Source organism: Roseomonas sp. OT10 (assembly GCF_020991085.1).
GTDB lineage: Bacteria > Pseudomonadota > Alphaproteobacteria > Acetobacterales > Acetobacteraceae > Roseomonas > Roseomonas cutis.
The window spans coordinates 5,277,501-5,329,498 of record NZ_CP087719.1 but is presented as its reverse complement, the minus strand read 5'-3'; the positions used below and the strand labels follow the sequence as shown (position 1 = coordinate 5,329,498).

The window sequence follows — 51,998 nt, the reverse complement described above, 5'->3', positions numbered from 1 at the left end:
CACGGAGACCGGATCAGCGAAGGCCGGACGTGCCGGCGTTGCGGCCTTGGGAGGCCGCAGCTTTCGCAGGAGCGACGATGCCGCCACGCGGATCCGAGGTGGAGGTCACCAAGCCGCGATCGGCCCACGCCTGCAGGTCGGTCAGCGAATAGACCACCCGTCCACCGAGCTTCCGGTATGTCGGTCCGGTGCCATATGTTCGGTGCTTTTCGAGCGTGCGCTCCGACAGCCCGAGAAAGCGCGCGGCTTCCTCTGTCCTGAGGTAGCGTGGCGGCATGGGGGCGGCCGTTTCGTCCATGATCGAACCTCCGTGGTTTCGCGGCGCCTGCCTCGGACAGGCGGCGGATTGCGGTCACGGTGGCGCGATTGCGGCGGTCGGCACGATGTCGAAGTAAAGGAGATAAGTTCGACACCCTTTGGGGCGTCAGCGGTCTCGGCGTGGCCGGCGCAAGATCGAACGATAGCCGCCCTGAACGAGCTTCGTGCCGTCTCTAGCCAGGCGAATGGTCGTCTCGCGGATTGCGCTGCCTACCCACGAGGCTGCGTCGTGATCATGTTTGGGAAAGACGGCGTCGGCGATTGCACGATACGTCGCTCCGGATGCCCGACCGTCGAGGACGCGCAGCATTTCTCGCGCCCGCTTTTGTCGGGATCGGGTGATACGCGGATCCGGCGGGACGGTTTTTCCAGCGAGAGCCGCCCAAAAGCGAGCCAGCGCGCTCAGGCGGTCGGGCGTAAGCTCATCGAGAAGGACCATGGCCGCGAGACTTCCGGCACCGTCGCGCAGAGAAGCGTCGAACTTTTCTCCCCGGAGCTGAAGGCGCAGCATCTCGCCATCGATGCCATTTATGGCCTGCGCCCTGATGAAATCGTCAAGTGAGGGAGGCGTGTGAGCCGTCGGGATTTTGCCGAGGACGACGATCGATGGATCGAAGTGGGCGTCCCAATAGACTGGAGAGACGATTGCAGATGCAGAAGGGTCTGCCGGGAAATCGCAACCCCCATCGGGATGTAAACTCCCGGGTCAGTTCTTCGGTGTTGTCGCCTGCCTGGAGGAATTCGTCGTATGATCGCCGGTACTCGGTGTTTCTCCGCAAAAACTCCCAGGCAAGATCTCCGGGAGACAGAGCATCGACATAGTCGTAAGCGGCCTCTGACCGCCAAGAATCTTCTTCAGACATCCTCCACAGCCTCCGCAGTTTTAGCGCGCGAATTGAGCTGCGGACACGATTCCAAGTTGTGTGAGGGCTGGGAATAACGAAGGCGGAGCAACGTGATGCGAAACCTGCATCACGTTCAGTTCACGCGGCCGGCCAGCAAACCGCTATAGCCGTTCTTCGTCATCCACTTTGCGCGCGCGAGATGCGAGCGGTGAACGCGCTCGGCACGCTCGGGCTCGGCGTTGACCGAAATCCCGAAAATCGTCTCGACGACGTCTGCCCAGGAAGCGCCTTGCGCTTCGGCATCCAGCAAACGCAGGTAAAGCTTCACATTGGCCGCGTCATAGGCGGTCGGCGTCGCGCTGCTTGGCGGTTCATCAAGAAATAAGCTTGTAGTCACGGCGTTCCCCGGCGCGGATATCCATCCATACTGGAGCATTTTGTTAACGATGTTACGAGCGAGCTTCTAGCGCAACCCGATGAGTGGGGCGTTTGCGAGTTCGCTCCTCGCGTGCCGTCAGGCTTGCCCTTTGCGATCAACCACCATCACTCCCACACCACGGTCGGAGCTCAGGAACACGACGCCATTCTGTTCGAAAGCGCGCCTGACCTCATCCCGCGTGCTCTCGTACACCTCGAGGCCACTGGCGGACTCGAGGCGCTTGAGGGCGGTCAGAGATACGCGAGCCTTGTCAGCGAGCGTCTCCTGTGTCCAACCCAGCAACGCGCGCGCGGCCCGTGATTGTCGGGCGGTGATCATGCATGATCACCTCCCACTCGGACCTACGCGCACGCCAGAACTACGACTATAATAGTCGCCCTATGCCAGTTTGACCACCGCAAAGCCGACCGGGAAAACGTCAGCTGATTCGTTCGCCAGAAAGCTGAAAGGCCCCGACCTTCCGGCCGGGGCCTTGCGCGGAGACCTCAGTCGCCGCGCCGCCCGCTCGGGCGGGACCAGATCAGCGAGAAGGTATCGCCGTCCTCGTCGTCGAAGAGGTTGGCGTAGATCGGGGCGTTGAAGCTCGGATCGTCGAGCTTGAGGCCGAGATAGTCGCGGCCCTCGTTGGAGCGCTTCGACCAGGCGGCGCCGATCTCGGCGCGGCCCACCAGGACGCGGTGGCTGGGAGCGTTCTCGCCGGTGGCGCGGGTATCGGGGACGATGCGCACGCCCTTGGCCTGGACGCTGAGGGTGACGATTTCGCCGGTGAACTCGTTCGAGCCGGTCTTCTTGAAGGTGCCGATGGTCGCCATTGTAATTCTCCGTTTTCCGTTCCCGAGCCCGCACCATTGCGGCCTCGATGGCGATCGGCAGGCCGGAGGCGGTCGACGGCGCACCCCGAAGGGGCCTGACAGCTTAGGAGGGCTTTCTTGTCTCGCGAGGAATGACGGCGCAGCCGGCAGGGGAAGAAAGTTCGACGCGGCTGTTGTGTCATAGGCGATCGAGGCGAAGCCGTACTTCGGCCAGATCAGGCCATTGAAGAGGCCGTTTGGAGCGGTCTAGGCACGGGCAGATAACGGAGAAGATGGCGACCCTCCCGCATCGGCAAGTCGGCGCAGGGCGTGCGCAGCAGCTTCGTTCCCCATCGACAGGCATCGCTCCAGCATCTCCGTCCACTGCCACCGGGAGCGTCTCTGCCTTCAGTGCACGAACGGATGCGCTGCCGGTGTCGCCCAAAGCGCTCCCCCGCGGGTTGCTTTTCGGGGCGATGAACAATCAGCACCCACCGCTTCATCTGCAACCTCGGAGGCTACGAGGATATGCGTTGTCTTGTGCTGTTCCGATCCGCCGGAACGACGTCGACAAAGATTATGCCCGAGTAAGGCCCGGGCTGGATGGGCTGGGAGTCGCCACTAGTCCAGCGACCCGGAGGAAGGCGGTGATCCCGACCGCGACGGCCCCGAAGATCGAAAACGCCATCTGCCACGCTTCCGACGGCATCAGGTGCTTCACGATGCCATGGGTGGCATGAAAACCCGCAATCGCCGCCGGGGCGACGAAGGCGACCGCCACGACGAGTTTCAGCCAGATCGGACGTACGAAGGCGATCAGGAGGTGCCCGATGGCGAGCGTCATCGCCGCTGCGAGCACGCCCACGACGACAGCGCCGGCAATGCCGGCGCCGCCTTCGTTGGCCCAGGCGCCCGTCGTCACGCCGACGAAGGCGGGCAGAGCGAAAACGGCCAAGGTGAACACCAGCCAGCAGAGCAGGCCGACGGCGAAGAGGGATGCGAGTATGGCAAGGACGATCATGGCAGTGGTTTCCAATCGTTCATGGCTGAAGATCGCGCCTCCACCACCACCACAGCGCGCCTGAAGTATAGCGAATGACAAGCCGGGACGGGAGCGGAAATCCTGCCGGACTTCCGCTTGCGGCCGTGAAGCCTTGCCCGCGATCAGCGGGCGAAGGGATCAACCTCATGGACGATCGCGGCGAGTTCGCCGTCATATTCGCCCGCGGGCATGACACCCATGCTGCCGTCGCCTGCCTGGAAGATGACAATCGAGACCATCAGGGTGGTGGCGAGGCTGAAGGCGAAGGCGTGAGCTTGATTGAGGGACATCTGCTGGGCTCCTGCTGGAGCGGGGGACCATCCCCCGCCGACAGGCGCCCGAAGTGTTCGGCCGTGGACTGCAATCACCGCGCAGGCGCAGCCGCAGCGGCGGCATGCTCGCATAGCCGACCCTTCATGGGTTGATGGCGACAAGTCCGCGGCTGGACCAAGGATCAGCGCTGATAGGCGGAGGTGGTCTTCGCGTCGGGAGACCCGTTTTACAGTCTCGACACTGCTTTCGACTCAGCCTCGCGTCGTGTCCTCAGATGGCTATTTGCGCTATGCTCTTGGCGGCAAGTGTAGAGTCGCGAAGGGCTGGACGATGGCGGAGTTCACAGGAAGGAGCCTGCACCTCTTGAAGAAGGCTTTGACGATCGCTGTGCTGGCGATCGAGCGGCAGCCGGGCCCCTTCCAGTCGTCTTCGGACCAAGCGGATATGAAAGCGCTTCTCGACGCGTTGATCGAAAACGACACCGAGCTTGCCTTCTACGTGCGATCCGCCCGTATCGCAGTGACAGGCGAGCCAGACTGAACGTGGGGCTGCCAATGACGGAGACGCTCGCTTTCGAGAAGCGACACAAGGACGGAAGCTTGTGGGTCGTCGGCCAGACGATGGAGGGACAACCTACCGGATACTGGGAGTGGTTTCGCCGGGACGGTTCGAAGCTGCGGTCCGGCTACTTCGACGACGGTCAGCAGGTTGGTGATTGGACCACGTATGATCGCTCCGGGTGCGTCTACAAAGTCACGAAGATGAAGCGCTAGGCAGCGGCGCATGCGTGGCGGCGCTTACGCGCCGCCGTGCTTCCAAACCGGAATGCCGAGTTTCTTGGCCTTGTCGGCGAGGTTGTCATTTATGCCCGTGCCCGGGAAGTGCAGCACGCCCTTCGGCACGATCTCGAGCATCTGGTCATTCCGCTTGAACGGTGCCGACCGTCCGTGCTTGGTCCAATCGGGTGCAAAGCCGATCTGCGGAACGTTGCGGTTCGATGCCCAGAGCGAGGCGATCCTCTCGGCACCCTTTGGCGACTTTCCATGGACGAGAACCATGCCGGCGTGCTTGGCGTGAACCTGATCGAGCTTTGCCCAGATAAGCTGGTGATCATTGAAGTCGAGGCCGCCGGTGACGACGATCTTGGGGCCAGGCGGCAGGAGCACCTCTTGATCGGCGCGCTTCTTCGCCATCAAGAAGTCGCGGCTGTCGATCATCGCCGAAGTCAGATTGCGATGGTTGACCTTCGATCCGCTGCGCGGGAGCCAAGGCTTGCCGACGTGGCGTTCGTAGTGTTCGGCGGCCTGGTCGCGCATTAGCTCGAAGGCGTTCTGGCGCTCTATCAGCGTGATCCCCTCTGCGATCAGGCGCTCCAGTTCGACCGATTTCACCTCGCTGCCGTCCTGTTCGCGCTGCGCCCGCTTCTGGGACTGCTCATTGTCATCCAGTTCGCGGCCGATCCGGTCGGTCGCGCGGTGGAAAACGTTCACGGTCGACCAGAGGAGATCGTCGAGGTCAGGTTCGAGGCGCGTGTCTGCCAGGGTGCCGATTAGAGCGTCGAAGATGTCGGCGACGGCGCCCGCGACCTGGTTGCCGTCCGGCAGAAGCCGCTGGTCGGGCTCGTCGGTGAAGGGTCGGTAGCCGTGAAGTTGCAGTTCGTTAAGGACATGGTCGGTGGGTGAGGATTCGTGATGCGGTTCGTAGTCGTCGTGATCGCGCATGGGATGCTCCATCGGTTGGACCGCGACCGTCGCGGCCTTCATGGCGACGAAGCCCGCGGGCCGGACGGCCGGGCACCCGGAGCGAAAGCGTAGGGCTCGATGGCTAAGGCCGGCAATTTTGCTTCGCGATGGAAAGCGGCCTCTGGGCCGCGCCGGAAAATAGTCGGCCGCCGCCATTGCCCGGTTGGCCGGCTTGTGGGCCGATCGCCCTCTCGAAGGCCGAGGCGCGGTCCCCCTCCGATGGATGATGCATCCGCCGAGCACGGCGGCGAACCTCACGCCCGTTTTCCTGCCGGCTATGCCGCCAACGCCATGAAGCGCGCGACGTCCTGCGGCGCGACCTGCAACCGGGCTTCCACGCTCAATGCGTCCAGGCCGAGGCTGCGCAGATCCTGGTTGAAGTCGCCCAGCTGCGGCGAGATGACAATCGCCTCGATCCCGGCCGCGTCGGCCCGTTCGATGAGGGTGTCGCGCGCAGCGTCACCGGCCGGATCGTTGTCGCGGACGATGTAGAGCCGCCGCAGTGTGTCGGGGAACAGGATGGCAGCGAGATGGGCCGCGGAGAGCGCCGCCAGCATAGGCATGTCGGGAAGGACCTGACGAAGCGACAGGACGGTCTCGATGCCTTCGCCCGCCGCTATCACATCGCTGCCTATGCCGAAGCGGACCGCGTTGCCGAGAAGATCGCCCATGGCTCGCCTCGGCGTGTCGATTGGCGCCTTGTCGCGGCGGCGCGGATCGAGCCAGGTGCGATGCGCCCCGGTGATCTTGCCGTCGAGGTCGGTGACGGCCGCGATCATCGCCGGCCAGGTCTCGGTCGGCGAATGCTCTTCGGGGCGATAATAGCAGCGCGGGTGGAAATGCAGGCTTCCGGTTCCGCGCAAATCCGTAATGCCGCGTTCCCGTAAATACGTTTGTACGAGCGTGCCGTGGATCGGCTGCGACATGCGGACCAGTCGGCGGGCCGCTTCGGGGGAGCCATGCGGCGCTGGGTTCTGCCGTTCGTGCTGACGGGCCTCCGGTGCCGGCGGCACTGAGAGAAAGGTCCGCGCCTCGTCGGCGACATCCTTGAAGTCGATGAGGCCGCAGCTTTCTCGGATGACGTCGAGGAGATCGCCATGCTCGCCCGTCGCCGCATCGGTCCATTTGCCGGCGGGACCTTTCGGCGTGTCCTTGAGCCGGACGTACATCGAGCGGCCGGGTGTGTTGCGCGCATCGCCCACGAGCCAGTAGTTGCCCTCGCGGCGACCGCTGGAAAGATAATGCCGGCACACCGCCTCGGCCTGCCGGCCGAGACTGTGCGCAAGATCGGAAGCGTCCTGACGTGCCATCACGCGGCCTCCCGCTCGGAGATGCGCGCCACGGGATATGTATCGAGCACCTTGGCGAGGACGCCCGGTCCGGCGGCGTCGGCCGGCACGAAAAAGCGGAGCTTCCACGAGATGATCTCGCTGAACAGGCCGTAGGTGCGCAGCCGGTCCCGCATCGCCTCGGTGAAGCCGGTCAGCTCCAGGCGCTGGGCATTCATGACGCGGGCGCGCCGAAGCTGAAGGCCGTCAGCGAGATCGAGGATCGTCGTGCCGTCCATCAGAGCGGTGAAGGCCTGCTCAGGGGTCAGCGATGTTGCGCCCGTGGTGACGGCGTTTGCCGCCCAGGCGGGCGAGACGCGGCGGCCGATGATGCGCTCGCCGCCATCGGTCTGGAGCCGGTAGACCCGCGTCGACTCGTTTGGCAGCCGCTTCCAGATCGGCAACAACAGGCCGGCGACAATGTGGATCGTGCTGTCGGAAAACTCCGGCACGTCATTCAACTCAGCCCACCACGCGGCGGCGAAGGCGGCGCGATCGGCTGCCTCCCAATGGCTCTCACCCATCATGCGCAGCGGCGCATAGTGCTGCTCCATCGGCCGGACCAGGCAGACGCGGCGCTCGATCTCGCCATCGTCGAGCATCATCGATGGTGCGGAAATCTGCACGGCGGCGCGGCCGGAGCGACCATTGACCAGGAGCCGTGCGCGCGGATCGGAGAGATGATCGAGCGCCTCGGCGAGGCTCGTCGGTCGATTGCGCTCCCGGCGGGTGATGGTGAGAAGGCGCGTTTCCGCGCCGGTGCCCGGGTGCGTATGGATCACCTCGCTGCCGGTGACGATGAAGCTCTCGGCCTGCAGCGTTTCGAGTCCGGCGTCATAGACTCCACTGCGAACCGCCCCGTCGACCTTTGCCGTCAGGAGCTGCTCAAACGCCGTAAAAAGCACGCCCTGCAGGTCGATGGTCAGCGCGAGCAGACGGTTGAGGAAGGTCGTGATCGGCGGCAGCTCGTCCTTGATGCCGTTGTCATCCGTGAGTTTGAGTCCGGTGGCGGACTCAAAGCGGTCGAGCGAGCAGTTTTCGACCTTGCCACGCACGAGCAGCAGATAGAGCTGGCGCAGCGCATCGCGCGCATAGGGGCTTTCGAGATTGTCCTCTGGCCGGAAGAGACCCTGTCCGCCGGTCTGGCGCTGCCCACGCGTGATGGCGCCGAGTGTATCGAGCCTACGCGCGATCGTGGAGAGGAAGCGCTTCTCAGCCTTCACGTCAGTGGCGATCGGGCGGAAGAGCGGCGGTTGAGCTTGATTGGTCCTGTTGGTCCGACCGAGACCCTGGATCGCCGCATCGGCCTTCCAGCCCGGCTCCAGCAGATAGTGGATACGCAGGCGCTGGTTCTTCGCGCCAAGATCGGCGTGATAGCTGCGCCCCGTACCGCCCGCATCCGAGAAGACCAGGATGCGCTTCTGGTCGTCCATGAAGGCGGCGGCCTCGGCGAGATTGGCCGAGCCCGCCCGATTTTCGACGGCAAGGCGATCGCCCTTGCGCACAACGCGCCGTGAACGGCCGGTGACCTCGGCGACGACATCGGAGCCAAAGCGCTGGACGATCTGGTCGAGGGCGCCTGGAACGGGTTCTAGCGATGCGAGCCGTTCGATCAGCTCGTCACGGCGGGCAACGGCCTCCCTGCTCTCGACGGGCTGACCGTCCCGGAAGACTGGCCGCGACGACAGATTGCCCTCGCTGTCGGAGAACGGCTCGTAGAGCTGCACCGGGAAGGAATGGGCGAGATAGTCGAGGACATATTCCCGCGGCGTGATGTCGACACGCACGTCGTTCCATTCCTCGGTCGGGATCTCGGCCAGTCGGCGCTCCATCAGTGCCTCGCCGGTTGAGACGATCTGAATGACGGCGCTGTGCCCGTCGGCCAGGTCCTGCTCGATCGAGCGGATCAGCGTCGGGGTCTTCATGCTGGTCAGCAGATGACCGAAGAACCGCTGCTTGGCGCTTTCGAATGCAGAACGCGCGGCCGATTTCGCCTGACGGTTCAGGGTGCCGCTATCGCCGGTGATGTTGGCGGCCTGCATCGCGGCGTCGAGATGGTTATGGATGATGGCGAAGGCGCCGGCGTACGCATCGTAAATGCGGGTTTGCGCGGGCGTAAGCTGCTGCTCGACCAGTTCGTATTCAACACCGTCATAGGAGAGCGACCGGGCCGTGTAGAGGCCGAGGGCGCGCAGGTCGCGGGCAAGCACCTCCATGGCCGCGACACCGCCATTGTCGACGGCCTCCACGAACTCGGCGCGGTTGGCGAAGGGAAAATCGTCACCGCCCCACAGGCCGAGCCGCTGGGCATAGGCGAGATTGTTGACGGTTGTCGCGCCCGTGGCAGAGACGTAGACAACGCGCGCATTTGGCAGCGCGTGCTGGAGCCGGAGCCCGGCACGGCCCTGCTGTGAGGGCGCAACATCGCCCCGTTCTCCCTTGCCGCCGCCGGCGTTCTGCATTGCGTGCGACTCGTCGAAAATAATGACTCCATCGAAGTCGGAGCCCAACCATTCGACGATCTGTTTGACCCGCGAAAGCTTCTCGCCACGGTCGTCGGACCGTAGCGTGGAATAGGTGGTGAAAAGGACGCCTTCGTTGAGACGGATCCGCGTGCCCTGAGGGAAACGCGATAGCGGCGTGACCAGCAAACGCTCCATACCGAGCGCCGACCAGTCGCGTTGCGCGTCTTCCAGCAGCTTGTCGGACTTCGAGATCCATACTGCCTTGCGGCGACCCTGCAGCCAGTTGTCGAGGATGATGCCAGCGGATTGACGGCCCTTGCCGGCGCCGGTCCCGTCGCCGAGCATAAAGCCCCGCCGGAAGCGGACGGCGTTTGGCGCGTCGTCCGGCGCGGCGGTGACGAGATCGCCGGTCTCGTCCACGGTCCAGGCGCCTGCGAGGTGTTCGCCATGAGCTTCGCCGGCGTAGATCACCGTCTCGAGCTGGGCGTCGGACAGAACGCCCTCGGTGACGATCGCGGCTGGAAGCGTCGGGCGATAGCTCGGCTTCGGCGGCGCGACCGACGCCATGGCGGCCGACTGCACCAATTTGGTGGGATGGGGCTGCGCGCCCGGGATGCGGATCGACTGGAGCGTATAGGCCTCGTAGATCGCGTCCGACAGGCGGTCACCCTCGGGCGGCGTCCACTCGGCCGTCTCGTAGTCCAGCGGCACGCCTCGAATCTCAGCCGTGCGCCAGGCGGGCGTAGCGGCTGCGGCCCGGGCGAGATAACCGCGGACGGTGCGCGGCGCGGCATCGGGCGTGACCTTGGGCAGTGCGACATCCATGCGCGGCGGCACGTCCCGCTCGATCCAGGCGAGCAGCGTCGCCACATCGGGCGCGACGCCGACGGAGTCCGGGAAGCGTGCCGCATCCTCGGCCGGCGCCTTGTCGATGACGGTGAGTCGCGTTTCGATGGTCGTGCCGTGCTTGGCATAGACCGAGCCCGCGATCGCCGCACTGAACACGACGCGGCCGCGCTCCTGCAGCCGGGCGAAGTGGTCCCGCCAGGCCGGCAGCTCGGGCGAGAAATTTGCGCCGGTGATCGCGACCAACCGGCCGCCCGGCGCGAGCCGCGCCAGAGCGGAAGCGATATGGCGATAGGCGGCGTCGGCGACGCGTCCTGAGACGGCCGCCATGACCGAGAACGGCGGGTTCATGATGATGACACTGGGAATGGCGGCGCGGTCGAGATGATCATCGATCTGCGCGGCGTCGAAACGCGTGACCGAATGAGCTGGAAAGAGAGCGGCAAGAAGATCGGCGCGGGTCTCGGCCAGCTCATTGAGGATGAGATCGGAGCCTTCGATCTCGGCAAGGATCGCAAGCAGGCCCGTGCCGGCCGAGGGCTCCAGTACCCGGTCAGCGGACGTGAGCGCTGCGGCGGTCAAGGCCGCGAGACCAAGCGGCGTCGGCGTCGAGAACTGCTGACGGGCCTGAGCCTCTTCGGACCGGCGCGTGTGCGTCGGCAGCAGCCCGGCGATCTTGCTCAGCGCTGCGAGCCGTGCTGCCGGAGACGCGGCTTTGCGGAAAAGCGGCTTTCCGTATTTGCGCATGAAGAGGATGGTTGCCGCTTCGCAGGCGTCATAGGCCGTCTTCCAGTCCCAGGCGCCGCTAGCGTCGGACGCGCCGAAGGCCTGTTCCATGGCCGAGCGCAGTATCGCGGCATCGATCGCGCGGCCCTGTTCGAGATGAGGAAGGAGATGGCCGGCGGCGGCGAGAATGGCGGCGGCCGGCGGCGCGTTGGGCGCGAGCGGAAGCGAGGCCGCCGGGGCGGCTCCGGAGACGGGAGCGTAAAGCATGGAGGGAACCTCGAGAGAGCAAGAACGGACGAGCCGGCCCGGCGCTCTCTCTCGACCGGACGGGCTCAACCCCGTCCCGGCCGACCTCTCACTCTGACGCGGTCAGCGACCATCGCTCCGGCTTGCGGGAAGCACGTCTTCGGCAGTTGCGCGTGCCGGCGGGCGATGCGCCGTTCCCGGCGAAGGATCGCACTATTGTCGCGGATCCGCCCGAGCGCCCGCGTCAGGGCGAGGCATCGGGTGGACGGTAGAGCTCGCAGGGGTTGCCGTCGGCCAGATGGCCGAAGGGCGTAAAAACGTAGTCGCCGTCGTCACGTCCAACGGCGCAGATGACGTAGCGAACCTCGCCCGTTGCGATCTCGGTGCATTCAATTAGCGCCAGGTCGCCGCTGGTCGCGGCGTACACCAGCGTCTCGAAATTGGCACGGGCATGGTCGGGAATGCTCATCGCGCGGCTCCCTGAGGAAGTCGATCGGCGAGCCAGCGTCCGGTGCTGATCCATTCGAGCGTCCGGCCGGTCGAAAGATCGAGCAGATGGGCGCCGCCAGAAAAGCCGTCGATTACGGGGTCCGAGGCAATATTCGCCCACTGGAAGCCCCAATGTCCGGTCAGGCCGAAGGCCGCGGCGCAGCGGGTAACGAAGGTGATCACCAGTTGCTGGTCAGCGCTGCCAGGATCGCGCAGCCACAGGCGAGCCGATCCGAATTCGGGCGAAAGGGTGAGCAGGAACGGCTCGGCCGGGGGATCCTCGCGGGAGTTTTCGGCCATCAGCGTGGTGTAGATGTCGAAGGCGCGCGTCGCGTTGGCGGCAGTGCCGACGTCGAGCAGGCAGGAAAAGCGGGTGAGAAAATCGGTCATGGCGGACTCCTGAAACGAAAAAAGCCCGGCGCTGGGCCGGGCTTGGGAGGGATCGAAAGACTGTCCGGCTAGTAGCCGAACCGCCAGGACGGCCAGTCTTGACCGTCGTCGGCGGCCTGCACTGCCTCGCCGAGATAGGCGGGATCGCCTTCGACGATGGTGGGATCGCGGACTGGCGTCTCATCGATGACGGTGACGCAGGCAACTAGCCCGTCCTCGACCTCGACATGCACGGGAACGAGATACTGGAAGACGACGCGCCGGGGCGCCGGGCTGGATTGCGACATGGCGTAGCTCCTCGATTGGGGGAATAGACGGAGCGGCCAAAGCCGCCCCGCCAGAGCGATCATTCGGCCGCGACGAGGTGGCGTTCATCGTCTTCGCCGGCGGCCTCCTCGTCATCGCTCGCGAGAAAGTCGGGCAACGCCGCCCCATCATCCTCGCCTCCGGTCTGGGTTTCCGCCGTCGACACCTCACCCTCGGCGACCACGCGCAGCGGCTCCGGCAGCCAGCCGGTGTCCGCCAGCAGGCGCTCGGCCTCCTTCGCCATGTCGCCCTTCTTCAGATGGTCGATGAGTTGTGCGGCTTGCTCGCCGGCGCCCTCGCGGACAGCCTGCAAGATGCGGGGCTTGGTCACCCGGTTGAGGTAGTTGCCGAAGGTCGGTCGCCAGCCGGCCTCGACCAGATCGAGGCCTGTCGCCTTCGTCAGGCGGTCGGCCTGCGAAAGCCTCATGTCGAGGGTATGCTGGCATACACCGCTGCCACTATGCGGGTTCGGCCGCTCATAGAGCGCGTTCACGCCATAGCTGACGCAATGCGCGAGGAGAGCCATGCGGCTGGGCTCATCCAGGTCGGCGAGCCAGTCCCACAAGGCTGCATCGTCCTTCGGGATATCGCCAGCCCAGGCGGCGTGGCGGTCCTGCACCGCACGGGCGGACGAGCTGTCCTTCAGCGCATCGTCCTGGGCCGGGAAGAAGACGTGCTTCACCCCGGCTTCCATGGCGCCCGTATACATGCGGGTCATGAAGGTGTCCGAGACGAGCTTGTGGAGGAGCGCCGTCATAGCGACGTGCGGGTTCTCCGCGACGGCGTTGCGCAGCGCGAGCGTGCGATAGGCCGTCAGCTCGATCACCAGGCGCTCCGGCAGCGGCTTGATGATGCCGTCATCCTCGTCGTCCTCGGGCTCGGCAGGCTGGCCGCCGATGGTGATGACCGCCCTCTGCACCGACGGCTCGGCCAAATCGCCGTCGGCGTCCACGCCGTTCTCGACCTCTGGATCGATCGGTGCTTCATCCTCCGCCCGCACGTAGCCACGGTCGATGGCGAGGCTGCCGTCATGGGCGACGCTGATGAAGACGCCCGCGCGCGGGATGTCGTCCGCCTCGTAGCGCATCGGCCGGGTCTCGAAGGCTGCGAGCGCCGTCTCGATCTCGCTGAGGCGCTGGTCTACCTCGTCCGGCAGTTCGTCGGCGCCTTCATACTCGGCTTCGAGCTTCTGATACTCGGCATTGAGCGCCTCGATGGTCGCCTGTTCCTCGGCCGAAAGGTCGAGCGGCTCGCCCTGCAATTCCCGCAGGCCGCGCGTCGTGTCGTAGGGAAAGCTGACCGCGACCTCGATCCACTTCCAGCCTTCGGCGGCGATCGACTCGGCGGTGGCCTTGAGCTTTTCGGCGACCAGGCGGTCGAGCAGGCTCGCGTCCTGCAGCCAGCCGCCATCATCGGACTGGAAGAGATCGCGCATGACGATGCCTCCCGCCTGTTCATAGGTCTCGATTCCTACGAAAACCGCGCGCTTGTCCGCGGCGCGAACGGTTGTCTCGGTCAGCATGCGCCTGATCTGGTAAGGCTCCTTCGACCAGGCGTCCTTGATCGCGTCCCAGACCTGCTGCTGACGGGCGTGGTCGCCCGACACGGTGAAGGCCATGAGCTGCTCCAGCGTCATGCCGTCTTCGGCATAAACCTCGAGCAGCGCTGGCGACGCCGAAGCAAGCCGCAGCCGCTGCTTGACGACTTGGGCCTGCACGAAGAAGGCCGCGGCGATCTCCTCCTCGGTCATGCCCTTGTCGCGCATGTCCTGAAAGGCGCGAAACTGGTCGAGGGGATGGAGCGGCGCGCGCTCGATATTCTCGGCGAGCGAGACTTCTTCCGCGAGGATCGCGCTGTCGCGCTCGCGCACCACGCACGGCACCGGCGACACCTTGGCGAGGCGCTTCTGCTTCACCAGCAGCTCCAGCGCACGGAACCGGCGTCCGCCGGCTGGGACCTCGAACATGCCGGTCTCGTTGCCTTCGGCATCGACGACCGGGAAAACGCTGATGCTCTGGATCAGGCCGCGCCGGGCGATCGAGGCCGCCAGGTCCTCGATCGAGACACCAGCCTTGATGCGCCGGACGTTCGACTGACTCAGGACCAGCTTGTTGAAGGGGATGTCGCGCGAGGGCGACAGGACGATCTTTTGAGCTGCAACAGCCATCGGGATGTACTCCGCGACGGGCGGCCAAGAGACTCTCTCTCGACCTCCAACCCGTCACGAAAAACCCGTCCTCCCTCTCACTCTCCTCCTGGGCGCGCCCGGCGAGACCCCGGAAGGGCATCGGCGCGACCAAGGAATCTGGCAAGCGCCTCATCCTCAGGCGCATCCCGGTCGAACAGGATGTATTCCGCGCCGAGGCGCCGCGCGTATTCGGTGATCCCCACCAGATCGGTGGGGAGATTATCGCGGTCGCCTTCTCCGACCCAGATGAACCAGCCGTAGGGTGTCGCCGCGACAAGCTCATCGCCCTGATCGGCGTGAACATTCAAATAGGTGCTCGACGCTTCCGAGAGGTGAGCGGTCGAGCAATCGAAGAAGACCCGGAGCGGGTACGAGATCATGCTCATGCCGCCCTCCTTTCAAGCTCATCGGCGGTAACGTCGCGGGCAGCGGCCTCAGGCGCATGCGCCAGCAGCCAATCGGCCGCCTTGCTCGCCTGACTTGCGGCCCGAACGATGGCGCGGTTGTCCTCGCGCAGGACCTGCAGCCACGAGCCGATATAGTCGGCGTGGCGGACGGTGGGCACGATGCCGAGTGAAGCGCAGCAGAAGGCCGCGTTCATTTCGGCGACCAATTCCTCGAACGCGTATTTCTTGGTGCCGAAGCCGCCGGTCAGGTCGCGGCCCACTCGGCTCGAGTGACCAGTCGCGTGTCCGAGTTCATGCAGGGCCGTGCGGTGCCAGTTGATCGGCTCGAAATAGGCTTGTGGCGGAGGGACCTGCACATAGTCGAGCGCAGGCACGTAGAACGCCCGATCACCGGCGATGCGAAAGTCTATGCCTGAGGCGCGGATCAGCGCTTCGACCTGTGGTTCGATCATCTCCTGCGGCGGCGGGGGCGCATTGACCGTGACGTCCTCCGGCAGGCCCTCGCACTGGGCTGCGTTGAAGACGGTGAAGCGCTTGAGGAACGGGATCGCCTGCGCGTCCTCACCGCTCTCGCGGGCGCGGCGCTTCTCGCCTTCTGGCGTGAAGCGGTCCGCATATACGACGGTCGTACCGCGCGCGCCCTTGCGGACATTGCCGCCGAGCGAGAGTGCTTGACGGAAGGTGAGCCAGCTTTGACCCGGAAAGCCGTGTTCGACCACTGCGCCCCAAAGGATCAGGATGTTGATGCCCGAATAGTGCCGGCCGGTGGAAGCGTTTTTCGGCATGGCAAGCGGGGCCTTCGCGGCCGTCGTTCCCCACGGTTGGACCCAAGGCACGCGACCGGCCTCCAACTCGGCGACGATCTTGTCAGTGATCTCGTCGTAAAGGCTGGCACGGTCTTGGCCTGGGCGTGGCGAAGCAGTTCGTCTGGACATCTCAGATCTCCGCGACGGGCGCCGGAAGCCTCTCTCCCAGCCCTAAACCCGTCACGGCAATCCGGTCCGCACTCTCACTCTCAGGGGGCGTTGCGGGGTCTCCCCGCAGAAGGGGTCGGCAGAGACCTTGGGCTCGGCCGCAGGGGAAGGCCTTCCCCCCTCGTAGGATAATGAAATGTTTATCGTGTTCAGAGGTCAGCCGTTAAGCAAACTGCGATTACCATCAGCGTTGGCGAAGTGTGTTCCTGGGTGACCCGTCGTTGCTGCGCTTTCAGAACGAAATTCTACGGATGATCGCGAACGGTGAGCCGCTCTTCGACACGATGCGGCAACTTTGCTTGCGGGTCGAAAAGACATGGCCCGGTGTGCTCTGTTCGGTGTTCGCCATCGATCGAACCGGCGTCATGCGACCGTTAGCGGCACCGAGCTTCCCGGAAGCCTATAGCCAGGCGCATGACGGGGTTGCGATCGGGCCCGACACCGATGCACCCGGGCGAGCCGCGTCTTCGCGCAAGCCAGTGCTCCTGGAGGAACTCGCGTCCGACCCTCGCGCCTCCCCTAGTGCGGCGATCATTCATGGACTTGGCGTATCGGCGTGTTGGTCACTGCCTGTGCTTGGGGCAGCGGGCGATACTCTAGCGGTGATGAACCTCTATTTTCACGGCGCGCGTCAGGTCGCGGATGTCGAGCGAGAGGTGGCTGAAGCCTGCGTGGAGCTCTGCGAGACAGCCTTCCGCAGACACGAGAGTACGCTCGATCGGGATCGTCGAGCGAATGTCGATGCACTGACCGGTCTGGCCAACAGGGCAGCCTATAACGGCGCGATGGCCCAGCTTCGCTGCGACGATGTCGGGTCGTGGGCACTGTTCATCATCGACCTCGACAACCTCAAGATCGTCAACGACACGTTCGGGCATCTGGCGGGTGACGCTCTGATCCGTGCCGCGTCGGCGCGTATCGCTCGCGCGATGGCGCCGGACGTCACCTATCGGATAGGAGGCGACGAATTCGCGGTCATCCTCCAACAGCCGGCAAATGTCGCCGACCTGAATGCTGCGGCCGAACGCGTATTCGACGAGCTTGAGGTGGCGGCGGACTGCGACGGACACACCGTCGTACCTCGCGCGACCATCGGCGGCGCGACATTGAGCAAGACCGAACGCACGGCGACGAGCGTCGGAGAAGCGGCCGATTTTGCGCTCTACCATGCGAAGGAGACAGGCCGTGGCGGCTTCGTTCGCTACTGGCCTGGCATCGGCTCGCGGATTACGAGCCGGCGCGCCGCGATCCGTGATGTCTCGGAAGCCTTGGCCGAAAATCGTATCGAGGCGCACTACCAGCCGATCCTGAGGCTGGACACCGGCCTCATCGTGGGGCTCGAAGCCCTGTGCCGACTGCGATCGCGAAGCGGCGATCTTCTTCCTGCCGGCTCTTTCCAGGAAGCAACGACTGACGCTCATGTCGCCTCCGAGTTGACGGCCCGCATGATGGCGATTGTCGCTGCCGACATAGGTCATTGGCAAAACGCGGGACTGCTCGTCGAGCAGGTCAGCCTGAACGTGTCGACAGCGGATTTCTACACAGGCAGCCTCGCCAAGAAGGTCTCCGAGACCTTCTCAAAAGCCGGCATCGGGCTGAACAAGATCGTGTTGGAGATAAGCGAGGACGTCTATCTCGGGCGGAATGATCGCGTCGTAGCGCGGGAGATCGAGGTGTTGCGTGCGGCCGGGGTGCGCGTCGCCCTCGACGACTTCGGCACGGGCTACGCCTCGCTGACGCATCTGGTGAATGTGCCGGTCGATATCATCAAGATCGACCGGGCATTCGTCGCCCGGCTGTGGCCTGACGATCCGAGCACCATCATCGTGGAAGGGTTAATCGAGATCGCCCGCCGTCTCGGCGTCGCAGTGGTCGCAGTCGGCATCGAGACCGAGGTTCAGGCGAGTCAGCTTTGGGCGATGGGCTGTGGGCTTGGTCAGGGCTACGCATTCGCATACCCCGCCGATCGCGATGCGACGGGCACGTTGCTCTACCGGCATGCAGCGTCCGGCGCCGGAACGTCTCCTCTCTATGCCGATCGACCATTGTCTCGTCCGAATGGGCGCGTTTCGAAGCGCCGTACTTCGGTGGCGTAAGAGGCGCGCCAGAAACACTTATTCCCGCGGAAGCGTAACTCCTGAAAAGAGGGTTGCGGCGAGCTCTCGCCGTCTTGGTCGATCGAAACGACACGACTCTTGCAATGCCGCCTCCAGCGTGCAAATTTGCACGATCAATGCAGGAGCGCACGATGCCCGATGATGTTGCCCCACCCCTTCGCTACTTCAAGACCGGAGATTCCGTTCACGTAAGGGCTCAGCAGGTCTGGCTGATCCTGGTGTCTACAGTCATGTCGTCCGCGCGCAATCCGCGTCGCCCGACCGTCATCACCTACGGCGATCTTGCCGAGGCCATGGGGATGGATCGCCGGGCCGGTATCACGCTCAACCGGCAACTTGGAGTGGTCGGCGACATTTGTGTGGCCAATGACCTGCCGGCGCTGAACTGCATCGTCATCAATGACCGGCTCAACGCACCCGGAGATCATGTCGTCACGCGCCGGGGGCGGACGTGGCAGCAGGAACAAGCAGACGCCATGACGACTGACTGGTTTGCTGTAAGGGTGCCGACCACCGGGACGCTGCGTAAAATCCGCTCGGCGGCAGTGGCGGAATAGCGAATGAAGCTCTTCGCCACGAGAGTATGGGGTTTTGGCTTCGCGCGGCTGCCTCTTGCGACCTTCGGCGTCAAAGGCAATCTCGGGCGGCTGCTGACCCTGGCAAAGCGCGGCGACCGGCTGGTGTTCGTGGGAACACAGACGGAGCGGACCGCACCGGAGCATCAGGGCCGCATCCTGGGGATGGCTGAGATAGGATTCGAGCCCTTGCGCACGCTCGATCTCGTCGAGCGCGAGGCGCTCGATCCGAGGGACTTCGACGCTGCCGGCAACTTCAAGTTTCCGCATGCCGTCGCGACCACTCGCGTCTGGCAGTTCGAACCCGCGCCAGTCTTGACCCAGCTGTTGTCTCGACAACTGACGATGGTTGCAACCGCAGGCGTGGAGGAGATCGACGATCCAGCCGATGTCGCCGCTGTCCTCGCACTGAACGCCGTTGAGATCGATTTGCCCCCGCTGCCGGTTCTCGCACGGATGCGGCGCCTGAATGACGCGCTTAGGAACACCACCGGTCCGCGCCCCACCGATGCCAGCTATAACGTCGATCGCTCAGGCACGGACGGCGAGGCCTGGGCTTATGCATTGCAGTTTGGCAGCCGCAACGTTTGGAAGATCGGGTGGGCCGACGACATCGACGAACGCTGCGCCGCCGTAAATCAGCACATTCCCATTGAACTCGGCGGACTGGAGCAATGGACTGTGAAATTCCGACAGCGGATGAAGAACCGCGAAGCCGCCTACAAGATGGAGCAACGCGTCCTCACGTTGCTGGATGCGAAGCGCAAGGGCTTTGAGCGCGTGCATTGCGCCCAAGCCGATTTGCAATCGGTTTGGGCTCGCGCCTTTCTCGACATCGTCCAGGAGGACTGATGGATCTGTCCTACTGGATGCGGCAACGCACCGACATCATCCGGCTGTTCTATGACAAAGGCCGCGTGCCCTTCGAGCAGTTGAAGCGGGATATCGAGGAAGAGGTCCGGCCATGGGAGCCACCTTACTTCAATCCGGAAACCGACGACCCGGAGCCACCGTTCCTCGCCGAATGGATGCAGGCGGACCAAACTCGCGAACTGGTCGGGATGGTCGCGGTATCGCTGCTCGTCGATACGTTGAGCCTCTACTTCGCCGAGCTTGAGCGCGAGATCGGCATCGCCTTTGTTGACCCGAAAGAACGTGTAGCCTTGTTCAAACTAGGGAAGGTCGAGGCCTATCGCCAGATCATCGAGCATGTGATGGGCGAGACGTTCAGCATGTGCCCCGTCAGGTTCGACGTCATCGAACAGGTGATCCTGGCCCGTAACGACTTCGCCCATGGCCAGGATTTCGTCTCGTTCCAAACCACGCACAATGAACGAACGGTCGAGAAGCATCCGAACCCGTTCTTCACGAATCCCGCAGAGCCTGTCGACGAGGAGGACCTGGGGGGATGGCGACGCCTCACGATCGAAGTCAGTCGGGAAAAGCTGATGGCGGCCATCGACGAGGTGGAGAAGTTGGCTGACTGGGTGCATCGGAACGACGAAGCCGTATGGGAGTGGCGAGCTCGGACGGTGGCCGCGAAGGCCAGAGATTGACGACTCAGTGCCAAGTCTGCGCTCAACGAAAGTCTCTCGTCCTCACCTTGATCGTGTCCAGATGGAGGTCTGGGATGAAAATGTCGCGCGGCCGAACGGTCCGGGGCGGCAAGCCACGTGGATCGGGCGTCGGCGAGCCATGGTGAAACTCGTCGCCGCGACCATGCGGTAACGGGAAGGCGGTCTCTCGATCGCCGACGCTCGCCAGATCGGCGGAGAGGTCCGTGAGCCGCTGGGCGACGAGATGGACCACTTCACCCTCGCGCTGAACGCGACCGCGCACCGCGATCATACCCGCGGACAGGATCGTGCGACGGTTCTGCTCGAAGACCTTTGGCCAGATCACGAGGTTCGCAATGCCGCTTTCGTCTTCTAGCGTTATGAACATGACGCCCTTAGCAGACCCTGGCCGCTGTCGGACCAGCACGATGCCGGCCGCTTCGAGCCACCGGCCGTCACGCGCCTCCATAGCTTCGAGGCAGGTGACCATTCGGCGTCGCCGCAGGTCGTGCCTTAGGAAGGATACGGGGTGATCCCGTAGAGAGAGGCTGACGTGGCGGTAGTCTTCGACGACATCGCCACCGGCCGTCATGGGTCGGAGGACGATGGCCGGTTCGGCAATCTCGGGCACGATTTCCGTTTCGCGGGCCGAGGCCGCAGCAAAGAGCGGCAATGGCTCATCCCGAAGGGCTTTGATCGCCCAGAGCGCTTCCCGACGAGCAAGACCAAAGGGCGGCCGGAAACCGTCTGCCTCAGCGATGTGCGTCAACGCGCCCACGGGCACGCCAGCTCGGCGCCAGAGATCGTCCACCGACATGAAGGGATGTCCCGCCCGGGCAGCGACGATCGCTGCGCCATGGGCGTTCGCCAGACCCTTGACCATGCGCAGACCGAGCCGAACAGCAAATCGGCCGTCATCATCGATCGGCTCGAGCGTGCAGTCCCAACGGGACGCATTGGCGCACACCGGTCGCACCTCGATGCCATGATCTCGCGCATCACGCACGATCTGGGCCGGCGCGTAGAACCCCATGGGCTGGCTGTTCAGGAGCGCTGCGCAGAAAACGTCGGGGTGCCAGCACTTCAGCCAGGCCGACGCGTAGGCGATAAGCGCAAAAGAGGCTGCGTGGCTTTCCGGAAAGCCGTAAGAGCCGAAGCCTTCGAGTTGCTTGAAGGTCTGCTCGGCGAAGGCAGCGTCGTAGCCATTGGCCACCATGCCGGCGATCAGCTTGTCCCGGAAATGCGATACACCCCCGGTGAACTTGAAGGTCGCCATCGACTTGCGCAGCATGTCGGCTTCCCCGGGCGTGAACCCGGCGCATTCGATTGCGACGCGCATCGCCTGCTCCTGGAACAGGGGAACGCCGAGGGTCTTTCCCAGGACCTTTTCGAGCTCCGGCTTCGGATAGTGGACAGGCTCTAGCCCCTCCCGGCGCCGAAGATAGGGGTGAACCATGTCGCCTTGGATCGGCCCAGGCCGGACGATGGCGACCTGAACGACGAGGTCATAATAGGTACGCGGTTTCAAGCGCGGCAGCATGGACATCTGCGCGCGGCTTTCGATCTGGAAGGTGCCGAGCGTATCGGCCTTCCGGATCATCGCATAGGTGCGAGGATCCTCCGCCGGGATGGTCGCCAGATCGAGGTTTACGCCCTTGTGCTCGGCGAGCAGATCGAGGCCCTTCTTCATGCAGGTCAACATGCCGAGCGCCAGGACGTCGACCTTCATGAACTTGAGAGCGTCGATATCGTCCTTGTCCCATTCGATGACCTGGCGATCGACCATCGACGCGGGCTCGATCGGCACGAGATCGTCGAGGCGGTCATGGGTGAGCACGAAGCCGCCAGGGTGCTGGCTGAGATGGCGGGGAGCGCCCATCAGCTGCCGGGCAAGGTCGAGCGTCATCCGAAGGCGCCGATCGGCGAGGTTGAGGTTCAACTCCTCGACGTGACGCTTCTCGACGCCTTCTTCCGACCAAGCCCAGACCTGCGACGACAGAGTGCCGATCAGGTCTTCGGGCAGGCCGAGCGCCTTGCCGACGTCCCTCAGCGCGCCCTTGGTGCGATACCGGATGACGGTCGAGCACAACGCTGCATGCTCTCGGCCATAGGTCTCGAACACCCACTGCATGACGATCTCGCGCCTCTCATGCTCGAAATCGACGTCGATGTCGGGCGGCTCGCGCCGTTCCTCGGAGATGAATCTCTCGAACAGCAGGTCGTTGCGGCCCGGATCGATCGAGGTGATGCCAAGAACGTAACAGACGGCGGAGTTGGCGGCCGATCCGCGACCCTGACACAGAATGTCCTTTGACCGCGCGAAGCGAACGATGGAGTTCACGGTGAGGAAATAAGGCGCGTATTCCAGTTTCTCGATCAACCGCAACTCATGCTGGAGGGCGGCGGTCACGCTTTCGGGTACGCCCTCGGGATACCGTTCAGCGGCCCCCTCCCAGGTGAGCTTTGACAATGTCTGCTGGGGCGTAAGCGCGGGATCGTCTCGCTCTTCCGGATACTGGTATGCAAGTTCGTCGAGGCTGAAGCGGCAGCGGTCCGCGATCTGCAGCGTCCGGGCAAGGGCCTCGGGATAGCGGTTGAACAGACGATGCATTTCGTCCGGCGGCTTGATGTAGCGATCGGCATGTCGCTCTCGCCGATCGCCAAGCGTATCGATCGTGACGTTGTGACGGATGCACGTGACCACGTCCTGCAGGATCCGCCGGGCCGGCTCGTGGAAGAGGACGTCGTTCGTCACCACGGTGGGCACGCGCATCTGTGTGGCCATGTTCGAAAGCTCATGCAGTCGGAGCTGATCGTTTGGCCGGCGGCGCAAGGTGAGCGCGAGATAGACTCTGTCGCCGAAAGCGTCCCGCAATCGCCGCAGCCGGAACGCGCACTCGTCATCCGCCAAGTCGGGTACGAGCGTGACGATCAGGCCTTCGCCATACGCGACGAGATCAGGCCATTCGAGGACGCACCGGGCCTTGCCCCCTCGCTTTTTGCCGAGGGACAGAAGACGGCAGAGGCGCGAATAAGCGGGTCGATCCGTCGGATAGACCAGCACGGATGTCCCGTCAGCGAGGTCGAGCCGGCAACCGACAATCAGGCGAACGCCGGTCGTCTTGGCCGCTTCATGAGCACGGACGACGCCGGCGAGCGAATTCCGATCGACGATGGCGACGGCCTCGATCCCAGCCAAGGCCGCTTGCGCAAACAGTTCCTCGCAGGAGGACGCGCCGCGCAGGAAGCTGAAGTGTGAGGTGACCTGCAGTTCGACGTAGCGAGGTGAGCTCATCCGAAGACCCCGTGGATGAACCAGCGGTGCGACCCCGTCGCCGTGTCTTCGCCGTCACCGGCACGATAAAGCCAGTAGCGTTCGCCGGCGTCGTCCTCGACCCGAAAATAGTCTCGGACGGCGACCAATTCGGCGTCGCGTTTCCACCACTCTCCGAACACGCGCTCCGGTCCATCACCCCGGCGGAGTCGGCGACGCACGCCGCGCCAGGTGAATGAAACGGGCGGATGATCAGGCAAGAGCGCTACAGTCTCGACCTGCTCCGGATGGGCCAGCAGACGCGAGGGCCGCGGCCAATGGCCGGGCCATGCTGCGCCCGTATCGGCGGCCATCGCCGGAATGCGGCCAACGGAGCGTTCCGGAACGTCGCTCGCAACCGGCGCCAGCCGATAGAGCGCCTGCTCACCCACCCGGTTCATAAGCGTATCGATCAGGTCCGAGACGTCCGGCACACTCTCCTCGATCAACGAACTGACGGTCTGCCGACGCTCGATCGGCTCAGCGACGCTGGCCGCAAGCGTCATCACCTCGATTCCGAAGCCGGGCTCGATCGTCTCAATCTTGTCGCATAGGAGGCGCGTCAGGCGCTTTGCATCCCGGACCGGCGTTGCCATTCCAACCCGGACCGCCTGTGAGCGACTGTCGACACGGTGGCAGATAAGGTCGAGGCGTCGTGCGCCGAGACCCGCTGCCTCGAGGCGGTCGCAGAGCTGATCGACGAGCTTGGCGATGTAGCGGGCGATGGTCTCCGCCGCGCCAATCGGTTCCGCGAACGACCTGCGCACTTCGATCAGGTCGGCGGGTCGAATCGGATCGATCGGCTCTGACAGATCGCCAAGCGCCTGATCGATACGGCGGCCGATCGCTGGACCGAAGCGCAGGGTGAGCGGCGCGCGCGGCTGCGCGAGGATATCTCCGATGGTTTCAAAGCCAAGCGTCCGCAGCGCCGCGACTATCGAAGCGTCGATGCGCAGCGCGGCCAGCGGAAGCGGTTCCAACAGCGATGCATCATGACGTTCAGGAGCGATTATCGTCGCGCGGGCTGCAAACCGGGCCAAGGCGTGGGCCGCGCCCCAGCTGTCGGCGATCGCACCGCGAGCGGCGATACCGGACATGGCCAGCCTACCGATCAGGCCCTCCAGCATGACAGCTTCGCCGCCGTGAAGGTGATCGGCTCCGGTCGAGTCGATGATGATCCCGTCTGGAGGATCAGGGGCCACGACAGGCGCGTAGCGCAGGAGCCAGGTGGCGAGCCGATCAAGTGCCTCCACATCGGCTGCCGGCTCGGCATCTTGCACGATGAGGTCTGGCACCAGGACCTGAGCCTTGGTCACAGGTATGCCGGGGCGAAGGCCGGCGGCCACGGCAGCAGCATTCGCCGCCAGCACCACCCGCCTGTTTCCTTCCCGGCCAATCAGGACGAGCGGCGCCTCAGCCGGAGGCGCCGCGTCGCCAGCCTTCCGCCGAAGCCGGTCGGTGGACCAGCTCGGCAGGAAGAGCGAGACGACCCGTGTCATCGCACGCCTCCAACTCGAAATCTGCACTCTCGCCCGCGCGTGCGCGGATCAGTTCGACCAGCCAGCGGGCACGCCCTACGCCCGGAACAGGCAGAGGTGTCGATGGCACCATAGACACGCGCCAGCGTGTCATCGCGGCGGTGGGTTGGCCGAAATCAGTGGCTTCGGTCTGTCGTCGCCAACGCCGCAGCGCGATACCGATCGATCCGCTGCCCTCGGCTGCCAACTGCAGGCGGCGCGAGGCTGTCATGGAAAGCCGGGCCACCTCACCGAGAACCGCCCCTAGACCACCATGGCGCAACCCTTCCTCCATGCAGGCCAGCACGGTCTTGTCATCGCCGGCTTCGAGATAGATTACGCGATCGGACGCAAGACCTGCCTGGGCGATCGCCGGCGCGAACAGGTCCGGACGGGTGATACACCAGAGGATCTTGCCCTTGGTTCGAGCCGCGACGCCCGCGCTGAACAAGGCTGCTGCAGCACCATCGACCGCGCCATTCCCACCGCCTGCAATCTCATGCAGCGCGCCAAGCGCCAACCCGCCACCGGGGAGTCGTGAGTCGACGTCGGCAATCCCAAACGGGAGAACCGATTTGGCGCGCCGACTCCGGCCTTCGATCTTCTCGATCTGCGCGCGCAAAGACTCTATGGCGGGTTCGGGCCGCACGCTTCCAGTTGACCTCCGGATAAGGGTTCGTCATCATGTTCTCTATTTGTTCTATCTTGCGCGTGTGAGAGTCAAGCCGGTTTTCTGGACAGGAAGAGTTTTAGCCAATCTTGAAAGAGGACGCGCGTAGCCGGTCCGGTGAAAAAGACGTGGACCGCTACGGCGGCGAGATATCCGCCGGTCCTAGATAGGCGATGTCGATCTTGCTGACATCCGTGGCTACCACAGCCCGGAGCAAACCGATCCGGTCTGGATTAAGCGCAGCCTGGAGGGTGCCAAGCGGCGCGGCGTCGGCAGAAAGTACGCGGGGTTGCCCGCCCCAGTAATGAACTTGGACCGGTGTGCCCGGAGGCGGCGGCGCTCCAAGCCAGTTAACCGACGCCCAATAACGCCGATCAGCCCAGGTGCGGTTGTCAGCGGGCATGAAGCTGTTTGTGAACTCCGTCCAGATCGCCTTCGTCTCTGCGGTAGGCCAGTCGGGCAGAGCGCTCCAGGCGGCGACGGCGTCCGAATTGAGCCATTCCCGCAGCTCCTGTCCCGTCGTGAAGGTCGCTGCGGTGTCGGTGACTGCCTTGATCGCGGCAAGCCGCGAGTTGAAGCCGGCTTGGATCAGGATCGAGGCTGACCGATTGAGCGTGCCGGTCTCCACCGCAGGAACTGCTGCGCCAAGTTCGTGATCCTCCAGTAGAAGATCGAAAACGCCGACCGTGTCGCCGTTGGCGGCCGCCCGAACGCGGATCGCCTCCATCGCCCAAGGCAGGCGATAGACGAGGCCGCCCTCTACAAATTGCAGGGTCTCAGAGGCCTGCGCTGCGCCCAGCGCCGCGAGCGGTTGGCCAAGCAGCCATGCGCGCAGGATGTCGCGCCAGTTCGCCGGCAGGGGATCGGGGGTGAAGGGATAGAAGGCGAAAACCCGTTCGGCGAGGCCGGCGATCGCAGTGATCGCCCCCTCGGTGTCTCCTTCGAGGATCGCGCCATTAGCTTGGATCAGGAGAAGATTGGCGTCGGCGGCGATGACATCGAGCGCATGGCCTGTCGTCAGCCCAACCCCCGCGAGGAAGTAGCCGCGTCGTCCGGCGGCCGTCGACTGACTCCAAATGAGTCGGCTGCGGGACACGAGGCCGGCCTTCAGCACCTGTCGAACCTGCAGGTCCTGGCGCTGCAGACGGCGGTGCCACAGTGAGGATTGGAGGATGTCGTCGAGGGCCGTCTCGATGCCCTCATCGGGAATGTCGTTTTCCCCGATGAGGCTCAAGATCGCCGTATCGAGCGTTGCGACATGTCGTTCCCAATCGGCGAGCGCGCGTTCGCGTTCTTCGGGCTTCTCGTTTGCGACTTCCGGGAAAGTCCAGGCGGCCGCGTTGTTGACGACGTACTCGACCAGCTGATTGAGGTCGCCGCCGATGCGCGAGCGCATTCGCGTCAACAGCATCGCGACAAGCCGCACGAGGCCGCTTTCCATCTCGCGCGCGCCGAGGTCGGTGATGAGGGCTTCCCAGTTGCGCCGCTTCTTGGCGATCTCGTCGAACATGGGGAAGAGAACGATGCCCTCGACATCGACATAAGCGCGGCCCGCGCGGCCGATGACGTTCTTGAACTCGCTGATCTCAATGCGCTCGCCAGCCCGGTGAAGGGAATACATGACGACGGCGGTGGCGGAGAGGTTGAGGCCCTGCGCCAAGGTCGGAGATGAGATCGTGACCTTGAGAACATTCTCGCGTAGCAGGCGCTCGACCTCCTTTCGATAGGCGGTGGGGAGTGCGCCATGGTGAAGGGCGACACCGAGGCGAAGGCATTTCAGGATTGCGCTATCGGCGCCCAGCCATTCCTCACCAAGCGCAATCGCCGTGTTCAGAAGGTTCGGGTCGGCCTCGAGCAAAGAGCGCAGGGCGCCGCGCTCATGCAAATCGACGATGACGTCCGCAAACGGCTCGACGCTGCGCCGCTCGGGGCAGAAGATCAGGACCGTCTGACCATCATCGACTAGCCGCCAGGCCGTCGCAAGGCAGAGTTCGCGCTGGTCGTCGGGAAAGAGACGGGTGCGCCGGCGCTTCGGCGGAATCCAGTTGGGTGGGGCCGCACCGGTGAGAAACCGCTGGACCCAGGGCCGCTCGTCGCCAACCCGCAGGTTGAGCCGCGCCGTTGGAGACGTCCAAACCACTTCACCGAACCGCAGCCGGGTCGGCCGCCAATCGTTCTTGATCAGCCCGCCCGGGTGATCGCGCCGCAACCAGGCGGCAAAGTCGTCGAGCTGGTCGCCATCTGGCAGGATCGCCGAAAGGCAGACGATCCGTCGCTCCTGCGCGTCCGGGCGACGAAGAAGCCGCTGGATCTGTACCTCGTAACGGACCTCACGCTCGTTGGGGCCGATCATATGCCCTTCGTCGAAGACCAGCAGACCGACATCGTCAAGGAGCGAGGGGTCGTTGCGCAGGGCGAAGTCGAGCTTCTCCGGCGTCGCGACCACGATGTTGCGCTCGCGGATGGCGTCCTCGTCGAAGCCGCTGACGCCGATGCTGCCATATAGGGCCGAGATGGTCTTGCCGAGCGGGCCGAAGGTCCGCTGCAACGTGGTCTCGGTCTGTGCCGACAGCGCGCGCAGCGGGGTGACGAAGACCACCCGCTTGCCGCCCGCTAGGCACCTTAGAATGCAGAGTTCGGCGATGCGGGTCTTGCCGGCGCTTGTCGGCAGCGACACGACCAGGTCGTCGGACTGGTCGGCCGCCCGAGCGGCCGCCTCCGTCTGCGACGGCCAGAGGTCGATTTCCGCTTTCGGGCGACGCTGCAGTAATGCGATGAACAGCTCGCGCAGCGGCTGCCAGTCGGCTGCGGCACCACCGGCCGGCTGAAGCGGAACCCTCTCGTGAAAGGTGCTTGACCAGAGATCCGAGAGGAGGTGGATCGCGACGCGATGCGCCCACCATTGCGGCAGCATGTTCATCTCGCTGCAGATCGCGAGGCTGGTGCGAAGCCGTTCGAGCGCTTGGTCGATCAGCGGCCGCTCGCCCCGTTCGAGAGCGAGCAGGAAGAGCGACATGGCGGCCATGAAGGCATCGGTGAGCGCGATATCGAGACCGTCGAAAAGGAAGTCGTTGCCGTCCTCGGGCGGGGCGGCAACGGCTTCGGCCTGATCGAGCTGAGCTTGGATGTCTGCGGCGATGCGTGCGTCGCTGCCTTGGCCGGAGGCGCGATAGTCGAGGACGCTGGAGCGCAGGGCGCCGAAATTGCGGCGCATCAACTGCGCGAGGGCCCGCTCGACCGGCGAAAAGTTCTCGTCGGTCTCGACGATGGCGAGCAGCGAATATGCGCGTGCCGACAGATGGGCGAGGTGATAGGCCCCAGCGGCCATGACGAAATGGAAGTCGCGATCGACCTCCTGGCGGTCGCCCTTGGCCATCACGGCTTCAAGCGCCGTGGCCGCCTGCTCGAAGGCGGTGCGCGCCTGGGCAGCGTCGCCGCCAAAGTCGCGAAGGCGCAAGCCAAGGCCCAGCAAGGCATAAGCGTAAGAATGAAGATCGTAGCTCAGTTGGGGCGCGAAGGCCGGTGCGTCGGCCGGAAGAGTGCCATCGCGCCAGATGATCGCGCGGGCCTGGCCGCGTGCGATCAGCCGCCCCCGGAAGCCGGCGGTCGCCGCTTCGGCGATGTCGGCCGCGATCGCTTCAGGGGTTGTTGGCATCGGCGATCACTCGATCATAAACCGCGCCGATGAAGGCGGCGTGCCCGTCGATGTATAGCCCAATGCCCCATTGGTTGATGGCGCCGGGATAGGCTTGAAGGGAAGCGGTCAGCAGCGCCTCGGGCGCGTTGCCGGAAAATGTGAATAGCAAATGCTTGACGCTCTGCGGCGGAATACCGTGCTTGAGTAGCGCGTCGTCGATCGCATCCGCCAGCGGCAGATTATCGAGTTCAAGCAAGCGGGCCGAGATAAAGGACAGGGCGTGCGCCGAAGGCAGTCCGCCGTCCTTGTCTAGGCCAGCACGCGCGTCGGTCAGGACCTGGCCGGTGAGCGTGGCACGGCTCTTCGCTTCGGTCTTTAGGAAATGCAGGCGCTGCGACTGGGCGTCCTGCAGGATTCCGATCACGTCGTCGCCGCGCATCGCCATGTTGCGATGGTCCTTCCAACGCAGGCGCTTGATCGGAGCTCGGTAGCCGCCGCTATGCGCGTCGATCCATTCGGTCGCGTAGATCTCGCCAAGGTCGCCAGACCGGATTTGCTTGGTCGTCGGCAGTTTGCCTTCGATCAGCGCCGCAGCCGCGGGCTTGCCGAGCCTGGCGAGCGCGCGCGCCAATTGTTCTTCCGAGGCGTAGTGCGCGGGTACGATGGCGGCAGTCGCTTGAATGCCGGTGGCGAGGCTCGCCGCCTGTCCGGTCATCACCCGGCGATGGTGTGTCCCTACCGGCCCATCGACAGAGACGCACCAGTCATTGAACTGCGCCATCCTCGTCCCTCCCGGTCATTGAGGAAAGAGGTCGCGGACGCGCATGAACGGCGAGCCGGTTTCAGCGGCACGGCGCACCTTGCGTTCGAGAACTTGGGTGAGTGGGAGTTCACGGTCGAGCATCTCGTAGAGATCGAGCCCGTCCATGCAGATGACGCGCTTGCCGCGCCCGAAGGCCGAAAGGCCCTCTTCAGTGAAGCCGCTGTTGCTGACGAACAGGCCGCGGGTCCAGGCGGCCTTTTGCTCGATCTTGCCATGGAAGGTGTGCAGCTCGGCGACGCCCATCGGCTGGCCGTGCCACTTTGCCTCGACAAGGTAGGTCTCGCTTCCGAGTTGGAAGCTCCCGTCGATCTGCTCTCCCCGCAGCCGAAAAGGCTCTTGGGCCGCGAGGCCAAAGGCGTCGAACAGGCCTTTCAGGAATCCTTCGAAGGCATAGCCGCGCGCATGAGGTGCGAGCGTGGTGACGCGAAGGAGGTCGGACTTAATCTTCGCGACCGCTTGCCGATCGACAGGGGGAGGCGAAGGGCTCGCCGCAGGACGTTGGGGTGAGGCGCCGCCAGAAAGGCGGTTTATCAGTCCCTGATACCGCGCCTCCGCATTCGCGACGGGGTCAGCTCCGCCCGACCGGGCAAGATATTCGGAGCGATGCTCCCAGAGCGCGGTCAAGGCGCGGACGGCTGTCGAATCGTCGCAGGTCTGCAAGAAATAGCGCAGGCGCTTGCCCTTTGACCCTCCATTGGCCGAGTATTTCGGATCGTCTATGTTGACCTTGAGCTCTGAGGCAAAGAAGTCCGAGAAGCTGGGATCGGAGAAATCCAGCACGAAGCCGGGACCCCGGACGAAGTCGACGAGGTCGTCAATGAGGCGCAGGTCTATTGATCTAATCGAACTGATGTCCTTTCTCCCCAGCGGACAGCTTTGAGTTAGCTGTTGATCGTTTTTTCAAGCGCGGCAATTCTCGCGAGTACGTCGTCGAATGAAAGCGGTGTCTGGTCAAACATCATCGGCATCATCGCCCGATAATCGGCTCGCAGATCTTTGGCCCGAGCGCCGTCCGGCATGAGCTGGAGCGTGCCTGGCCGTGCCGTTTCGTAATTGGCCCAACCCGAACGAAAGAACGTGGCTTTGTGGCGCGCTACCTGCACCAGCAAACCGAGATCGGCAGCGGCGGCTTGGCCGTCGTCCGTCTCGAGAAGCATGGCGAGGTCATAAAAGTGCCGCGAGAAATACAGCGGCGTGGGTGACCCGGCGGGGCGATGCGCCTCCGCATGGAGCGCGGTCGCCTTCTCCCAGAAGGTCCGCCTCGCTGACAGCACGGTCACGCTGGTGTCGGGATCGGTGAAGAAGTCTGGATAGTCGTCGGCCGCGTAGGGGCGGATGACTTTCTCCTCTGTCGGCCAGGGATCGCCGCGCGCGCCGAGCTCGAATTTCACGCGCGGCGTGATGTAGGCCATGCCTTCGTATTCGGCGGTAGGCAGCGCGGTCGGATAGTGGAAGTTGACGGTCTGCGCGTCACCGGCGTCTATCTCTAGCGACCACTCGCTTTCGGTCGGCTCACCGAGTTGTTCGACGATCGCGGCGCGAAGCGCTGGCAGAAGTCGCTCGGCGATGTGCTGCTCGACATCGCTGACTAGGTCGTCGATCAGCCGAGCCGCCTGCTTCTTGCTGATCCCCTCCTTATCGGGGTCGCGCTCGCCGGTGTATCCGAGTTCGGAACGGTCGAACGACAAGTCGATGTCCTCGGAGAATCGGCGAATAGCGTTGAACGCTTTGGAGAGCGACGTGCCGCCCTTAAAAACGAGGGTTGCCGTGGTGCCCTTCGGTAGACCGAACAGGCGCTTCAGGCTCCAACATACCCAGAAGTCCTTTTCGATGATCGTATTGGCGACGCCCCGCCCGGCGCCGGTCTCCCCGAAAAGAGCTGCACGATCGTCGGTGGGAAGGCGGGCGACATCATCCATCGATATCGGCCACCGCTGCGTGGGCAATCGAGACGAGCGTGGGTCGCATCCAGGCGGGCGCTTGAACGGCGGTTGAGGCCAACGTCTTCTTGTCGTTGGCCGAAAGCCGGCGCGCCGCGACCTGCGCGACGTCAGCCGCCCGAACGGGGCCGACATGACGAAGCGCCTGAACCACCGTCCCGGCGGGGCTGCCCGGTGCGATCAGATGCTTGGGCGAGGCGTGACGAAGGTCGACGACGCGCTTTCCCAGCACGACGCGCCGCGACGGGCCGTCGGTCAGATAAGTGCTTTGTGCCGGGACCTGGGTCGAAAGGCCGAGCGCGTTCGCTGCGCGCGCTCCGGAGATCTGCACCTGCGAGCCGGTCTCCCGCGCAAGAGCGTGGGCGACATCGTCCGGCGCGGGTGACAACGCCCCAAGTTTCGGGTGCAGCTTGGGAAAGTCGTAAAGCCCACGCGCAAGCCGCCGGAGCTGTCCGCCCTTCACTAATCGGGAGAGTGCCTGATCGACAGAAGAGCGGGCGGCAACTGTGAGGAAGTCGCTAGGCGTGAAGACGCTGCCACGTCCGCTGGCGCGGACGCGTTTCATGAGCCGGTCGGGGACTGAGGCGTTTAGCGTCTTCATATGTCAGAAAATAAGGCAAGTTTTTCTGACATGCAAGTGGCGGCATTCCTCGTCTAGAGTGCGACCGCCACTTGCTAAGCATTACGCCGCGGCGCGTTGCTCGTCATTCGCCGCGCCGGCAGCGTCCGTTGCCGCAGCCTGCTGCAAGAAGCGAGCGAGTGCTGCGCGCCGAGAATCCCGATCCACGGCATAGGCAGTTTGTTTGAATTCAATGCCGTCTAGGAGGCCTTGGATGTAGCCGGAGATGGTATCAGCGGCCATGATCAGCGCCGTGTCGAGCGTGTGTATGTAGTTGCTGGTGACGGAGCCCTTCGAATGGCCGACCAGAGCAGCGATAGTGACCTCGGTAAAGCCGAGATCGTTTGCAATGCTGGCAAAGCTGTGCCGCAAGACGTGTGGTGTGATGTCGGCTAGCGGCGTTGCTTTGAAGATCTGGTCCCAGTGGTTAGGAAGGCTTCCGAACGCGTTGTCGTCGCCGTGTCCAGGAAACACGTAGGTTCCTGAGCGAGTTCTCCGGCTAGCTTCCAGGTATTCAACGACCGGTAGGCCGATCGGACGGATTGAGCTTCCTTCCTTGCTGTCAACGAGGCGGAGGCAGCTCGCGCTCGTGTCGGCTTCAGACCAAGCAAGCGTGACCATCTCCGTGCGGCGGCATCCTGTCAGCGCAAGCTGGCGGATGATGTCGACCGATAGCTCATACTTCTCATTCTCAGCAGCCTGCGTGAGAATTTCGCCGAGCAACCGATATTCGGCCTCGCTCAGCCGTCGTGCGCGCACGTTGTCCTTCGGCCGCCTCACACCGTGCGCTGGATTGGTATCGATGATGCCAGCCTCGACTGCATAGGTCAGTATTCCACCAAAAAGTCCGATGGTGCGCGTTGCTGTGCCCGCTCCACCTCGCACGATAGCGCGACCGCGAAGCTTTCTCGTCTTGACGCTGCAGCGGGTCTTGCCGGCCATGATGTCCTTCAGGGCCTTCGTGATGTCCGCTTTCACCAGATCCTTGACCCTGTGCGTACCAAGCAGAGGAATGATGTGGCGCTCGATGCGCCCCGTGTCGGAGAGAATGGTGCTGGCTTTCTTGGGGCGCCCGCCCTTTCCAAGAATGAGGCCGGCTTTAAGATCGGCGACGTAAAGGTCACACAGTTCCTTAACGGTAATCGCCTTGCTGTCGAGCTGCTTCTCTTCGGCCGGGTCGTCGCCTTGAGCGATCCTGCCCAACTGGACCTTCGCCTCTTGGCGAGCGCGCTCTGGTGTCCAGACGCCGTGCAATCCGATTGTGAAGCGACGCGACCGCTTGCCGAGCCTGTACTGGATGACATAGCTGCGCTTGCCGGATGCGAATACTCGGAGGCCAAAGCCGGGCAGTTCGTCGTCCCAAATGACGTAATCTTTCGCGCGACTGTCCGCGGCGTCGACGACCCGTTTCGTGAGCTTAGGCATGGGCTTCCTCCGACCCTAGCGTTTCCTCTCGCGTAAGCACCACGTAAGCACGCGGGCGAAAACAGTGGCGGGGAGAAGAGTAGCTTTGGCGGAGAAGAAGTGCAAATTGTTTAGCGTTTACAGGGAGATAGGCGGACATCGGCGGCTCCTTGCGCTTATTGGCGGAGCTAGCCATATTCCCTCCGAAGGCAAAGGTCGTACGTTCGAATCGTATCGGGTCCGCCATTTTCCCTGCCAGTGCCCCCCTCGCCCCAGACCGCTGCTCAGTCGCAGTGGCAGGTCGCCGAGGATATCCGGTCGTTCCACCGATCGCCGAAGTAGTTCACGTTCCAGCCGCGCCTCTCGCCATGCCAGATTCGCGAATCTCCGCTGGCCATCGCGTGCTCCCAGACCCGCAGATGGCAGCCGGGATCGATCGTCGCGGATGAGGCGACATCGTTCCAGCTGGGAACCTCCCGCCAAGCGCTGTTCCCGACATCGCTGCGGCTGAAGGTCACGCGCTCGCCGTTCGGCAGGCGCAGCCTGGCTCCCTGCATGTCCCGGTGTTCAAAGAGGGTGCAGTAAGCAGCCCGGTACGGGCCTGAGCGGAGCTGCTGGGCCGGTGCCGCGCCCAGCGGCAGCAGGACACCGACCAGAACGATGATCGGGCGCATGGCATCTGTCTTTCCTGGGACGACCGCGCATTTTATTTTCGATTTAGCAACTTTTTGGCTTCGGTCGTCAAGCTTCGCATCCGGCATCGTTGGATACGGGGCCGGTCCCCCGGGGACCCCCGTCATGCGCGGTGTCATACGGCGGTGCGATGTCTTGATCCGCCCCAGCGGTACCCGTTCCCCGGGGGCAAGGCTCCGCCTCGCCCCCGTACCCCCACTCCGCCAGGACCCTGCGGGCCCTGGACCCGATCGACGCTGCCGCGGGACAGCCTGCGACGGGGTCGTGGCGCCGAGGAGCTTGGCTCCTCGGCGAGCACGGCCTCCGCACTCGCTGACGCCCTCTGAAGCTTCTTCAGAGTCTCACCTGTCCGCGCGCCGTCAGGGATCAGCTCGCAGGCTGACGCCCACCGGAAGCACCAGACTCCCAGCGGGGTCCGGGGCCCGCTTGTGGCCCCGGCAGGGGAGGGTCCGTGGAGGGGACGGCGTCCCCTCCCGGTCCGCCGCCCGAACACCACAGAACAACGGGTCAGATCATCCCGCCGTCGGTGTCACTCCGGCCCGGGCGTCGGCTCCTGCGCTCTTGCCGTCCCGGCCTGCGGCGTCTTAGCCTCCTCCAGCATTCGCCGCGCGATCTCGCGTTCGCCCATCACCGTCACCGTCGCGCCCAGGCGGTCCAGGTGTTCCACCGCCGCATCGGAATGGGCGCGCGCCACGATTTCCAGCCCCGGATTCAGCCGCCGCGCCTGCTCCACCACCTGCCCGGCCTCGAAGGCTTCCGGCACCGTGACGAAGAGACGCCGCGCTTCCGGCAGGTTGGCCAAGCCCAGTACCGCCGAATCCGCCGCATTGCCGAGGATGATCTCGCAGCTTTCGGCCCGCGCCGCCTCCAGCGCCTCGGTTCGCTCATCCGTCACCAGCACGCTGTGCCCGGCCGCGCGCAGTCCACGCCCCACCAGCCGCCCGACGCGCCCGTAGCCGATCACGACGTCATGGCCGCGCAGGGCCACGGGCAACTGCTCCGACCCCGCCGGGGCGTCCGGGACAGGCGGCGCGGGGGCCGTCACGGCCACGGCGGCCGGGGCCAACGGTGCATCCGGCGCGGAGGTGCCGGCGGTGGGGCGCGGCGGCATGGCAGGGACAGGCACGGCCCGGGCGCGACGGCGCTCCACGGCGGCGAAGATGAAGGGGTTGAGGAAGATCGACAGGATCGCCCCGGCCAGGATCAGGTCGCGCCCGTCATCCGGCAGCACGCCCATCGCCACGCCGATCCCGGCCAGGATGAAGGAGAACTCGCCGATCTGCGCGAGGCTGGCTGAGATGGTGAGCGCGGTGGCGTTGGGATGGCCGAAGGCGCGCACGATGACCCAGGCGGCGAGGGACTTGCCGACCACGATGGTCAGCAGGGTGCCCAGCACCGCGATGGGATGGGTCAGCATGATCGCCGGGTCGAACAGCATGCCGACGGAGACGAAGAACAGGACGGCGAAGGCGTCGCGCAGCGGCAGCGCCTCCTCCGTCGCGCGCTGGCTCAGCGGACTCTCGGCCATCACCATGCCCGCGAAGAAGGCGCCCAGGGCGAAGGAGACGTCGAAGAGCTGCGCCGCGCCGAAGGCGACCCCCAGCGCCAGCGCGTAGACGGCGAGGCGGAACAGCTCGCGCGAGCCGGTATGGGCGACGTAGTGCATGATCCAGGGCACCACGCGCCGGCCGCCCACCAGCATCAGCGCCACGAAGGCCACGACCTTCGCGACGGTGATGCCCAGTGCCAGGGCGATGTCCACGGGCGCGACCGCCCCGCCCGCCGCGGCCTGCCCCATGGCCGGCAGCAGCACCAGGGCGAGGACCATCACCAGATCCTCGACGACCAGCCAGCCGACGGCGATGCGGCCGCGCTCGGTCTCCAGCAGGCGGCGCTCCTGCAGCGCCCGGGTCAGCACCACGGTCGAGGCGACGGACAGGGCGAGGCCGAAGATGAAGCCCGCCGCCAGGCTCCAGCCCAGCCACCAGGCCAGCCCCATGCCCATCAGCGTCGCCGCCGCGATCTGCACCACCGCGCCCGGCACGGCGATGGCGCGGACCGACATCAGGTCCTTGAGCGAGAAATGCAGCCCGACGGCGAACATCAGCAGGATGACGCCGAGCTCCGACAGTTCGGCCGCCAGGGACATGTCCGCGACGAAGCCGGGGGTGAAGGGCCCCACCACCACCCCGGCCAGCAGGTAGCCGACCAGGGGGGAGACGCGGAAGCGATGGGCGATCAGGCCGAAGAAGAAGGCGAGCACCAGACCCGCGGCGATGGTGGCGATCAGCGGCGTGTTGTGGTCTGGCACGCGGGCCCGCTCCTCCTTGGAACCGTCGGGGTGGGCAAGACATGACCCGCGCAGGATCGATTTCAACCTTTTCGGGCGGAATTGACTTTAAAGGCCGATGCCCCACCTAGCCTGCCATGGCGGCTGCGATGACGCTTACCCCGGAACAATGCCGTGCGGCCCGCGCGCTGCTCGACTGGACCCAGGACCAGCTGGCCGAGCGCGCCGCGGTCAGCCGCAGCACGGTCCGCAGCTTCGAGGGCGGGCAGCATGAGCTGCAACGCGCCACCGGCACGGCGATCCGCCGCGCCCTGGAGGAAGCCGGGGTCAGCTTCCTCGAACCCGATGCGGAGGGCGGCGCGGGGGTGCGGCTGGGCTGACACTGGCCGCGCGGCGCGCCGACCGACGCCAGCCGTCGCGCCGGCTCCCTGCGGCCTCGGCCCGAAGGCGTGGCTGCCGTGCCCGCGATGCCTACCCGCCGCGCGCCGAACGGCGCTAGCATGTTGCACATGCGAAGCCTCGCGCCCCTCCCGGCATGAACGACCTCCTCCCTCCTCCGGCCGGGCCGGACGCGCACGCCCGCCAGGTCGCCCGCGACCTCGACCTGCTTTGCCTGCCGCCGGCCAACTGGACCGCCGAGGTTTCCGGGCCGGACGGGGTGCCGATGACGGATGTGCTGGTGGTGGGCGGCGGGATGTACGGCATCGCCGCCACCGCGGCGCTGATCCTGAAGGGGCTGCGCAACGTCCTGATGCTGGACCGCGCCCCGGAGGGTCTGGAGGGGCCCTGGATCACCTATGCCCGGATGGAGACGCTGCGCAGCCCGAAGCAGTTGCCGGGCGTGTCGCTGGGCATCCCCTCCCTGACCTTCCGCGCCTGGTACGAGGCCGCCTTCGGCGAGGCGGCCTGGGAGGCGCTGTACAAGATCCCCAACGGCGTCTGGCAGGACTACCTCACCTGGGTCCGCCGCACCCTCGCCCTGCCGCTGCGCAGCGGGGTGGAGGTGCTGCGTCTCCTGCCTCATGACGGCTTCGTGGAGGTGGCGCTGCGCGAGGACGGCGCCGAGCGCCGGGTCTTCGCCCGGCGCGTCGTCCTGGCCACGGGCCGTGGCGGCACCGGCGGCGTGCTGCTGCCCGCGGGGATCGACCCCGCCCTCTGGCCCGACCGCGCCGCCCACACCAACGAGGCGATCGACTTCGCGGCGCTGCGCGGGCGGCAGGTGGCGGTGATGGGCGCCGGCCCCTCGGCCTGGGACAACGCCGCCACGGCGCTGGAGGCAGGGGCCGCCGGGGTGGACATGTATGTCCGTCGCCGCGAGCTGCCGCAGGTCAACAAGGGCCGCGGTTCCGCCAATCCCGGCTTCTTCGAGGGCTGGGCCGATCTGCCGCCGGAGGAGAAGTGGCGCCTGCTCGTCTACATGCACGACCTGCAGGCCCCGCCCCCGCACGAGACGATCCTGCGCACGCTGCGCAGCCCCGGCTTCCGCATCCACTTCGCCACCCCCATCCTTGCCGCCCGGCGCGGGCCGGAGGGGGTGTCGCTGACCCTGGGAGGCGGCCGCACCGCCGAGGCCGACTTCCTGATCCTGGGCACCGGCTTCGCGGTGGACATGGCGCGCGTCCCCGAACTCTCGGCCGTGGCGTCGCGGATCGCCCTCTGGGCCGACCGCTACGCCCCGCCTCCGGGGCAGGCGCGCGCCGCCCTCGCCGCCTTCCCCTGGCTCGACGGCGGCTTCGCGCTGACCGAGCGCGAGCCCGGCGCCTGCCCGGGCCTCTCGCGCATCCACCTGTTCAGCCACGCCGCCGCGGCCAGCCTCGGCGCCATCGCCTCGGACGTGCCGGGCGTGTCGGTGGGGGCGGAGCGTCTCGCCCATGCCATGGCGGCGCACTTCTTCCGCGAGGATATCGACCAGGCCCGCGCGCGGCTGGAAGCCTTCGCCGAGCCGGAGCTGATGGAGACGCCGTTCTTCACCCTGGACCGCGGGGCCTGACCGCGACCCGTCACCCGATGGTGAAGGTACAGCCCGTTGTACTGGTCATGGCGGCGGTTGCCGCCCTGTCTGGCTGCCCTTAGCTTCCGGCCTCCCTTCACCACGGTCCAGGCCGTCCGTCGTGCCTGGCGGGCCGGTCAGATGAGGTCGCGTTGCCCAAGGGCGAGCAGAGGACAGATCCGCGGGAGCGAGGCCATCCCGACCCGGAGATGGCGCCTCGGTCGGATTTGTCCAGCAGCGCGGCGCAGGAACGCCCCGCGGCCCAGGCGCCGGTTGGCCCGCCCCCTTCCCCGGCCTCCGCGCGGCGCGACGGCGAGGCCTGGTTCCGCAACATGGCGAACAGCGCCCCGGCCCTGATCTGGGTGACCGATTCCAGGGGCGGGCTCGTCTTCGCCAACCGCCATGCCGAGACCCTGTTCGGCATCCCGGCGGAACGGCTGCACGGCGAGGGCTGGCTCGCGGTGGTGCATCCCGACGACGTCCCCACCTTCCACGACGCCTTCCGCCGCGCCTTCGACGCCCGGCAGCCCTTCCATGCCGAGAGCCGGGTGCGCGACCGGCACGGCGAGATCCGCTGGCTGCGCTGCGAGGGCGCGCCGCTTTTCGACGCCACGGGCAGCTTCCTCGGCTACACCGGCTGCAACCTGGACGTCACCGCGACCCACCGCGCCGCCGAGGCGCTGGAGCAGCGCGTCACCGAGCGCACCGCCGAGCTGGCGGCCGCCAACCACCAGCTCCGGTCCCAGATCGAGGAGCGGGAGCGCATGGAGGCCGGGCTGCGGCAGATGCAGCGGCTGGAGGCGGTGGGCCAGCTCACCGCCGGCGTCGCGCACGACTTCAACAACCTGCTGACCGTCATCCTGGGCAATGTCCGCCTCCTCGCCCGCGCCGCCACCGACGCGACGCAGCAGCGCCGCCTGGAGATGGTGCGCCTGGCCGGCGAGCGCGGGGCGGCCCTGACCCACCAGCTGCTCGCCTTCTCCCGCCGGCAGCGGCTGGAGCCGCGGACGGTGGACCTCAACGCCACCATCGCGGAACTGGCGGAGCTGCTGCGCAGCACGGTCGGCGGCCGGGTGAAGCTGGACATCTCGCTCTCGCCCGAACCCTGGCCGGCACAGGTGGACCCGACCCAGCTGGAGCTGGTGATCCTCAACCTGGCGCTGAACGCCCGCGACGCGATGCCCGGCGGCGGCAGCCTCCGTGTCGGCACCAGCAACGTGACCATGGGAGAGCCGGAACGCCCGCACGACCCGCCCGCCGGGGAATACGTCGCCATCTCCGTGGCCGATACCGGCCCCGGCATGCCCGCGGCCGTGCGGGACAGGATGTTCGAGCCCTTCTTCACGACCAAGCCCGTCGGGGCCGGCTCCGGCCTCGGGCTCAGCCAGGTGCTCGGCTTCGCGCAGCAATCCGGCGGCGGCGTGCGGGTGGAGGCGGAGGAGGGGCGCGGCACCACGGTCAGCGTCCTGCTGCCGCGCGCCGCGGGGACCGCCCCGGCCGGCTGCAACCGGCCCGCCGCCCCGGCGGCCAGGGCGCAGGCGGCGGACCGGCTGGTGCTGCTGGTCGACGACGACAGCGCGGTGCGGGAGACCACCGCCGCCGCGCTGCGGGACCTGGGCTACCGCGTCGTCGAGGCCGGCAGCGGCGGGGCGGCGCTCGACCTGCTGGACCGCGAGGCGCATGTCGACCTGCTGCTGCTGGACTTCGCCATGCCGGGCATGAACGGGGTCGAGGTCGCCCAGGCCGCGCGCAGCCGCCGCCCCGGCGTACCGGTGCTGTTCCTCACCGGCTATGCCGATGCGGCCGCGGTGGCGGGCGAGGGGCAGGAGCAGATCATCCAGAAGCCCTTCCGTCCCGAGGACCTGGCGCGGCGCCTCTCCATGGCGCTGGGGGGATGCCAGGCGCCGCTCTCCAGCCATGCGCTGAACTGACCGGTACGGCGGAAGCGCGGGCGGCCCGGTCGTGCCGGGCCGCCGCGTGGGTCAGGAGGCGTAGAGGCGCCGGCCGGAGGCGGTGATCCGCGCCGCGCGGCAGATGTCGATGCCCCGGACCTCCGCGGCGCTGCCATCCGTCCAGACGACGCGGAAGTCGTAGAGGCCCGTATTGGCGGCGCGGTAGCTGCTCGACTGGCCCGGGCCGAGGACGTTCTCGCCCAGCTGGTCGGCGCCCCAGCGGCCCTGGCTGGCATGGCTGAAGTAGAATTCGCGGATCGTCGTGTTGGAGTTGTTGGTCAGGCGGAAGGTGGTGTCGCAGCTTGCCTGCACCGGCACCTGCTGCACGACCACGGGCTGGACGCAGGCGGGCAGCGGGGCAATCAGGCCGAGCAGCAGGAGCGCGCGGTACGAGCCGGCGAATCGGGGCATGGACGTGGGGTCTCCTCTCCTGGCATGGGGATAGCGGCGCCTCCGTTACGAAACAATCTCCGGTGGGACCGGCCAGGACGGGCACACCCCACCGCCGGGGCCACGGTCAGGCCGTGCCCAGCTCGGCCCGGAGCCGGTCGATCATCCAGCGGCCGGCGATGCCCGGCGGACGGCCCGCGCGGTAGACAACGTGCAGGGCCAGGACGAAGCGGCCCCGTCCCTGGATGCGCAAGGGCCGCAGGGCGCCGCTGGCCAGGTGGGGCTCCACCACATGAGCGGGCATGTTGCACCAGCCGAAGCCCTCCAGGAGGAAGTCCAGCCGGGTGTGCATGTCGGCGAAGCGCCAGACGTGCTGGCTGACGATGCCCCGCGACCAGCCCCGCGTATCGGAGACGTCGGTCAGAACCAGCTGTACCTCGGGCAGCAGGTCCTCGCGCGTCAGCATGCGGTCGTGCGCCGCCAGGCGATGGCCGGCCGCGGCAACCGGCAGCATCTCCACCTCGACCAGGAACTCGCTCTCCAGCTCCGTCGCGCCGGTGATCTCCACGGGGTAGATGGCGAACTGGGCGATGCCGTTGCGCAGGTGGCGCTCCGGGGCCCCGACGCCCTCGGTCAGCAGCCGCACCGCCAGGTCGGGGAACTGCGCCTGCAAGGCCCGCAGCGCCGCCATGCCGGGCTGGCGCGGGAAAAGCTGGTCCACGGCGACCGTCAGCTCCGGCTCCATGCCCTGGGAGATGCTCTCCGCCCGGGCCCGCAGCATCCTGGCGCCCTCCACCATGCGGCGGGCATCGGCCAGCACCGCCTGGCCCGGCCCGGTCAGGCGAGGGCGCTTCCCACTGCGGTCGAACAGGGTCAGGCGGAGCGTCCCCTCCAGGGACTGGACCGACTGGCTGATGGCGGACTGCACCCGTTGCAGCCTGCGTGCGGCCGCGGAAAAGCTGCCGGTCTCCGCCACGGCGATGAGGACGCGTAGCTGATCAAGGGTCAGCGGGTCGAGCATCGATCATTTTCCGTGATAACCGAACTCAGCATTCCCGTCGTACCGCTGAGGGTGGGGCAGGCGCATATGGAGGCCACCGCAACGGGCAATCGAGCCCGCCGAACGCGGAAAAAGGAAGAAGAACCCGCCATGTCACGTATTCCTGCCCTTGCCGCCGCCCTGGCCCTGTCGCTGGGCGCCGCCCTGCCCGCCATGGCAGATGTGCTGGACCAGTCCAACTCGGCGTCCGCCACCGGCAATCCCTTTGTCACCATGATGGCCGTGACGCAGAATGGCTACGGTGCCAGCCCGGCCTCGGGCAACAGCGTCAGCGCCCGGGGCGATGCGCTCCGCTACGCCGGCACCGTGACGCCGAACCGCTTCGGCGCCACCCCGTCCGACTGGAGCAACTCGGCCGCCCCGCTGAAGGGCCCGGCCGGCCGCACGGCCCAGTTGCGCGGCTGATCCGTCCACGGGTCCCGCCCCTGGCGGGACCATGAGGCAACAAGGGCCCGGGAGCTTCCTCCCGGGCCCTTGTCGTATCCGCGACCTGCCCAACGGGTGCGCTCATACGGTCGGTGCTATGCCTTGATCCGAGTCGGCGCGGGATGCGCCCTGTGACCCCGGGGGCAAGGCTCTGCCTCGCCCCCGTACCCCCACTCCGCCAGGACCCTGCGGGCCCTGGACCCATCTGGTGCTGCCGCGGGTCAGCCTGACACGGGGTCAAGGCGCCGAGGAGCCATGCTCCTCGGCGGGTACGGTGTCCGTTCTCGCTGACGCCTTCTGAGCTTTTTCGGAGTCCCGCCTGTCCACGCTCCGTCAGGGTTCAGCCCGCAGGCTGACGACAGCCACGGAGAGCCAGACTCCCAGCGGGGACCGGGGCCCGCTTGTGGCCCCGGCAGGGGAGGGTCTGGGAGGGGACGGCGTCCCCTCCCAGTCCGACACTGGAACACGGCAGCACCACGGGTCAGGTTATCCCGCCACCGGTATCAGTGCGCCTCGGCCCAGGAATGGCCCCAGCCGACATCGACGGCCAGCGGCACGCGCAGCGTCGCGACCCCCTCCATCACGCCGCGCACCAGGGCGGCTGTCGGCTCCACCTCCGCCTCCGGCACCTCGAACAGCAGTTCGTCATGCACCTGGAGCAGCATGCGGCCGGTCAGCCCAGCCGCCGCCATGGCGCGGGGCAGGCGCACCATCGCGCGCTTGATGATCTCGGCAGCACCCCCCTGGAAGGGCGCGTTGATGGCCTGGCGCTCCGCGTTGCCGCGGCGGCCCTGTTCCTTCGCGGTGATGCCGTCGATCCACAGCCGCCGCCCGAAGGGGCTCAGCACATAGCCGTGGATGCGGGCGTGCTCCTTGATCGCTTCCATCGCGTCGCGGATGCCCGGGTACTGGGTGAAGTAGGCGTCGATGATGCCCCGCGCCTCACCGGTGGTGATGCCCAGGCGCGGCCCCAGCCCGAAGGCGCTGATGCCGTAGATGATGCCGAAGTTCACCGTCTTGGCGCGGCGGCGCAGCTCGCGGTCCACCGGCGCGCCGGGCGGCAGGCCGAAGATCTCGCGCGCCGTGCGGGCGTGGATGTCCTCGCCCTGCTGGAATGCCTCGCGCAGCGTCGGCACATCGGCCAGGTGGGCCAGCAGCCGCAATTCGATCTGCGAGTAGTCCGCCGCCAGCAGCAGGTGCCCCGGCTCGGCCACGAAGGCGCGGCGGATCTTCGCGCCCTCCTCCGTGCGGATCGGGATGTTCTGCAGGTTGGGCTCGGTGGAGGAGAGCCGGCCGGTGGAGGTGATGGCCATGGAGAAGTCGGTATGCACCCGGCCATCGGTCGCGGTCTGGGCCTGCAACCCGTCCACGTAGGTCGATTTCAGCTTGGAGAGCTGTCGCCAGTCCAGCACCTTGCGCGGCAGCTCGTGCCCCTGCGCCGCCAGCTCCTCCAGCACGAAGACGTCGGTGGAATAGGCGCCGGTCTTGCCCTTGCGCCCGCCCGGCAGCCCCATCTCGCCGAACAGGATGTCGCCGAGCTGCTTGGGCGAGCCGACGTTGAAGGGCCGGCCGACCAGGGCGTGGATCTCCGCCTCCAGCGCGACCATGCGCTGGGAGAAGTCCTCGCCGATGCGGGACAGCTCGGCGCCGTCCACCTTGATGCCCGCGACCTCCATGTCGCGCAGCACGGCGATCATGCGCCGCTCCACCTGCTCGTAGAGGGCGAGCGCCTTCTCCTCGCGCAGCTTCGGCTTCAGCGCGTGCCAGAGGCGCAGCGTGACGTCCGCATCCTCGGCGGCATAGGCGGTGGCCTTGTCCAGCGGGACCAGCGTGAAGGGAATGCGGGCGCGGCCGGTGCCGGTCACCTCGTCATAGGTGACCGGCATGTGGGCGAGGTGCAGGCGCGACAGCTCGTCCATGCCGTGCCCGTGCTTCCCCGCCTCCAGGCTGTAGGAGATCAGCATGGTGTCGTCGACCGGCGTGACCGCCAGCGCGCCGTTCTCCGCGCGGCCCAGCACCTCCAGGTCGTACTTGGCGTTGTGCAGCACCTTCAGCACGGTGGGGTCGGACAGCAGCGGGCGCAGCGCGGCGACCGCGTCGTCGAAGGGGATCTGCTCCGGCGTCGGCGTCAGCATGTCTGCCCCGGCATGGCGCAGCGGCACATAGGCCGCCTGCCCCGGCCCGACGGCGAGGCAGACGCCGACGAGGTTGGCGGCCAGGGCGTCGAGGCTGTCCGTCTCCGTGTCCAGCGCCATCACCCCGGCGGCGCGGGCACGCTCCACCCAGGCGTTCAGGGCGTCCAGCGTGGTGACGGTTTCGTAGGGTCCGAAGCCGGTCGTATCGGTGGGCAGCGTCAGCGGCGCCGCCACGACGGGCGCGGAGGGAACCGGGCGGGGCGGCGGATTGCCGTCGCTCGACAGGCCCAGCCGGTGCAGCAGGCTGCGGAAGCCCTGGTGCTGGAGGAAGGATGCGAGGCGCGCGGGCTCGGGCGGATGGGCGACGAACTCCTCCACCCCCTGCGGGGTCGGGGCGTTGCGGTCCAGCTCCACCAGCCGGCGGCTGATGCGCGCGGCCTCGGCATTCTCCTCCAGCGCTTGGCGGCGCTTGGGCTGCTTGATCTCGGCGGTGCGGGAGAGCAGCGTCTCCAGGTCGCCATAGGTCTCGATGAGCTGGGCGGCGGTCTTGATGCCGATGCCGGGCACGCCGGGGACGTTGTCCGTGGGATCGCCGGCAAGCGCCTGGACCTCCACCACCTTCTCCGGGGCGACGCCGAACTTCTCCAGCACCTCCGCCGCGCGGATCGGCTTCTGCTTGATCGGGTCGAGCAGCTCGATGCGCTCCTCGACGAGCTGCATCAGGTCCTTGTCGGAGGAGACGACCGTCACCCGCCCGCCGTCGCGCGCGAAGGCGGTGGCGTAGGTCGCGATCATGTCGTCCGCCTCGAACCCCTCCTGCTCGACGCAGGCGACGCCGAAGGCGGCGGTGGCCTCGCGGATCAGGGCGAACTGGGGGATCAGCTCCGGCGGCGGGTCCGGGCGGTGCGCCTTGTAGGCGGGGTAGATGTCGTTGCGGAAGGTGATGCGCGAGGCGTCGAAGACCACCGCGATATGGCTGCCGACATGGCGCTGGAGGAAGTTCGCCAGCATGCCGGAGAAGCCGAACACCGCGTTGACCGGCACCCCCTGGGGGTTGGTCATCGGCGGCATGGCGTGGAAGGCGCGGAAGATGTAGCCGGCGCCGTCCACCAGGATCAGGTGCCGCTCGCCCGGTGGCGTCGGCGGCGCCGCGGCGCCGGCCATGCCCGGGGCGGCCGGGGGGGAAGCGGCGGGTGGCGCGTCGGACCGGGGCAGGGCCGCGTCGGCCGGAGTCTCCGCGACAGGGGATTCCACGGTGGGGGATTCCACGATGGGGGCTTCCACGGTGGGGGCCTCCGTCGCCGTATCCCCGGGCCCCGCCTCAGTGATGGCCGTCATCCCCGGCGCCCTCGGCCAGGACGAAGGTGCGCGAGCAGTAGGGGCAGGTGATCTCCTGGCCTTCGATGCGCATGTAGATGGTGGGGTGGCCCAGCGCGCCCTTGCCGCCGTCGCAGGCGACGACGCGGCTGGTCACGGTGTGGCGGTCCAGCGGCGTGACGCCGGCCACGATGTGGGGGGTATAGCCGGTCAGGTCGCCGTCGCGCATCGCCATCCGATCCAGTGCAGGGAGGTCGGAGGGTAGATAATGCCCCGCGCGCCACCCGGCCAGGGTGGTGGCCGGGTGCCTCGGGCCGTCCGCATTTTCTTGACCGGGGCCACGGTTTCCAGCCGGCAGGGTCCGCTCTAGCCTTCCGCGATGACGTTCCGGTCCTTCTCCACCGGCAGGGCCGGCAAGACTGCCGCCTGCTGGCCCCTGGCCAGCCTCCTTCCCCTCCTGCTCCTGATCCTGGCCCTGGGCGCCTGCACGCCCCGGGTGGCGGGGCTGGGGCCGGCCGTCACCACGCCGGCGCTGGAGGGGCAAAGCCTGCGCATGGCCGATGGCGCCCGGCTGGCGCTGCACGAATGGCGGCCGGAGGGCCCGCCCCGCGCCGTGCTGCTGGGGCTGCACGGGCTGAACGACACGGCACGCAACTTCCTGGCCGAATCCGCGCCGCCGCTGGTGGCGGGCGGGCTGCTGATCCAGGCCTACGACCAGCGCGGCCATGCCGGGAACGAGCCGCGCGGGGTCTGGCCGGGGACGGAGGCGCTGGTCTCCGACGCCGTGTCCGCGATCCGGCTGCTGCGGGCGCAGCACCCCGATCTCCCCTTCTACGTGCTCGGCGAGAGCATGGGCTCCAACATCGCCCTGCAGGCGGCCGAGCGGCTGCGCGCCGATCCCGCAGCACCCCGGGTGGATGGCTGGCTGCTGCTGGTTCCGGGGCTGTGGGGGCTGGACGACATGAATCCCATCACCGCCCTCTCCTTCCGGGCGGCGCTGCATTCCTTCCCGTCCCTGGCGGTCGGATCCGGCTCGCCCTCGATGATCCCGACCGACAACGAGGATGCGCTGGCCCGCTTCAACGCCGACCCGCAGACCATCAAGGACACGCGGGTGGACGTGGTCTGGGGGCTGCTGCAGCTGACCGAGGCGACGGTGCCGCTGGTGGCACGCTGCTGCGCCGGGCCGACCCTGTTCCTCTACGGCGCCAAGGATGGCGTCATCGAGCAGCGCCCGACCAAGGCGGCGCTGCGTACCCTGCCGGCCGATGCGCCGGCGCGGGTCGCGCTCTACCGCGACGGCTGGCACATCCTGCTGCGCGACCTGCAGCGCGAGGTGGTGGCCCGCGACATCCTGGCCTTCACCGCCGACCCGCGGGCGCCGCTCCCCTCGGGCGCCGAACGCGACGGCGCGGCCTGGCTCGCGTCGCCGCCGTGATCGTCCCTCCGATGGCGGGGCGGCGAAGGGGATGAGGCGGCGGACGCTGCTGGCGGCGTTGCTGCCGGCGGGCTGCGCGCCGGAGGTCATCGGCGCCGGGCCGGTCAGCCGGATCGCGCGGATGGGGGAGGACTGGATCGTCGCCCCGGACGGCGCCGTCCTGCCGCTGCGCGCCTGGCAACCGGCCGGCGTGGCGCGGGCGGCCATCCTGGCGCTGCACGGCTTCAACGACTCGCGCAACTTCATGGTCGAGCCGGCCGAGGCGCTGACCGCGGCGGGCATCGCCGTCTATGCCTATGACCAGCGCGGCTTCGGGGCGGCGCCGCATCGCGGCATCTGGGCCGGTGGAGACGCGCTGGCCGCCGATGCGGCGACCGCGGCACGGCTGGTCCGGGCACGTCACCCCGCAGTGCCGCTGATCCTGCTGGGCGAGAGCATGGGCGGAGCCGTGGCGATGCTCGCCCTGGCCTCCGACGACCCGCCGCCGGTGGACGGGGCGGTGCTGCTGGCTCCGGCGGTATGGGGGCGGGAGACGATGCCGGGCGTCATGCGCTGGTTGGTGGAGGCCATGGCCCATGCCGCGCCACAACTGGCCGTCAGCAGCGGCGTGCCCGGGATCTCCCCGACCGACAACCTGGCCGCGTTGCGCCGCTGGGCCAGGGATCCGCTCACGCTGCTGCAGACGCGGATGGATGCGACGCTGGGGCTGCTGGAGCTGATGGATGCGGCGGCGCTGAGCGGCGCGAGGCTGACGAGGGTGCCGGTGCTGCTGGTCTATGGTGGCCGGGACCGGCTGGTGCCACCGCAGGCCGTGCAGCGCCTGCTGGGCAGCCTGCCGCCCGGGAACCGGGTGCGCGTGGCCTATTATCCGCCGAGCTACCACTTCCTGTTGCGAGACCTGAACGGGCCCGTGGTGACGCAGGATCTGGTCGCCTGGATCGGCAGGCCGGATGCCCCCCTGCCCTCAGGCGCAGACAGGCAGGGAGAGACGTGGTTGCAGTCGGGTCGAAGGACCGCAGCCCCCGGGTGAGCCCCCCCCCTACGGACGTGCGAAAGCCCCCTGGGCGGGCGATGCCTGGGGGGATGGGTTCTGATGGGGGGGGGTGTCTGTGATGTGAGATGGATGCGGGGACAGGATTTGAACCTGTGACCTTCAGGTTATGAGCCTGACGAGCTACCGGGCTGCTCCACCCCGCGGGGGTGATGTTGAAGGGATCCCGTCTGGCGGCCTGGCGGCGACCGACTCTCCCGCAGCTTAAGCTGCAGTACCATGGGCGCAGGGGCGTTTCACGGCCGAGTTCGGGATGGGATCGGGTGTGGCAGCCCCGCAATGGCCACCAGGCCACCGGACGGGAACGGATGTGGGGATTGGGTGTGAGGGGGTGAGTGGGAGTGCGCTTTGGTGCTGCGTGCGGCGGGGTTTTTGAGGCCCCGGCGGCGGCTGTGGTGGTGATGGAGTTCGATCGGGCGATTAGGACCGCTCGGCTGCATCCGTTACCGGACTTCTACCTGCGGCCTATCGACGTGGTGGTCTTCCACGGCCCTTGGGGAGACCTCGTTTAGAGGCTGGTTTCCCGCTTAGATGCCTTCAGCGGTTATCCGTTCCGCACTTGGCTACCCGGCGATGCTCCTGGCGGAACAACCGGTGCACCAGAGGTACGTCCATCCCGGTCCTCTCGTACTAGGGACAGATCCTCGCAAGTCTCCAACACCCATGGCAGATAGGGACCGAACTGTCTCACGACGTTCTAAACCCAGCTCACGTACCGCTTTAATCGGCGAACAGCCGAACCCTTGGGACCTGCTCCAGCCCCGGGATGCGATGAGCCGACATCGAGGTGCCAAACCTCCCCGTCGATGTGGACTCTTGGGGGAGATCAGCCTGTTATCCCTAGAGTACCTTTTATCCGTTGAGCGATGGCCCTTCCACGCGGGACCACCGGATCACTAAGGCCGACTTTCGTCTCTGCTCGCGCTGTCGCGCTCGCAGTCAGGCGGGCTTATGCCTTTGCACTCAACAGCCGATGTCCGACCGGCCTGAGCCCACCATCGCGCGCCTCCGTTACCATTTGGGAGGCGACCGCCCCAGTCAAACTGCCCACCACGCAGGGTCCTGGCCCGGGCTGACCGGGCTCAGTGAGATGCCAGAAAGGCGCAGGGTGGTATTTCAAGGTTGCCTCCACCGAAGCTAGCGCCCCGGTTTCCATGGCTCCCACCTATCCTACACAGCCCCTTCCTGGCACCACTGCGAAGTTGCAGTAAAGGTTCATAGGGTCTTTCCGTCTGACCACGGGTACCCCGCATCTTCACGGGGAATTCAATTTCGCTGAGCCCATGCTGGAGACAGTGGGGAGGTCGTTACGCCATTCGTGCAGGTCGGAACTTACCCGACAAGGAATTTCGCTACCTTAGGACCGTTATAGTTACGGCCGCCGTTTACCGGGGCTTCAGTTCGGAGCTTGCACTCCTCCCTTTAACCTTCCGGCACCGGGCAGGCGTCAGACCCTATACGTCATCTCTCGATTTCGCAGAGCCCTGTGTTTTTACTAAACAGTCGCCACCCCCTGGTCTGTGCCACCCCACACTGGTTGCCCAATGCGGGGTCTCGCTTATCCCGAAGTTACGCGAGCAATTTGCCTAGTTCCTTCAGCATGGTTCTCTCAAGCGCCTCGGTATACTCAACCAGTCCACCTGTGTCGGTTTCGGGTACGGTCTGTACGACAGCGCTATTTCCTGGACCGCTCCACCAGCCACCCCAATCCGATAAGGGATGACAGGACTTCACGGTCGTCACGTCTGTCAGGCCCAGGAATATTCACCTGGTTTCCATCGGCTACGGCTTTCGCCCTCGCCTTAGGGGCCGGCTCACCCTGCGCGGATTGGCCTTGCGCAGGAACCCTTGGACTTTCGGCGAGAGGGGTTCTCACCCTCTTTGTCGCTACTCATGTCCGCATTCTCACTTCCGATACCTCCAGGACCCCTCACGGATATCCCTTCGCAGGCTTACGGAACGCTCCGCTACCGCGCTTCCAATGGAAGCACCCACAGCTTCGGCACGTGGCTTGAGCCCCGTTACATTTTCGCCGCAAGACAGCTATTAGACCAGTGAGCTATTACGCTTTCTTTAAAGGATGGCTGCTTCTAAGCCAACCTCCTGGTTGTTTTGGCCGTCTCACATGCTTTCCCACTTAGCCACGATTTGGGGGCCTTAGCTGGTGGTCTGGGTTGTTTCCCTCTTGCCCATGGACCTTAGCACCCACGGACTGTCTGCCGCCCTGCACTCCTCGGTATTCGGAGTTCGGTAGGGTTTGGTAGGGCTTTGGGCCCCCCTAGCCCTTCCGGTGCTCTACCCCCGAGGGTGACCGAACGACGGTCTACCTCAATAGATTTCGCGGAGAACCAGCTATTTCCGAGTTTGATTGGCCTTTCACCCCTAGCCACAGCTCATCCCCGACTTTTTCAACAGGCGTGGGTTCGGCCCTCCAGTGGGTGTTACCCCACCTTCAGCCTGGCCATGGCTAGATCACTCGGTTTCGGGTCTTCTGCCGGCAACTCAAGCGCCCTTATCAGACTCGCTTTCGCTGCGCCTACACCTCTCGGCTTAAGCTCGCTGCCAACAGAAACTCGCGGACCCATTATACAAAAGGTACGCCGTCACCCCACAAGGAGGCTCCGACTGCTTGTAGGCGTTCGGTTTCAGGTCTCTTTCACTCCCCTTGTCGGGGTGCTTTTCACCTTTCCCTCACGGTACTTGTGCACTATCGGTCGCCAGAGAGTATTTAGGCTTGGAGGGTGGTCCCCCCACGTTCAGACAGGGTTTCACGTGCCCCGCCCTACTCAAGGACCCATGGGAGCCATACGCCTACGGGGCTATCACCCACTCTGGCCGAGCTTTCCAGCTCGTTTGGCTTAACTCCCACAGGCCACTGGCCTGCTCCGCTTTCGCTCGCCACTACTCGCGGAATCTCTGTTGATGTCTTTTCCTCCGGGTACTGAGATGTTTCAGTTCCCCGGGTTCGCCTCCTGCCCCTATGAATTCAGGACAGGATCTCCCATGCGGGAGGGGTTTCCCCATTCGGACATCCGCGGATCAACGATCGCTCGCATCTCCCCGCGGCTTTTCGCAGCGTGCCACGTCCTTCATCGCCTTCTGGCGCCAAGGCATCCACCGAACGCCCTTCATTCGCTCCATTCACTCAGCCGCCGCCCGCACGCAGGACCAAGGCGCACCCGCCATCCCTTCCGGGACCGCTGCCCGCCTCCTGCCCCGCATGTCCAATCGGACAGCGGCAACACCGAGACACTCTCACTCACTTCGTTC

General features: G+C 66.2%; 43 protein-coding genes, 1 tRNA gene and 2 rRNA genes. 11 read left to right on the top strand and 35 right to left on the bottom strand.

Features of this window, described 5'->3' with window-relative positions; all coding sequences use genetic code 11:
* Positions 1 to 13: 13 nt before the first annotated feature.
* The 8 genes from LPC08_RS24295 to LPC08_RS24265 form a co-directional block, all read right to left on the bottom strand.
* Entirely contained in the window at positions 14 to 298 is a 285-nt protein-coding gene (locus LPC08_RS24295; protein ID WP_024350838.1) for a helix-turn-helix transcriptional regulator, read from the bottom strand.
* Positions 299 to 424: 126 nt separating this feature from the next.
* On the bottom strand, positions 425 to 757 hold the full coding sequence (locus tag LPC08_RS26345; RefSeq protein ID WP_234797314.1) for a DUF2285 domain-containing protein: 333 nt from the start codon (positions 755 to 757) through the stop codon (positions 425 to 427).
* A 115-nt stretch (positions 758 to 872) separates the two neighbouring features.
* Positions 873 to 1,181, bottom strand: coding sequence for a transcriptional regulator domain-containing protein (locus LPC08_RS26340; RefSeq protein WP_072492857.1), 309 nt, complete (start codon positions 1,179 to 1,181; stop codon positions 873 to 875).
* A 115-nt stretch (positions 1,182 to 1,296) separates the two neighbouring features.
* Positions 1,297 to 1,599, bottom strand: coding sequence for a DNA -binding domain-containing protein (locus LPC08_RS24285; protein WP_058454244.1), 303 nt, complete (start codon positions 1,597 to 1,599; stop codon positions 1,297 to 1,299).
* 78 nt (positions 1,600 to 1,677) lie between these two features.
* Positions 1,678 to 1,920: a helix-turn-helix domain-containing protein gene (locus tag LPC08_RS24280; RefSeq protein ID WP_027297061.1), complete on the bottom strand. Its 243-nt coding sequence runs from the start codon at positions 1,918 to 1,920 to the stop codon at positions 1,678 to 1,680.
* A gap of 167 nt (positions 1,921 to 2,087) precedes the next feature.
* A complete protein-coding gene (locus tag LPC08_RS24275; protein WP_027297060.1) occupies positions 2,088 to 2,414 on the bottom strand; it encodes a DUF736 domain-containing protein in 327 nt (108 codons plus the stop codon).
* Positions 2,415 to 2,970: 556 nt separating this feature from the next.
* A complete protein-coding gene (locus LPC08_RS24270) occupies positions 2,971 to 3,414 on the bottom strand; it encodes a hypothetical protein (protein WP_027297059.1) in 444 nt (147 codons plus the stop codon).
* Positions 3,415 to 3,557: 143 nt separating this feature from the next.
* Positions 3,558 to 3,725, bottom strand: a complete 168-nt coding sequence (locus tag LPC08_RS24265) for a hypothetical protein (protein WP_167522629.1) — start codon at positions 3,723 to 3,725, stop codon at positions 3,558 to 3,560.
* 313 nt (positions 3,726 to 4,038) lie between these two features.
* On the opposite strand from LPC08_RS24265, the gene LPC08_RS24260 reads away from it, so the two are divergent.
* Positions 4,039 to 4,248 carry a hypothetical protein gene (locus LPC08_RS24260; protein WP_027297058.1) on the top strand — a complete coding sequence of 70 codons (210 nt, stop codon included), beginning with the start codon at positions 4,039 to 4,041 and terminating at the stop codon, positions 4,246 to 4,248.
* Positions 4,249 to 4,505: 257 nt separating this feature from the next.
* Here LPC08_RS24260 and LPC08_RS24255 read toward each other — a convergent pair whose 3' ends face one another.
* The 9 genes from LPC08_RS24255 to LPC08_RS24215 form a co-directional block, all read right to left on the bottom strand.
* The gene (locus LPC08_RS24255) at positions 4,506 to 5,429 is read right to left on the bottom strand and encodes a DUF2493 domain-containing protein (protein ID WP_027297056.1); all 924 of its coding nucleotides are present in this window, start codon (positions 5,427 to 5,429) and stop codon (positions 4,506 to 4,508) included.
* Positions 5,430 to 5,725: 296 nt separating this feature from the next.
* Positions 5,726 to 6,760, bottom strand: coding sequence for a DUF7146 domain-containing protein (locus tag LPC08_RS24250; RefSeq protein ID WP_027297055.1), 1,035 nt, complete (start codon positions 6,758 to 6,760; stop codon positions 5,726 to 5,728).
* A complete protein-coding gene (locus LPC08_RS24245) occupies positions 6,760 to 11,082 on the bottom strand; it encodes a strawberry notch family protein (RefSeq protein WP_027297054.1) in 4,323 nt (1,440 codons plus the stop codon). The genes LPC08_RS24250 and LPC08_RS24245 overlap by 1 nt, the downstream gene beginning before the upstream one ends.
* Positions 11,083 to 11,305: 223 nt before the next feature.
* A complete protein-coding gene (locus LPC08_RS24240; protein WP_027297053.1) occupies positions 11,306 to 11,530 on the bottom strand; it encodes a DUF6117 family protein in 225 nt (74 codons plus the stop codon).
* Positions 11,527 to 11,940 carry a hypothetical protein gene (locus LPC08_RS24235; RefSeq protein WP_027297052.1) on the bottom strand — a complete coding sequence of 138 codons (414 nt, stop codon included), beginning with the start codon at positions 11,938 to 11,940 and terminating at the stop codon, positions 11,527 to 11,529. Before LPC08_RS24235 ends, LPC08_RS24240 begins: the two co-directional genes overlap by 4 nt.
* Before the next feature lie 68 nt (positions 11,941 to 12,008).
* Complete coding sequence (locus LPC08_RS24230) at positions 12,009 to 12,227, bottom strand: hypothetical protein (RefSeq protein ID WP_027297051.1); 219 nt, start codon at positions 12,225 to 12,227, stop codon at positions 12,009 to 12,011.
* Positions 12,228 to 12,286: 59 nt separating this feature from the next.
* On the bottom strand, positions 12,287 to 14,413 hold the full coding sequence (locus tag LPC08_RS24225) for a ParB/RepB/Spo0J family partition protein (RefSeq protein WP_027297050.1): 2,127 nt from the start codon (positions 14,411 to 14,413) through the stop codon (positions 12,287 to 12,289).
* Positions 14,414 to 14,490: 77 nt separating this feature from the next.
* Positions 14,491 to 14,820, bottom strand: a complete 330-nt coding sequence (locus tag LPC08_RS24220) for a DUF5983 family protein (RefSeq protein ID WP_027297049.1) — start codon at positions 14,818 to 14,820, stop codon at positions 14,491 to 14,493.
* Positions 14,817 to 15,776 carry an ArdC family protein gene (locus tag LPC08_RS24215; protein ID WP_072492859.1) on the bottom strand — a complete coding sequence of 320 codons (960 nt, stop codon included), beginning with the start codon at positions 15,774 to 15,776 and terminating at the stop codon, positions 14,817 to 14,819. Before LPC08_RS24215 ends, LPC08_RS24220 begins: the two co-directional genes overlap by 4 nt.
* A gap of 260 nt (positions 15,777 to 16,036) precedes the next feature.
* Between LPC08_RS24215 and LPC08_RS24210 the strand changes: the two genes are divergently transcribed.
* From LPC08_RS24210 to LPC08_RS24195, 4 genes are all read left to right on the top strand, one after another.
* Positions 16,037 to 17,911 (top strand): bifunctional diguanylate cyclase/phosphodiesterase, encoded by a 1,875-nt coding sequence (locus tag LPC08_RS24210; protein ID WP_072492860.1) that lies wholly within the window; start codon positions 16,037 to 16,039, stop codon positions 17,909 to 17,911.
* A 152-nt stretch (positions 17,912 to 18,063) separates the two neighbouring features.
* Complete coding sequence (locus LPC08_RS24205; RefSeq protein ID WP_027297286.1) at positions 18,064 to 18,489, top strand: hypothetical protein; 426 nt, start codon at positions 18,064 to 18,066, stop codon at positions 18,487 to 18,489.
* A gap of 3 nt (positions 18,490 to 18,492) precedes the next feature.
* Positions 18,493 to 19,359, top strand: a complete 867-nt coding sequence (locus LPC08_RS24200) for a GIY-YIG nuclease family protein (protein WP_027297287.1) — start codon at positions 18,493 to 18,495, stop codon at positions 19,357 to 19,359.
* A complete protein-coding gene (locus tag LPC08_RS24195; RefSeq protein ID WP_027297288.1) occupies positions 19,359 to 20,063 on the top strand; it encodes a hypothetical protein in 705 nt (234 codons plus the stop codon). Before LPC08_RS24200 ends, LPC08_RS24195 begins: the two co-directional genes overlap by 1 nt.
* Before the next feature lie 22 nt (positions 20,064 to 20,085).
* Here the strand turns inward: LPC08_RS24195 and LPC08_RS24190 are convergent, their stop codons facing one another.
* The 11 genes from LPC08_RS24190 to LPC08_RS24140 all read right to left on the bottom strand — a co-directional run bounded on the left by LPC08_RS24190 (position 20,086) and on the right by LPC08_RS24140 (position 36,990).
* Positions 20,086 to 23,358: an error-prone DNA polymerase gene (locus tag LPC08_RS24190; RefSeq protein ID WP_027297289.1), complete on the bottom strand. Its 3,273-nt coding sequence runs from the start codon at positions 23,356 to 23,358 to the stop codon at positions 20,086 to 20,088.
* Positions 23,355 to 24,875: a Y-family DNA polymerase gene (locus LPC08_RS24185; RefSeq protein WP_140926878.1), complete on the bottom strand. Its 1,521-nt coding sequence runs from the start codon at positions 24,873 to 24,875 to the stop codon at positions 23,355 to 23,357. The genes LPC08_RS24190 and LPC08_RS24185 overlap by 4 nt, the downstream gene beginning before the upstream one ends.
* On the bottom strand, positions 24,790 to 25,542 hold the full coding sequence (locus LPC08_RS24180) for an ImuA family protein (protein WP_058454232.1): 753 nt from the start codon (positions 25,540 to 25,542) through the stop codon (positions 24,790 to 24,792). Before LPC08_RS24180 ends, LPC08_RS24185 begins: the two co-directional genes overlap by 86 nt.
* A gap of 157 nt (positions 25,543 to 25,699) precedes the next feature.
* Positions 25,700 to 29,218, bottom strand: a complete 3,519-nt coding sequence (locus LPC08_RS24175) for a DEAD/DEAH box helicase (protein ID WP_140926880.1) — start codon at positions 29,216 to 29,218, stop codon at positions 25,700 to 25,702.
* Positions 29,202 to 29,981, bottom strand: a complete 780-nt coding sequence (locus tag LPC08_RS24170) for a Hachiman antiphage defense system protein HamA (RefSeq protein WP_027297292.1) — start codon at positions 29,979 to 29,981, stop codon at positions 29,202 to 29,204. Before LPC08_RS24170 ends, LPC08_RS24175 begins: the two co-directional genes overlap by 17 nt.
* 15 nt (positions 29,982 to 29,996) lie before the next feature.
* Positions 29,997 to 30,803, bottom strand: a complete 807-nt coding sequence (locus LPC08_RS24165; RefSeq protein WP_037251215.1) for a restriction endonuclease — start codon at positions 30,801 to 30,803, stop codon at positions 29,997 to 29,999.
* A gap of 101 nt (positions 30,804 to 30,904) precedes the next feature.
* A complete protein-coding gene (locus LPC08_RS24160) occupies positions 30,905 to 31,942 on the bottom strand; it encodes a nucleotidyl transferase AbiEii/AbiGii toxin family protein (protein WP_027297294.1) in 1,038 nt (345 codons plus the stop codon).
* Complete coding sequence (locus LPC08_RS24155) at positions 31,935 to 32,528, bottom strand: DUF6088 family protein (protein WP_058454399.1); 594 nt, start codon at positions 32,526 to 32,528, stop codon at positions 31,935 to 31,937. The genes LPC08_RS24160 and LPC08_RS24155 overlap by 8 nt, the downstream gene beginning before the upstream one ends.
* A gap of 117 nt (positions 32,529 to 32,645) precedes the next feature.
* Complete coding sequence (locus LPC08_RS24150; protein ID WP_027297295.1) at positions 32,646 to 34,007, bottom strand: tyrosine-type recombinase/integrase; 1,362 nt, start codon at positions 34,005 to 34,007, stop codon at positions 32,646 to 32,648.
* Positions 34,008 to 34,270: 263 nt separating this feature from the next.
* A complete protein-coding gene (locus LPC08_RS24145; protein WP_230450752.1) occupies positions 34,271 to 34,660 on the bottom strand; it encodes a hypothetical protein in 390 nt (129 codons plus the stop codon).
* Positions 34,661 to 35,208: 548 nt separating this feature from the next.
* A complete protein-coding gene (locus LPC08_RS24140; RefSeq protein WP_230450751.1) occupies positions 35,209 to 36,990 on the bottom strand; it encodes a cation:proton antiporter domain-containing protein in 1,782 nt (593 codons plus the stop codon).
* 128 nt (positions 36,991 to 37,118) lie between these two features.
* On the opposite strand from LPC08_RS24140, the gene LPC08_RS24135 reads away from it, so the two are divergent.
* The 3 genes from LPC08_RS24135 (at position 37,119) to LPC08_RS24125 (ending at position 40,890) form a co-directional block, all read left to right on the top strand.
* Positions 37,119 to 37,349, top strand: coding sequence for a helix-turn-helix domain-containing protein (locus LPC08_RS24135; RefSeq protein ID WP_230450750.1), 231 nt, complete (start codon positions 37,119 to 37,121; stop codon positions 37,347 to 37,349).
* 155 nt (positions 37,350 to 37,504) lie between these two features.
* Entirely contained in the window at positions 37,505 to 38,959 is a 1,455-nt protein-coding gene (locus LPC08_RS24130; protein ID WP_230450749.1) for an FAD/NAD(P)-binding protein, read from the top strand.
* Between the two features lie 209 nt (positions 38,960 to 39,168).
* The gene (locus LPC08_RS24125; protein ID WP_304622048.1) at positions 39,169 to 40,890 is read left to right on the top strand and encodes a response regulator; all 1,722 of its coding nucleotides are present in this window, start codon (positions 39,169 to 39,171) and stop codon (positions 40,888 to 40,890) included.
* A gap of 51 nt (positions 40,891 to 40,941) precedes the next feature.
* On the opposite strand, the gene LPC08_RS24120 is transcribed toward LPC08_RS24125, so the two are convergent.
* Both LPC08_RS24120 and LPC08_RS24115 read right to left on the bottom strand, forming a co-directional pair.
* Positions 40,942 to 41,322 carry a hypothetical protein gene (locus LPC08_RS24120; RefSeq protein ID WP_230450747.1) on the bottom strand — a complete coding sequence of 127 codons (381 nt, stop codon included), beginning with the start codon at positions 41,320 to 41,322 and terminating at the stop codon, positions 40,942 to 40,944.
* A 106-nt stretch (positions 41,323 to 41,428) separates the two neighbouring features.
* Positions 41,429 to 42,322 (bottom strand): LysR family transcriptional regulator, encoded by an 894-nt coding sequence (locus LPC08_RS24115; RefSeq protein ID WP_230450746.1) that lies wholly within the window; start codon positions 42,320 to 42,322, stop codon positions 41,429 to 41,431.
* A 129-nt stretch (positions 42,323 to 42,451) separates the two neighbouring features.
* On the opposite strand from LPC08_RS24115, the gene LPC08_RS24110 reads away from it, so the two are divergent.
* Complete coding sequence (locus tag LPC08_RS24110; RefSeq protein ID WP_230450745.1) at positions 42,452 to 42,766, top strand: hypothetical protein; 315 nt, start codon at positions 42,452 to 42,454, stop codon at positions 42,764 to 42,766.
* A gap of 524 nt (positions 42,767 to 43,290) precedes the next feature.
* Here LPC08_RS24110 and polA read toward each other — a convergent pair.
* The gene (gene polA / locus LPC08_RS24105) at positions 43,291 to 46,086 is read right to left on the bottom strand and encodes a DNA polymerase I (protein WP_230453148.1); all 2,796 of its coding nucleotides are present in this window, start codon (positions 46,084 to 46,086) and stop codon (positions 43,291 to 43,293) included.
* A gap of 157 nt (positions 46,087 to 46,243) precedes the next feature.
* Complete coding sequence (locus LPC08_RS24100) at positions 46,244 to 46,468, bottom strand: zinc-finger domain-containing protein (RefSeq protein ID WP_230450744.1); 225 nt, start codon at positions 46,466 to 46,468, stop codon at positions 46,244 to 46,246.
* Positions 46,469 to 46,618: 150 nt separating this feature from the next.
* On the opposite strand from LPC08_RS24100, the gene LPC08_RS24095 reads away from it, so the two are divergent.
* A complete protein-coding gene (locus tag LPC08_RS24095) occupies positions 46,619 to 47,677 on the top strand; it encodes an alpha/beta fold hydrolase (RefSeq protein ID WP_230450743.1) in 1,059 nt (352 codons plus the stop codon).
* 31 nt (positions 47,678 to 47,708) lie between these two features.
* Positions 47,709 to 48,707 carry an alpha/beta fold hydrolase gene (locus LPC08_RS24090; RefSeq protein WP_230450742.1) on the top strand — a complete coding sequence of 333 codons (999 nt, stop codon included), beginning with the start codon at positions 47,709 to 47,711 and terminating at the stop codon, positions 48,705 to 48,707.
* 90 nt (positions 48,708 to 48,797) lie between these two features.
* Here the strand turns inward: LPC08_RS24090 and LPC08_RS24085 are convergent.
* The 3 genes from LPC08_RS24085 to LPC08_RS24075 all read right to left on the bottom strand — a co-directional run bounded on the left by LPC08_RS24085 (position 48,798) and on the right by LPC08_RS24075 (position 51,869).
* A tRNA-Met gene (locus LPC08_RS24085) sits at positions 48,798 to 48,874 on the bottom strand.
* Positions 48,875 to 48,904: 30 nt separating this feature from the next.
* Positions 48,905 to 49,019: ribosomal RNA gene (gene rrf / locus LPC08_RS24080) — 5S ribosomal RNA — on the bottom strand.
* Positions 49,020 to 49,127: 108 nt separating this feature from the next.
* Positions 49,128 to 51,869, bottom strand: a 23S ribosomal RNA gene (locus LPC08_RS24075).
* Between the last annotated feature and the right edge of the window lie 129 nt (positions 51,870 to 51,998).

Coding starts and splice junctions, on each gene's coding strand:
- LPC08_RS24265 (WP_167522629.1), bottom strand. CDS start 3,725: ATGTCCCTCAATCAAGCTCACGCCTTCGCCTTCAGCCTCGCCACCACC.
- LPC08_RS24130 (WP_230450749.1), top strand. CDS start 37,505: ATGAACGACCTCCTCCCTCCTCCGGCCGGGCCGGACGCGCACGCCCGC.
- LPC08_RS24260 (WP_027297058.1), top strand. CDS start 4,039: ATGGCGGAGTTCACAGGAAGGAGCCTGCACCTCTTGAAGAAGGCTTTG.
- LPC08_RS24280 (WP_027297061.1), bottom strand. CDS start 1,920: ATGATCACCGCCCGACAATCACGGGCCGCGCGCGCGTTGCTGGGTTGG.
- LPC08_RS24170 (WP_027297292.1), bottom strand. CDS start 29,981: ATGGCGCAGTTCAATGACTGGTGCGTCTCTGTCGATGGGCCGGTAGGG.
- LPC08_RS24275 (WP_027297060.1), bottom strand. CDS start 2,414: ATGGCGACCATCGGCACCTTCAAGAAGACCGGCTCGAACGAGTTCACC.
- LPC08_RS24230 (WP_027297051.1), bottom strand. CDS start 12,227: ATGTCGCAATCCAGCCCGGCGCCCCGGCGCGTCGTCTTCCAGTATCTC.
- LPC08_RS24120 (WP_230450747.1), bottom strand. CDS start 41,322: ATGCCCCGATTCGCCGGCTCGTACCGCGCGCTCCTGCTGCTCGGCCTG.
- LPC08_RS24155 (WP_058454399.1), bottom strand. CDS start 32,528: ATGAAACGCGTCCGCGCCAGCGGACGTGGCAGCGTCTTCACGCCTAGC.
- LPC08_RS24090 (WP_230450742.1), top strand. CDS start 47,709: ATGAGGCGGCGGACGCTGCTGGCGGCGTTGCTGCCGGCGGGCTGCGCG.
- LPC08_RS24125 (WP_304622048.1), top strand. CDS start 39,169: ATGGCGCCTCGGTCGGATTTGTCCAGCAGCGCGGCGCAGGAACGCCCC.
- LPC08_RS24250 (WP_027297055.1), bottom strand. CDS start 6,760: ATGGCACGTCAGGACGCTTCCGATCTTGCGCACAGTCTCGGCCGGCAG.
- LPC08_RS24205 (WP_027297286.1), top strand. CDS start 18,064: ATGCCCGATGATGTTGCCCCACCCCTTCGCTACTTCAAGACCGGAGAT.
- LPC08_RS24115 (WP_230450746.1), bottom strand. CDS start 42,322: ATGCTCGACCCGCTGACCCTTGATCAGCTACGCGTCCTCATCGCCGTG.
- LPC08_RS24195 (WP_027297288.1), top strand. CDS start 19,359: ATGGATCTGTCCTACTGGATGCGGCAACGCACCGACATCATCCGGCTG.
- LPC08_RS26340 (WP_072492857.1), bottom strand. CDS start 1,181: ATGTCTGAAGAAGATTCTTGGCGGTCAGAGGCCGCTTACGACTATGTC.
- LPC08_RS24175 (WP_140926880.1), bottom strand. CDS start 29,218: ATGCCAACAACCCCTGAAGCGATCGCGGCCGACATCGCCGAAGCGGCG.
- LPC08_RS24235 (WP_027297052.1), bottom strand. CDS start 11,940: ATGACCGATTTTCTCACCCGCTTTTCCTGCCTGCTCGACGTCGGCACT.
- LPC08_RS24255 (WP_027297056.1), bottom strand. CDS start 5,429: ATGCGCGATCACGACGACTACGAACCGCATCACGAATCCTCACCCACC.
- LPC08_RS26345 (WP_234797314.1), bottom strand. CDS start 757: ATGGTCCTTCTCGATGAGCTTACGCCCGACCGCCTGAGCGCGCTGGCT.
- LPC08_RS24135 (WP_230450750.1), top strand. CDS start 37,119: ATGACGCTTACCCCGGAACAATGCCGTGCGGCCCGCGCGCTGCTCGAC.
- LPC08_RS24225 (WP_027297050.1), bottom strand. CDS start 14,413: ATGGCTGTTGCAGCTCAAAAGATCGTCCTGTCGCCCTCGCGCGACATC.
- LPC08_RS24160 (WP_027297294.1), bottom strand. CDS start 31,942: ATGGATGATGTCGCCCGCCTTCCCACCGACGATCGTGCAGCTCTTTTC.
- LPC08_RS24145 (WP_230450752.1), bottom strand. CDS start 34,660: ATGCGCCCGATCATCGTTCTGGTCGGTGTCCTGCTGCCGCTGGGCGCG.
- LPC08_RS24215 (WP_072492859.1), bottom strand. CDS start 15,776: ATGTCCAGACGAACTGCTTCGCCACGCCCAGGCCAAGACCGTGCCAGC.
- LPC08_RS24240 (WP_027297053.1), bottom strand. CDS start 11,530: ATGAGCATTCCCGACCATGCCCGTGCCAATTTCGAGACGCTGGTGTAC.
- LPC08_RS24295 (WP_024350838.1), bottom strand. CDS start 298: ATGGACGAAACGGCCGCCCCCATGCCGCCACGCTACCTCAGGACAGAG.
- LPC08_RS24100 (WP_230450744.1), bottom strand. CDS start 46,468: ATGCGCGACGGCGACCTGACCGGCTATACCCCCCACATCGTGGCCGGC.
- LPC08_RS24095 (WP_230450743.1), top strand. CDS start 46,619: ATGACGTTCCGGTCCTTCTCCACCGGCAGGGCCGGCAAGACTGCCGCC.
- LPC08_RS24185 (WP_140926878.1), bottom strand. CDS start 24,875: ATGACACGGGTCGTCTCGCTCTTCCTGCCGAGCTGGTCCACCGACCGG.
- LPC08_RS24110 (WP_230450745.1), top strand. CDS start 42,452: ATGTCACGTATTCCTGCCCTTGCCGCCGCCCTGGCCCTGTCGCTGGGC.
- LPC08_RS24200 (WP_027297287.1), top strand. CDS start 18,493: ATGAAGCTCTTCGCCACGAGAGTATGGGGTTTTGGCTTCGCGCGGCTG.
- polA (WP_230453148.1), bottom strand. CDS start 46,086: ATGGCCGGCGCCGCGGCGCCGCCGACGCCACCGGGCGAGCGGCACCTG.
- LPC08_RS24190 (WP_027297289.1), bottom strand. CDS start 23,358: ATGAGCTCACCTCGCTACGTCGAACTGCAGGTCACCTCACACTTCAGC.
- LPC08_RS24285 (WP_058454244.1), bottom strand. CDS start 1,599: ATGCTCCAGTATGGATGGATATCCGCGCCGGGGAACGCCGTGACTACA.
- LPC08_RS24245 (WP_027297054.1), bottom strand. CDS start 11,082: ATGCTTTACGCTCCCGTCTCCGGAGCCGCCCCGGCGGCCTCGCTTCCG.
- LPC08_RS24220 (WP_027297049.1), bottom strand. CDS start 14,820: ATGAGCATGATCTCGTACCCGCTCCGGGTCTTCTTCGATTGCTCGACC.
- LPC08_RS24270 (WP_027297059.1), bottom strand. CDS start 3,414: ATGATCGTCCTTGCCATACTCGCATCCCTCTTCGCCGTCGGCCTGCTC.
- LPC08_RS24150 (WP_027297295.1), bottom strand. CDS start 34,007: ATGCCTAAGCTCACGAAACGGGTCGTCGACGCCGCGGACAGTCGCGCG.